The sequence below is a fragment of the Mesorhizobium sp. B2-1-3A genome, from assembly GCF_006442655.1.
GTDB lineage: Bacteria > Pseudomonadota > Alphaproteobacteria > Rhizobiales > Rhizobiaceae > Mesorhizobium.
In genome coordinates this window covers 1-45726 of the sequence record NZ_VFWK01000015.1, presented here as the reverse complement: position 1 = coordinate 45726, position 45726 = coordinate 1, and the positions used below count along the sequence as shown (strand labels likewise).

The window sequence follows — 45726 nt, the reverse complement described above, 5'->3', positions numbered from 1 at the left end:
TTGGTGCGGTCGAGAAGACTCGTAAAAACGCTGCAAACCGCAGAAATCCGGGGCAAATGTGTCCCATGCGCTGCAACGCCGGGGCCTTACATGTCAATAGGTTAGGATATGGGTGTCCCACGACTTCATGCACAGAAATCGTCGCCTGTGGATTACGTCTATCGATGGGACCGCCAGGGCCGCAAGGGTCAGGCGTGCCGCGTCACTGCGCGGGGCAAGTTCAACAGCATTCGGGTCGAGTTCGCCGACCCTCCCCCACCAACAAGGAGCCTAGGAATGGAACACGCGCTAAACGAAGGGCAATTGATGGCGCTTCAGGAGATCGCGCTGCGCGGAAGCAAGAAGCCCGCCAAGGCGAAACACAAGGCTGGCTATGTGAAACCGCCAGAAATTCCAGTCGTCCGCGAGAATGTCGCGGTGTTGCTGCGAGACGGTCTGGTCCGATCCATGGGGCCGCATTCGAAAGTTGTTCGCATCTCCGAAAAAGGCCTGGCGGTTCTAGAAGCCTATATGAGCCGGATCAAGACGAAGTTTGACCCAAGGCCGATGCCTCGAATCGAGGTCGCGCGCCCCGTGGCCGATCTATGCATTGAAGTTCGCTGGATCGGCGGAACTCGTATTGGCAGAACGGAAATTGTTGATCTATCACCGGCTATCAACAAGTACCGAGTTTATGCTCCGCTTAGAAACGATAGGTCGCTTTTCGAGACGCTATCTGTCGGTAACGACGGCACGATTCTTGAATGGGGAGATGGTGCATTTGACATGACCGCAACCTCTGTTGAGCATCTAGCCCAGGATATTTTCCGAGCCGACGCCCTCTCTTCCTCTACCAGGGGGGGCGAGCATGGCTGAAATCGAATTCGGAGAGCGATGCGTTACCAGCGACCAGTTCGCTGAGACCTTCCCCAAGATACTAAAGGGGCGCTCGCACATTCGCGGTCTTATCCTCGGCAAGGCCACCGCCGATGGTTGTTACAACGTGATCTGGGAGGGCCGCCGAACCGTCGAGAGCTTCCACAAAAGCTTCTTCCTGCTCAAACGCGACTTCGATGGCTCTACCAGAGGGGAATGAACGATGACGAAGCGCAGACCTGACTGGCGCAAAGCGGTGTTCACTTACGAAGACGATCCGGACGTTGGACGGCTCTACTATTTCGCGCCCCAGACGCGGGCGCAGGGTCCGTATCGGGAGCAGAGGCATGTCCGGGCCATCATCGACATTGCGTCCGATGGGACATTGGCTGGCATCGAATTGATCGATAATATGCCGCCACTCGATGCGGATCCCTGACGCATGACCATCCGCACAATGTTCGCTCTGCTCCCTATCGGCGCTGCCTTAATGGCTGCGCTGTATGGGTTGAGGTATGTCGGGTGGGTCGATTTCTGATAGGAGATGAAGATGAACGTGTTCGCAATGCCCGCTTATGAAGTCGTGAAGCTTACGGACGGCATGGATGTCCTGAGATCACTGTTTCCAGAAGGCGAGGCCAACGCCCTCAACTTCGTCATGTTCTCCACCAGCGGCACCCATGGCAGCTACCTTACGATTGAGGAAGTCGCTGCCAGTCTTGGGTCAGACGAGCCAAGCAAACTCACTGTGCTGGTCATTCAGCCGCGCGTGGTGCGTTTGCTGTACGGCGAGATCGAGATAACTGCCGATGACGTGCCATACCTCCAGAACCTCCGCGAGAGCAGCAAACGCGTCTTTGCTGGACAGTGAGTGCCTAGCGCTTCTTCGGCGGGAAAGCCTCAATCTTTGCCTTCACGCCGTCCTGCTCCATGGCCAGTTTCATCGCCTCGGCTTCAGCTTTGTCCTTTGTAGCAAGCACGGTCTTCCACACCTTCTCCTTGGTGTCGTAGACGCTGACAACGTAGCTGGTCATTGCCCCTTGCTCTTCGAATAGCCTGTCGGCTTCGTATTCGCCATTATGTGCAGCCTGGCGCCCTTGTGGCCGCACCGCTCGCATTTGCAGGCTTGAGCAATCCGGGTTTCCCCGATCACCTCATAGTCGGGTCCGTATCGCTCAATGAGCCAGTCCAGAGGTAGCGGCTTGCCATGGCCACAGTTCGGCCCGGCACAGTTCGCCATCAGGCCTTCCCCTGCTGCTTTGATCTCTGCAAGAGTGCTCATGGAGGGGATATAGCGCGGCCCTCAAACGACGAAAAGCCCGCCAGCCGAAGCCAGCGGGCGGGGTAAAAGGTGGTGGCGCGTCAGCGAGAGGCGAGTTCCGGCGGCAATCCAAGGTCTGCTTTCTTTGCGGGCGAGATGGCATCGATCTTCTGGGACAGCACCTCAACCTTAGTGGAGAGGCTGTTCACGCGCTCGCTGATGCCGTCGAGCTTGGCGCCCATGACTTCAAGGAGCTTGTCGATCCTGGCGTCTTGCGTGTCGTCCCGCTTGTCCATCTGGTCGAGGCGAAAGGTGACGTTATCCAGAGGCCGAAGCTTCTGCTGGATCTCATCGAAATTCTTGTCGGAAATGACCGTGCGGGCCTGGCGCGATTGCTCGATGACGTCGAGCCGACCTTCAAGCCGCTGGATGTAGATGGTCAGCGTGATCGCAGCCAACACGATAGCCGCGATCGACGGCACGTTGATCCGCAACCAGTTGACGTTCACTTCGCGGTTTTGAACCATCTCATCACCTTCAGCCATTTGCCCCGTCTGCCCTTTCAACGCGCTGCTACGGCTTCCAGCCGCAAAGTTTTTGGCCTTTTTCATTGTGGGCCAGGATCGCCGCGACCGAAGCGTCCGAGAGCGTGGCGATCTCTGCCTTGGTCGGACGAATGGGATGCTCCACCGCGCAGAAGGAGCCGCCGGTCGTGGGGCACCCTGCGAGACAGACCAGCAGCGGCAATGCCAACACTTGGAGCTTTCGCCTCATGACTTGGACCATTTTCCCAGCCTTTCCCTGTTGGTGTCAGGCGCGCGACCGGCCACGGCGTCATCGATCGCCTGAGCTTCGGAGCCGGCGGTGGCGTCTTTCACGGCCTGCTTGTCGCGTTCACGCTTGGCGCCCCGCAGATTGCCGTAGCCGAGGCCTATGAGGGTTCCTACGGCCCCGAGCGCGGCTATGAGGATTGATGTGTGGGTGAGCAGGAAAGCGATGACCGCAGTCATGTCACAGCCTCGTAGGTGGCGTCAAAGATATCGGGTTTGCAGGGGTAGATTTCGCCCTTCACCCCACGAATGATCCAGTCGCCCGGCATCGCCGCCATCGTACCCTCAAGCGTACCGATGTATAGGATGTCGATGAACCGTCGCACCTGGCCAGGCTCAACTGCGGCTATGGTCGCGGCCTCCGTTGGAAGCGTTTCGCTGCAAGGCGGCATCCATGAAGGGTATTCCAAACGCTCAGTTTCGAACGGGATACCGCCGTTGGTGAGGCCGGTAACTTCGCCTGTCCATTTGATTGCCTCGATGACGACAGGCTTCTTGCGGAATTTAGCCATCTCATTTCTCCTCTGCCGGCGGCGGTGGCGCGACCATGCCGGACGGGCCGTCGCGCACGGCGTTGATGACCAGCTTGGCCAGCGCCAGCCCGCCACTGATTTGCAGAGCGCGGTGGTCGGTGATGCCGAACGCCGTCCAGTCAAACCCGGCGAGCGCGCCAGAGGTGACGATGAAGATCAGCGTGTTCAGCAGATTGTGCAGTGCGTTGGTGTTGAACCATTTCATGGTCATTTCCTCTTGATGGCTGCGATGATGAGGATGGCGATCACCACCAGCACGACGCCGCCGGCAATGAGCGCGGGAGAGACGCCGGCATGAGCGGCACCCCCGCCGATCCCGAGAGCGGCAATGATGCCGGCAATGATGCCCTTGCCGGTCTTGGGCGCGGTCACAGGAGGCTCAGGAGAAGCACTAGGCGCGGCGGGCGTCGCAGGAGCCGGGGAAGGCTGAACGGGTGCTGGCGGGGCCGCTGGCGGCCAAGGCGTGTCCTTGATGCGGGACCACTTCCTGAAAGCATCAGCCAGTTTGGTGTCGTACCCGTTCTTCTTGTAGGCCGCGCCGTTGTAGCCCTTGGCGAATGCCGCCCAGTCATGGGAGCGCAGCGCGCCGTCGAGATGGTTCGCCTGGATGAAGTTGACGGCGGCCTCGAGCTGAAGCTCTTCGCTCTCCATCATCGCCTCGACCATGGCTTGCGGGGTCAGGAACCCGGCCGCCTCGAAGTTCTCGCCGAGAACCTGACCAAGGCCCCATGATGCCGACTTGAGCGCGGCGGTCTCGTCGATCGCGCATGCCGACTTCAGGCGCGGGTAGCTGTCCTTGGGATAGGGCTGCTCGCCCCACTTTGGATAGGCCAGCCCTTGCGCTACCGCCTGGGCTCGCGCAGCGCCCGCCAGATTGCGATAAAAAACATGTGGCTCGAAGAGGATGATGGGGCGGCCCTGACTATCGAAGCCATGGCCGCGCGTTTCAACGTCGAGAAAAGCATGGATTTCGTCCTCTCCTACTCCGATCTTGGCGCCGAGCTTCGGCAATGCGAGGTCGTCAAGGCGCACCGCGGCGCCCTTGAACGTCGTGTCCATGGGTTTTCCTTTCAGTGTGAAGTAGAAAGCCGCCCAACAGGCCGTAGACCGTGTCGATGGCGGCGTGGTATCCGCTGCGAATATTCAAATCGGGGGGGGGCTTGATGTCCAAATTGACTATTTGGTTTCGAAACAGACAGAATCCTGTGCCTAAGGACACCAAACTGGGCCGCTGGACTTACGGCATCGACAACGGCCTCAAGATATTCGGCTGCAATCCTAACGCCCGCCTGGAGATCGGCTCCTTTTGCTCAATCGCTGCAGACGTGGTTTTTCTGTGCAGCGGGAACCATCCGACAGCTTGCGCGACGACTTCCTTTATCCAAGCGAACATGCTGGGGAAGCCTGCGCACAAAGACCCAAGCGGCCGGCGCGGCATCACCATCGGCAATGACGTTTGGATCGGCAGAAGGTCGATGATCTTACCGGGCGTGAAGATCGGTCACGGCGGCGTTGTGGCCGCTCAGACCACAGTTACAAAGGACGTGCCGCCCTACACGATCGTCGGTGGAAACCCGGCGAAGAAAATCCGTCTTCGATTCCCGGAAGAGATCGTCGAAAAAATGCTGGCTATCCGTTGGTGGGATTGGGACGACGAGAAGATCAAGCAGGAGGCCGACCTCCTAACCGGGCCGATTGAAGATTTCGTCGCGAAGCACGGCTAAGAGGCTGGCCGATGAAACGAGACTGGGTAAAGCTGCCGAAGCCGTGGGCCGAACTGCGCCCCGGCCTACGCGATGAGGTTGCGGCCAAGGCCGGAGACATCCACACCTATGATGGCGGACACGTCAGGCTGGTGGATGGACTGTGGGAAGTCGTATTCAGCGGCGATGCGAACGATGCCGATGTGGTTCTTAATGCGCTGCGGAAACCGAATTAAATGGAGCGAGCCATGACAGAAACGCGATTGCCCGTTGTCCCTATCGCCATCGCGATGTTGGCCGCGTTGGTGGCGGTTCTCGCTGTGTCCATTCCGATGTCCCACGAGGTCGAGGAGGCCAGCGTGGTGAGCTACAGAGTTGGCGACCCGGCGATCCAGTTCAACAATGATAGTGCTCCGGGCGTGCCTGGCTGGTTCGCTCCTGACGACTGGGGCATGTGGGGCAACGGGAACGCCGAACTTCACATCCAGCTTCAGCCCGCTCCGACCGGTCCTATCGACCTCACCGTCAACACGATGGTGAAGCTCTCCATATATTCGAACCGGCGCATGATGGCGCTTTTCGTCAACGGCAAACCCTATGATCAATACATCTACGACGGGAACACGCCGACGCAGCTCATCAGCGTGACAATCCCACAGGACGAAATGCCCACAGATGGCAAGCTCGTCCTGCGGTTCGTGGTTTACCCAGGCGCATCACCAGATTCCAAGCCGGGCTTTTTTAACGACGGCGCGATTGGGGTCGGGCTACGGAGTTTGCAGATCCTTCCTCATCAGGCGTAATCGCCAACTGCGACTGAGGCATTGCCCGCCACCTTCTCTATTTCGAACCAGCTATCGGTATCGATTTCACAGGTTCCTGTCGGGCCTGCCGAGAAGGTGATCTGCGGGGCGATGTTGCCGGCGGCGTTCACGCGGATTTCGCCCTCAATGAAGATATCGGTGCGGATGGCCGTCGACGCTGCTGTCAACGCCGTGGCGGATGCCGTCTTCGGGCTGGCCATCTGCGGTGTGCCGAGTGTCGTTGACCCCGCCGTTGACGTGGCCATAGCTGTATAGGCCATGGAGGTAATGGTCGCGGTACCGCCGATGCCGAACGACGTGGTGTGCGAGGTAGCGCCGGTGTTGATGCCGATCTTGGTGCGGAACCGGTAAAGAGTCGCCGCCTCGACGTTGATCTCATCCTGGGTCGACGGGAATATGTTCTGCGCCGACGTCGAACTGTTGGAGAGAGCGTTCGGCGCGGATGTCCCAACCCACGTCTTCTTGAACTTGTCCCCTTGAGGGAACCAGTTCACGCCATCCGAGACCAGCGTAACCGCCTCGTTCTTGCCGCAGTAATAGCTGGTGCCGATGGCGATGTTGCCGCCGCCCAAGAGTCGCGTGTTGTTGTTCGCGAAGATCAGCGTGATCGACCGGCCGGCATAGCTCCGCGCATTGTTGATGGTCTGGATACCTGTGGTCCCGCTGACGGAAAACACGGTGTCCACGGCGTTCGGGGTGACGGCCGATGCCGACGCCAACGTGGCCATGTAGGGGTTGATGATGTTGCCGGTCAGGATACCACTGAATATGGTTCCACGGTGACGAGTGACCGCGCCAACGGCGTTGTTGATGCCGATATCGTAGCCGTAGATCGAGCACTGATCCATGTCGACCACGGCAGTGGCCGCAACGTTCCAGCCGGCCGAACTTGCCGCCGCCCCCGTCCTGCGCGTCTGGCAGTTTGAGAACGATGCCGCGCCACTGGTGACATTGAAGCCGTAGGTTGCGCATTCCCAGGTGTTGCAGGCGGTGTAGGTTGCAGGCGCCGTCGCCGCAGACGTGGTATCCGACTGGAAGCCGATATCCTGCGCCGCAGTCTGACAGCCGATGTATTTGATGTCGGCGGCCGAATTGACGAGCCGAAAACCGATTGTGCCGGCGAGCGGGGTGGCAGCATGCCCATCAGCTCCGCAATTGAGGAACACCACCTGATCGGCGTCTGTCACCAGATAGCCGGTCGCATAGGCGAACGAGAAGCAGCCTCGGACCTGTGTCCAGTCGTGGGGAGCCTTCAGCGAGAAAGCCGCGCCCGTGCGATCGTTCTGGGCGCCATTCGTTTCCGGCACCGATCCGATGGTCACGAAGGGCCAGAAATGGCACTCGCTGATCCGGGTAATATCGGTCGACGCCTCAAGGAAAATGCCGTTCTGGCAGTCGCCGTGGACGCGGTTGATGGTGATGCGGCTGCATGACGTAGCCCCGGAAATCGACCGGATGCCCTGGTTGAAGCCAAGCACCAGGCAGTCTTCAATCAACACATCCGCAACGCTGTTTCGGATGGTGACGCCAGTGCCGAGGAACTGCGCAGCGACCTGTGCCGAGGTGATGTTGAATGTCAGGCCCTTGCGGAATATCCCCAGGTTCTTGAGCGTGCAGTTCGAACCGATAGAGATCGTCGCGGCGCTGTTGACGTAAATGCGATTGATCGTCGCGTAGGTTGTCGACGGCGTGAAACCACCGATAGCGGGCTGACTGCCAATCAACGTTGCGCCATCCGGCATGGTGAAAGTCGTGTCAACAAGCGGGTTGCACCCTGGGGGCAGCATGACGACGCAGCCGACCGCAGAACCAGCGAAAGCTGCCGTGAGAGCTGCTGTGTCATCCGTGGTGCCGTCGCCGACGACGCCATACCAAGACGCGTTGCGCGGCCCGCTGTGCAGCCTGATCCACGTATAAGAGCCAGAGGTGAGGTATTTTCCTTCGGCTGTGTCGGCCGTTGCCTCTGCCTGCACAGAAGCCGACAGCGAGGATGTCAGGTAGGGCAACCACTGGCCGTTGCGTCCCAAGCCTTCGCCATATGTCGTCGCGGCCCTGTCCTTGGTCGGGTCGAGCGCCTTGACTGCCGTGCGATCCGACGCATAGACAGCCGCCGCAAGCGCATTGCGCACTTCGGTTGTGGTCTTTGCGGCATAGGCCGTATTGCCAGCGTTTCGCTGCAAGAAGGTGTTGGCGACTGGGGATGCGGGGAACCCGGCAGCAGACACGGCCGCGGTGATCAGGGCCAGACCAGCCGTGATTGCCGATCCGACCGAAGAAAGGCCGGCGGCGATCGCTGCATTGATGATGCCGATCCCATCGTCCGACTGGTAGAAGACGATCGCGAGAGCCGTGTCGCCAATCACCGGGTTGAGCGTGTTGAAAACGTAGGTCTTGCCAGCGTTGGTCGAGCCTTCAGCGACGTGGACAGTCGTCCCCTTTTGCATGGTACGCGCCGTGCGGGCATCGGCGGCGCGATACCACTGGCCGGCCGAAACCGTGCGAATGCCGTTCTCCGACCCGTCCGTCTGATCCTTGACGAGCACGCGGTCGCCCTCGACGGTCTGAACGCCGTCGATGGTCAACAGCCCGCCGGCATCGACATCGATATTCGCCGTGGTCGCCAGGCGGCAGGGTTCGCGCTCGCCGGTCAGCAGGCGAACGGCGGCAGTAGCAGGTCGGGCCATTACGGCTCTCCACTCTTGAAAGGTCGGGGTTTTTGAAGTTGAGTGCCCCGCCATGGGGCTATTGGCGATTATCGTTGCTCAAGTGCTGGACCCGGTTCGGGTCATCGGGCTTTTGGTGCTGTTCGGTTTGACGCGGCTGGCAGAGAACAAGGGAACCGGATGGTTCGCCCTGGCAGTTGGCTATCTTCTGATTTCGATCGTCTGGCCCGGCATATTGAACGGATGGACCGGGCCGCTGGCCGCCATGAGGTTCGTGGCTGGTTTTCTATCGAACGCCATCATTTTGGGGCTGGCGTTTCTCGTCACCCGGCTCTGGCGCCGCTAGTTGCAGACTTCCGAGTTGGCGCGGCCGTCCCAGTCGATACGGCAGTTCTGCGCACCGCTGCCGCTTGGTGCTGTGCCCGTCATTAGGATCAACACGCCGCAGACGACGAAGGCAGCGCCAAACTTGCCGACCTTGGCCATGTCACCCTCCAAGAAGCCGCCGACGCAAAACAGCGCCAGGGCGAGACCGACAATTCCAAGGACACCAGCGAGCATCTATTTCTTTCTTGTGTCGGGCAGGTCGAGCGCATCGCCCGTCGCGGCCTCGACCTTATCGAACAGAGAGCGAAGATAGAACAGGTTTTGCGCCGGCACCAGTTGGCGCAGCTTATGCAGATCCGACTTCGTGGTGTCGCCAGCAAAGATCGAGCCGGATACCTGAAAGATGTCGGACACGGCATCCGCCGTGGGCCCGAGGAAGGCACCGGTGACATTGCGGCTGGCGTAGCGGGAAACCTGTTTTCCGGTGATGGCTGAAAACCCCACCCTGCCCCGCGTGGCCTTCTCCGCGACATTGTTGGCGTCCATGAGCCATCCGGTCAGGCCGGACTTGTCCAGCGCCTCGACGGCCCACTGCTTGGGGTCGTCCGACACCGGCTGGCCTGAAATGCTCTGCCGCGCCCAATAGGTCATGGCGCCGAGCCCCAGGGACAGCATGACGCCGTTCAGCGTGGCCGCATCGCGCTGCTGCAGCCCGGTCAGCATGGTCTTCTGCATCGACGAAATGCCGAAGCTCTTGAACTGGCCTACCGCCTTGCCGAGCTCCGTCGACATCCACAGGGGCTTGTCCTGGCCGGGTGAGACGATGGCACGGTCAACCTCGCGCACCACGGCGGCACGGAAGGCTTCGCGCGCCTCGCGATCCGTCCAATCGCCAGCCTTTGCCAGCAGCACGCCATCCTGATTGTCGCCGTGCGCGCCGAACTGCTTTGTGATGCGCTCGGCCAGGTCGGCATCGATCCCGCTCGAGGCAAGATTGCGGATGTCCCTTGCCGTCCCCTTGCCGCCGGCGACACGCTCCGCAGACCGGAGGATATTGGTCATGGTCAGCAGACCGGTGAATTGCTTCAGCGTGGCATTCCATGGCGCCATGAGAGACACGACACCGAACCGGGTCGAGAGCGAAGCAAGCCCGCGCTCGAATGCCGAGTGCCGACCGAAGTCATCGGTGATGTCGGCCATCGCCATGGCGCGGCTGTCGAGCACCATGTCAAGGGCGGTGCCGGCGTCTTTCACTTCCTGAGCCGCCAGCCGGAAGGCTTTGAAATTCTTGACCATCGGAATGAACCCATCCCGGAAGGTGCTGGTCAGGCCGTGGGCGAAGACAATCTTGCCGAGATCAGGGATGGCGGAAACAGTCATGCCGCCCAGCAGGCGCAGATAGTTGATGTTGCGGGCGATCTTGCCTGCGCGCAGCACCAGCGAATCAGGGTTGGATGGCAATGCGTACTGGCCGCGCAGCCGGTCGCGGATGCCGGAGAGATCGCGCACCGCAGCCTTTCGAGATGCCTCGATCCGCTGGCGGCCCTTCTCCGTCGTCTCGCCGGCAATCTTGGCGTTCGCCTCGTCGTTGATCTTGCGGAGTTGCTCGGCCAAGTCGACCGAGCCGAACTTGCGGGCCAGTTCCACATCGGCTGACATGGTGCGGACCTGGGCGCGCAAGACCTCCTCGATATCGGTGTTGAGGAAATCCTGTATCTTCCGGCTCTCGATGTTGAGCACGCGCTCTTTCAGGGGACCGCGAGGGCCAGAGACGATATCGTAGGGAATGCGGCTGTCGGCATGGCCGAGGATGCTGTCGATCGTGTCGTCGACAAGACCCTTCACCTCACCATCCGACAGGTTGCCGTATTGCGCATCCCGTTCGGCCTGTGCTGCGACCTTCGGATCGATCTTGCCGTCGGCGCCAGCTTTCTTGGCCAAAGGCGATTCCGCGCGCTTTGCCGCCGCATTGCGCTCGGCGATGAAATGGTCGTTCAGCACCGCCGAGAATTCACCGCGGCGCGCGATGATCTTGTCCTTGTTGTACATGCGGAAAAGGTGGCTGGTGTCGCCCTTGATCGCGACGTCTTCCGGCAGGAGCCTGGCCTCGATCGCTGCCTTCTTCATGGCGTCGTCGAGTTGGCGATAGACCCGCGCCGCCTCGGCGACCTGGGCAATCGGATGCTGTTCCCCCGAGAAAGCCGCCTTGCCGACCTCCTCCTTGAACTGCTTGTAGGTCAGGCGGTCGGTCGAGCCGCGTACCCGGTCGAACTCGGACTGCATCGGGGCAAGGAAGCGCTGGAATGCAGTCGGCTCCGGAGTGCTGTAGAAATACCGGGCATAGCTCGTATCGATCTCGCGCAGCGCAGTCGCCAGCGGCGCGTGCCACATCTTCATCCGGGTTTCCACCGCGCCACCGCGCTCCGTCGCCACACCGGCGGCATTGTCTGCATATTCCAACGGAGTTTCGGCAAGGCCGCGCACTGCTTCCCGGCCGGCGTCCAGTTCGTTCAACTGCAGGCGGATAAGCGGATCTTGCCGGTTGACGACGGGCAGCTTGGAAATGAACGCCTCGTCCTTGAGGGTGAGAGGCCCGGTGTCTCGCGCGGCCGCGCCGGCGGATGAGCCCTTGCCCATGTTGGCGAATTCGCGGTCAGCCGTGGCGAACGCGGTATCCTGTCCTTCGATCTTCGTCGACAGGGCTCGGCTGCTCGTGCTGTCCAGATAGCGGCCCGCCAGCGCGCCAAGCGCGCCGCCGAGGACAATGGAGCCGCCGATGTTGAGAGCGCTCTCCTCGGGCGTCCTTGTGGACTGCGTGGCCTGTAGAATTCCCTCGGAGACCGCGGTGTCGACGCCGGCGCCCAAGGCAACCCGTCCGGCCATGGCAAGCTTGCTGCCACCGCCTATGGCCAGGCCACTGCCGAATGAGGCAAGGGTGGGCAGATCAATGACGCCGGCCGCCATCTGGGCAATCGTGCCGGGCCAGCCGGCGGCGGCCAGCGTGCGGTTGTCCTTTATCTCCTGATCGATGACGATCTTCTGCGCATCGGCCGCGCGACGGTTTCGGATACCAGCGAACGACGTAACATAGGGCGCGTATTTCGGGTCGTCCTTCACATAGTCGATGGCATTGAAGCCCTCGCCGCCTTCGTCGACGACTGAAGGATCAGGGATGCCAGATGCAGCCATGGCGGAGCCGATGGTGTTCTGGGTCCGAAATGCCGCGCCCCATGTCTGGAGCGTCGACGGCGCGGGCACAGGTTCGTCAACCTGAATGTTGCTCAGGTCGCCAATCGGGCGCTTTTCGTCGAGGAACGGCATTACATCGCGCTCCGGCTCATTTTTTCGGCACCTTCAAATGGAGCGCGTCCTTAACCTCTGCGCGTGACGGTATGCGCCAGAAACTCGAACCTTCGCTTGTTGCGGCCGGGATGTCGGTTGGGATATTCGCGCCGGGCGCTGGCTTGGGCGCGGGTGTCGCCTGTCGCGGCGGCAACGGCTCTCCCGTCAGAATGTTGACGTCATAGAGCGCGTCGTTCTGCCGGGCGTTTTTCGTGGCCTCGTCCTGCGCCTTGGCGCGGTTCGCCTCCTGATTGGCCAGCATGTGGCTGACGTCGGGCCGCCAGACCTTGCCGGGGATCGTCTGGAGATTGCCGTTGGCATCCTTCCACATGACCGCATATCCCGGAAGCCGCCCGGCCTTCACATCGGCTTCGGTTTCAGGCGTGGTGACAAGCCGGACAGTCGACGGGTCGATAGCCAGATCGCCGCGATAATACTTCTCCTGGGTCTGATGGAGCGCCTGCGCATAGGCGTCCGCGTGCTCCGGAGTGTCAAACTTGCCTAGATGCTGCCCCGTCTGATGGTAGAGCGCGATGGCTTGATCGTCCGAAAGGATCTTGCCGTCGGGCGAAACCGTCGGGATTAGGATTTCCTGGCCATCCTCCTCGAACGACATCGATCGCACCGTGCTGACCGAACCATCTGCATTTTTCACTTGAGGGCGGTTCGCCAGATCAATGTTGCCGGCCTGCATCCTGCCTTCGAATGCCGTGATCGGCCCCGGCGGGCCACGCCCAGAGAACTCATCAATATCGCTGTGCAATTGCGCTTTGGCATAAAGGAAGGGATCGGCACCAACGCCCAGCGGCCCGCCGGCGACGTCTTCCTTCGGCCAGTAGCGCTCAGGTGGGTATTTCACGACGGTCGCAGCGCCACTAAGCCGCGACACGCCATAGAGCGTCTTCATCTGCTCGAGTGCGCGGTTCTTGGCGAGGTCGGGGTTTCCATTGGCGGAATAGAACTGGTCCTCGGCGATGGCGAGAAAGTCCGCCTTGATGCCCGCCTCCTGCAAGGGGTCGAGCCCGAGCGCCGGCGCGCCGTTGAAAAACCAGCCGTCCTTGAACTCGGACGACAGATCGACATCGCCCATGGTCTTGAGGAATTCCTTCGCCGCCGGTTCCAACACCTTGCGGTCGCGCTGCTTCGACGGATCGGCATTGTCAATCATGCGGCGCGCGGCTTCCTCGGGCGGGAGGTTCAGCTTGTTGACGTAGTAGCTGAAATCCTCTGCGGCCTTCTGAACCTCGTTTCCGCCATCGCGCCGGCCGAGGATGGCCGGATCATAGGCCACGATCTTCTGCGCGGTCTGCGCGGCGGCGATCACCTGGCCGGGGTTCTGGCTGGAAAGGCCACGGCGCATGTCGTTGATGATCGGCTGGGGCACTACGCCGGTCTGCTGGATGATGGCCGTGGCGATATCGGCCTGGCGCTCCAGCGGCACATTGCCGGCGGCCGAGGAATAGAGCTTGTCGGCGCGCGTCTTGTCGGCGCTGCTGTAGGGATCGAGCGACAGGGAGTTGCTGTTCAGTGCGCCGAGATCGGCCTGCAGCTGGATCGCGCCCTTGTTCTGCTCGTTGAAGGAGCGCAGAAGAGAAGCCTTGTCGCCGTCGTTCAGCGTCTTGTCGCCAAGGATCAGCGCCGGGTCGGTCATCTGGCCGGAGGCAATGCCAAGTTCGAACCGGTCCTTATAAGCGGTATAGTCGGCTTTCTGGGTCGCAAGCGAGGCCGCCTGCTGCTGGCGATATTGCACATCGGCCTGGTTGGCGAGGGACAGCCGGGAGTCCGGATCAAGCCCGGCGAAGCGCGGGTCGACCTGGCCGGCGCGCGACGTGCCGGCGGCGCTCCCCATCTTTTTGTCAGACCATGCGATGGTATCGGCGACCGACATCCCCCTGAGAAACGGGTTGGCGTTGACGACATCCTGCCCGACGATGCTGACAACCGGCGCATTCGGATCGGCTTTCAGCACATTGACCGCGCCGCCTGGCCCGAGGAAATGCGCGAGGTAGATGTTCCCGGGCGTGGTCTGCAAACCGCGATTGGTCAGATAGTCAGCGTTGTCCTGCTGATAGGCCTTGGTCATCTCGCGGCCGAGCGAGGCATCACCCTTCAGGGCAATGATCTGCGCCGCGCTCTTGCCGGCCGCGATGTCAGGGCGGTGCTGGCGAACCGTCGCCACCCAAGTGCTATCGAGGAACTGGCCAACCCCTGATGCCGACGACTTGGGGTTTTTGGCGTTCGGATCGCCGCCGCTCTCAACGCCGATGATCTTGTCCGTGACCTGATCGACCGCGGAACCGCCCGTTTGCTGGACCGGTGCCAAGCCAAGCGCCGCGCGTGCCCGGCCGGCGAACGTCGGGTCTTTCTCCAGCATCGACTGGAACAGGCCCTTGGTGGCGCTCTGGTTCCAGTTATAGGCCGCCTTCTCCTTGTCGAGCGCCGACATGCCTGAGGCGGCAATGCGGTCGAGGCCGTTCTGTTTGAACGCCTCATAGGTCTTGGTGTCGTTCGGGTCGCTCTGGAGGATGCTGTTCAGCAGTGTGTCCTGCGACTTGGTGAGTTCGACCTGTTCGTAGGCCTGCCGGCTCTGGTACTGGACGGTCGCCATCCGGTTGGAGCCCGCAAGGCGCACGGCCTCCTTCGTCGCCAGAAAGTTGGCGCGCTGGCTTTCCGGCACCTTCTGCGCATATTCGTCGAATAGGGTGTCGAAGGCGCCGGGCTTTACCGGACGTCCGTTAACATCCATCTGCCCGTAGACGCTGTCATGGATGCCGGAACCGTCGGCGGGGGCATTGCGGGCGGCTTCGGCTTCAGTCTCGGCCAAGCGCTGACGCAGCTCGTCGTCGACGACACCGGCATCAAACCGGTCCTGCTGATCCTGCACCGCCTTGAAGTGCTCGGCGACCTGGGAAAGCTCATTGCCGGCGCCCTGCAACGCGCGGCCGATCTCGCCGCCGCCCGGATACTGGACAACGCTTCCGGTATCGAGCGACCGGCTTGCGACTTGAAGCGGGATGACAGCCATTATGCGAATGCCGATCCGCCGAATTTCACGGCTTTCTTCGGGTCATAGAGATTGGAGATGCCGGAAACCAACGTGCTGCCGGCATTGATGATGCTGGCGCCCATCGCTTGCTTGCCGCTGAACCGGGAGATGTCGGCCTGGGTGCGAAGGTTGTTCTGCCGGAGCGCCGAGCCGTACTGGATGGCCTTCAGGTCAAGCTGGTTCTGCCGGGCATTCGCGGCCAAGACTTCGCTGGGCGAGCCCTGCACGGCCACGCCAGAGGCGCCGACGGCAGCGCGAGCCTGAGCCGCCAGCAAGTCCTGCTTACGCTTCTCCTGCGCGGCCTCGAACGCTGCGGCTTGGCCGTCGGCCTGAGCCTGCTGCTCGTAGGCCTTGGCCTGCATGTTGGCCATTTGCTGCTGCTGTGCGCCGGACGCGACAGCCCCCACTGTCGAGATGGCAGTGCCCGCAAGGCCGAGGAGGGCGAAGGTGCACATTCTCTACGGCTCCGCGTCAAACACTGGTGTCATGGCCCTGATGGTGCAGGGTGTCGGGTTCTGGTGGCGGATGCGAATGCGCCCCTGCCCTTCCCAGCTATCGTCGATCGGAACGTCGATGTTGCCGGTGAAAAGGTTGGCCATGCCGTTCGGCGCGACCACTGAGGGAATGTGAACCGGCTCCCATTTGCCGCGAAGCAGCGAGGAGATGGTCAACCCGGTGGTGTCGGTTTCCATCAAGGACAGGATGACCTTGGCGACCTTCTTGCGGCGGCCGACGATCGATCCGTCCTTGCCGCCAACGTCCAGTTCCAGCGTGTCGGCTGCGGAGACGTAGGGAAGCCCAACGGACCATTTCGCCGCGGTGACGCCGCCAGGCAATGTCACGGCGCCCGCCGATACCGTGAGGCCCTTGTAGACCTTGCCATCGGCCAATGCGTCGACGACTTGGCCGTTGAGGTGCGACAGGCCGGAAACAGTGCCCACGGCAGCGCCCGAATAGAGCAGACCACAGTCGACCTCGAAAGCGTCGGCGATCGCGCCATATTCGAACGGGGCGGTCTTCACCTCGATATAGCGCTTGGTGACGCCGCCGATCGTGCGCTTGACGATCAGCCAAAGGTCATCGTTCCCATCCTGGCCGGGTGTCACGGTGGCGCTCTCGACAATGCCCCAGGCCGAACCAGAGAAAGTGCCGCCGATGTCGTGGCGGTGCATGCCCCTGACATCCTGCGAGGGCTGATGGGTGTATCCGCCCAACTCCCCGTTATCAAGGGGGAAATACAGCATCGGGTCTGGATCGGTCTGGAAGGCCAGCTCGACCACGCCCTTCTTCGGGATGTGCTCCGAAATCTGCCCGATGTCGTCCGAGGTGAAACGCCCGGTATTGGCCTGCGAGAGTTCGGCGATCGACTGGCGCGATCGTGTCACGTAGAGGAACGATTGGCCGGCATCCACCGGGCGAATGCGCGAGCAGCCGGCGGTGCGGGACCGGCGGTTCTTGAACGAAGATGGTGTCAGCGCTTCATCGACACCCGAGCCGGAAAGCGCGCGCACGCCACCCTGGGTTCCGATCAGAAGGGCGCCATCCGATTCCGCTATCCATGTGATGTCGTTGGCCTGGCCGCCACCGGCCTGCAGGAACTCCAGCGCGTCGTCATCTTCCTCGCCGAGGGCGAAATTGTTGAAGTCGCCGGTCGCCGAGGCATAAACGGAAAACTTGCGGCTGAACGCAAGACGCTCCTCGTAAAGCGTGCCGCTGTCGAGGTATTTCCCTGGGACAAGAGTGCCGAGGCGCCAGCGGGTGATCGGGCTCAGGTCGCGGAGCGCGAAGCCGTGCAGCCGGATGGTGACAACCGTAGTCGACACCCGCGACACGATCTCTGCCCAGCGCCAGCGGCCATCAGATCCGAACAGGCGGATTGCCCTGCCCACGTCCGTCGTCTGGAACCCCGTCCCGCCATTGATGCCGGCGGTTGACGATGCCGTGAGATTGAAAGGCGTCTGGGTCGTGGCGTCGTTGTTGTAGCCAATTTCCGAAAACCCGCTGTCGGCCGAGCCGTCGACGGACTTCCACGAGAACCGGATATATTCGTAGGGCGCCTTGTTATAGAACTCGTAGTAGCGGGTTTCGCCGCCGGACCATCCGCGTTGCCCGGTCTGGCTATCAAGGATGACCCAGGTGGAACCGTTGTTCGATCCCGACACATCCCAGATGGTCGGATTGCGATCGAGCGCCGAATTCGTGCGTGCCGTGAAATAGTAGTTGTTGACGATGAGCTGCGCGCCGCCCGGTTGCCGATAGGTGACGAAGCCGCTGGTGGCTCCGCCCGCGTTGGCGTCGGTGCTCGTATCCTTGTCGAAAACCGCGTATTCCGGGCCGACGGTGCCGGACACCGTTCCTGACGGCGTCGTGTTGCTCGTCATCTTCGGCGTGAACGAGCCGTAATCAGATGGCGTCAGCGTCGTCGAGGTGTCGTTGATGTCGTCGTATGGGCCGTCCTCGATCTTGTAATCGTCCAGGGTCCACGTGGTGTGCGCAGTGCGGGTCAGTACCTTCAACGGGTAGCTGCCGTGCGTGATCCACATCTGATCGGCGGACTGCACATATTGGAGATTGAACAGGTCAGCCTCGAGATACGGCGAGGAGACTTCAACAGTCCCGACGCGAGCGCCGTAGGCGTAGACCCGGATATACTGGTCGCCGAATTCGAGCGCGTAGGCTTGGTCGGCCGAGAAGATGAACGGGATCAGCCGCGTCTTCTTGGCGGAGGTCTTCACCTCGCCAACGAAATACGTCCCGCCCCGCTTGCGCAGCCCGCCGTGAGGCAGCGTGACGAAGTTCTCGCAACGCGACAGGCCGGCGCGGTACAGGTCCAGCGAGGCGCGCGCATGCAGGCGCGGGCTGATCTCGCCCCTGACGAACGTATCCTGAAGCGGGTAGAGCGTGGCCACTCAGCCCCTCCAGAGGCGATTGTCGCCGCGCTGGGTCGACCATGCCGACAGGTTGAGCCTGCCGGCCCGCTGAATGGCCTGCGCGTTCACCGCCGCATCCACAGCCCGATCATAGGCCGCGCGCGCCACATCGATCATTCCGGCCTTGTGTGTGAGAGGGTGAGCCACCTTGACCGCCAGAGCGGCCACCAGCACATCGGTGAACAGCGCATCCCAGTCGTTCGGGTCGGTCAGGTTCGCCACATAGCGGATGACGCGCGGGCTCGTCTGGTCTGAATAGATGATGTCCGCCTCTTGGCGCCATGAGATCGGCACACCGTTGGGCTCGCCGTCATAGGTCAGCGGCAGCGGGCGGAGGCAATCGGCGGGCAATTCATAGGCCCAGTTCAGCGTGCAGTCGCCGGAGCCGGTATCCGAGCCGACCACGGATGCGCGCAGGATCGCGAAGACCCAGGCGTATTTCGTCAACTCGGCTTCGCGGGTCAGGTCATAGTGCAGATTGAGCAAGCGCGCCGCCTTGATGTCCTGATCGAGGCTATCGATCGGGGCTTCGTCCAGCGTGGCCAAGGCCATGTTGGCGACATCGACGGGCGTGATTGCCATGAGGTCAAACCTTCAGCGAGGTGTGGCGTGGGCGGTGGCGCGGGCGGCCGCGATTGTCATACAGGACAACGAACGGGCTCGGGTTCAGCGCCTCGGCTGCTTGCCGGAACATCTTGCGCGCGCGGCTCACAGGCCTCGGCGCAGCCGAGGGCGTGGCTTCTGCAGCGAGAACAGGCTTGGCATCAGCCGCGATCGGCAATGGGTTCTTTCGCGGCCTGCCGTTCGGGCGGCCGGTGGGCTTGTAGGGCATGCTGTCTCCATGACGAAAAGGGCGGACAGCCGAAGCCGCCCGCCCGTTGTCAGCCTTGATCAGGCTTCGGTGGTCTTGAGGGCCAGGAACGTCATGCTCTTGACGCTCGACGCCGTGCGGTCCCAGTTCGCCGCGGTCGCCAGTTCTGCATCGGTGGCAAACTGGCCAGCGACGGAGGCGGCGAGGAAGCGGGTGCCGGGGACGTGCGGCACGAAGTGGCGGCGAGCCACCATTTCCGTGACGCCACCACCATGTGCCTGGCGCGGCTTGCGGTCGAATTCGAGGGGGCCGCCCTCGGTATCGACCGGAAGCTCGTTCCACATGATGGCGTTGTTCTTGAACATGAACGCCGTGTAGACGCCGGCCGAGTTCGGGATGTCGTCATCCACCACCACGCGATACTGCATGTAGTAGGGGATCATGACGCCGCCCTGCTGGGACGACGGCACGAAGTCGATGAGGTCGGCGAGCTTCAGCGCCTTCATCTGCTTCGAATGCATCCAGATCGTCTTGAATTGGTCAGCGCGGTCGCCATAGAGGTAAGCGGCCTCGATGATGTCGGTGTCGACGATGGATGCACCGGTGGTGCGGATCATGTCGCCGGAATCGTTGGCGGCGTTGTCCGCCAGCACGCCGGCAAGGATCTTGATCAGCGTCAGCTTGTTCGCGCGCTGCCAGTAATCGGTCTGGCGGCGAACGATGACCTTCTGCGGATCATCGCCGGCAAGGATGCTGGTCAGGTCCGGGATGCCCCAGGCCTGCGCACGCACGTTGCGGGCGGCAGTCTCGCGGCGGGAGCCGATCTTCTTCATCTCGATCGAGTCCGTCGGATCGTCGTTGACGGGCTCGGAAGGATCGTTGCCGAGGTCTTTCCAGCCGGGCATGTCGACGACGCGACCACCCATCGAAAGCTTCGATGCTACGGCCGGGTCGGAAAACAGGATGCCGGCCTGGTAGATTTCAAGGGACTGAACGTGCTCCTCGAAATTGTACTGTGCGTAAACGGACGGGACGATCGAGTCCGTTACTTTGGTCCATGCGTCTGCCATTGTGGCGGTCTTTCCTTAAAATGCGAAGCGCCGAAGGCCCGCCTTAGCGGGGGTTGTTCGGGAACCAGACGTTGACGTCTTCGCCGGCCTCTCGGCACAGCCGCTTCGCGCGTTCGGGGTCGCTTTGGATCAGGGTGGAAATCGCCGTGGGGCTGACGATCTTTCCGTCGGCGCCACGCTTGAACGGATTGTCTCCGCCGCGCGCATCGCCGCCGTTGATCGTGTCCTCCTTGAACATCGCCTCGCCGACCGCATGGAAAGCTTTCGCGATCTGCGGATCGGTGAGACTGCCGTCGGCCAGGAGAATGCCCTTGGCCTTGTAGGCATCGACGAGACCGAGGCCTTTCATCGCCCGGTTGGCCACCTCCAGCTTCTCCTTGAAGCCTTCGCTGGTTGCCGGTCCCCAATCCTTCACAAGGTCGTCGTGGGTCTTCTCGACCGATGCGGCGACGGCGACTTGCTGCGCCTTCGCCATCTCGGCCATGTGACCGGCGAACTTGTCATGAAGAAGCTGCGACTGCTTTGCGCTGACGCCTGCTTCCACCATCCAGGCTTTGGAGGTGGTCGCGAGGCCGTCGTCGTAAGGCAGATCAGCGGGGAGCCCTTCCGGGCGCTTGAACTCGATCTTGTCTGCCGATTCCACCGGGCGCATTGCCTCGGGAAGCTTGGCGTGGAACTTCGCCCATTCTTCCTTTGGTGCGTCCGGGGCTGGAACCGACACGGAGGTGCCGAGCTTCTGTTCGAGGCTCAGTGCCGCCGAGACGATGTCTTCGTGCGATTTGTAGCCCTTGGTATCGACCCACTTCCGGGCGCCTTCGGAAAGACCGGAGAATGGACTTTGTTCGGTCGTGACAGCGGACCCGTTGTCTGCCGTAACCGCTGGCGTTGCAGGGGCGCCCGCCGGTGGATCGACCACCACGGACCCGGCTTCTGCCTGATCTGTCATAAGAGATGTTCCTTCGATTGAGCGGCTCACCCAGCCGCAGGGCCGTTAAACGTTGTCGCCCCAGTTCTCCCAGAGCAGCGTGATGAAGCCGGTCACGGCGAGCGTGCCGTCGGCGTCGATGTCGGTACCGGTAGCGAACGCCACATTGAGGAACAGGTCGATGGCTGTGCTGGTGCCGTCGAGCGTGGCCGGCGTGACCACATCGGCAGTCGAAGCCGTCGAGAGCGCCGTCGTGGCGCCGTCCAGCGTGCGCGTGGTAGTGGCGATGAAGTTCTGCATGGTGGTCGCCAGCGTGGCGCTGGAGGCCGCTGCGGAGCCAAGGCCCCAGGTCAGGGAGGCGCTGTCGTTGATGGTCGATGCGCGCGTGGTGAGCACGGCGAACTGCAGCTTGGCGGTGCCGCCGTTGATCCTGATCTTGCCGTCGGCGAAGTCAAACAGCTTCTGACTGGCATAGGCCAGCGCATCCGTGACCACGATCTGCATCGCATTGAAGGTCAGTGTGGTCTTGAAACGGTTGCCGGCGCCTTCGGTCTTGATGGCCAGACCGGCCTTGGGAACGGCAACGCCTGCCGATCGCGCGGCGGCACGGTTAAGGGTTCGCGGAAGTCCACGGGGCATGAGCGTATTCCTTCATTCTTGGGAGGGATTGAACGGCTGTCCGCGCCGCGCGGTAGAACTATCTGCCTTCGAGCCTTGCGGCCTTTTCGAGGGCGATCAGGGCGTCATCATCCATCGTGAGGAAGCCCATGATATGCTGGAGGACTTCCGCGCGGGCATTGGAGAGCGCGCTGTGCAATTCGAAACCATTCGGTGTTTTCGTCCTCGCCATCCATTCGGCATAGGACGGGCGACGGTAATAGCCTGTGACGCTCGCCAGATCGGCCAGCACCATCTCGCCATCCTCGCCAGAGAAGATGCGCAGATAAGCCTTGGTCAGCGCGTCCTGTGCCTTAGCCGGGCCCCCTACAGCGCCAGAGCGGGCGAATGGCCTGCGCTTCATGCTGTGCCCTGCGGCTGCACCATGTTCTGCAGGCCATCCAGCAAGCCGCTGTCACGCGCCTGTACGGCGGTCGGTACGGCATCCTTGGCGACGCCGGCGGCGTTGGTGATGGCGGCCATACCCTGTTGCGCCTGCTGTGCCTTGGCGCGCGCATCGCGCATGCTGTCGACCTCTTCCTTGCGGCGGAAGATGCGCTGTGGGCTGCGGCCGGCGCCAGCAACCACCTTCAGCGCCTCGTCGCTGTCGATGTTGTCCATCACACTCGGGTCGGTCTGCGCCATCTGCATGGCCGTGGTGATGACCTGTATGGTGTCCTTGGCCTCTGCGGCCTTGCGCAGCACGTCGAGCGGGCTGGTGAAGGTCGGGCGGACCTGTTTGCCCGCAAGGCTCTGAGGCGGCAGGAAACGGCTGTCCTGATCGTAGAGGCCCTTTGCCTCGAGGATGGACAGTTCGCGATCGAGGTTCGACGCAAACCCCGCCTGGATGATCGAGCCTGAGGGCCCGAGCAGCGCGCCCTTCTCTTCCTGCCTGATCAGCGCCTCGGTCGCCGTCATCTGCGGGTTTTGAACGAGCGTCTGGAACAGGTTGACATAGAGCATGTCGCGGATTTCCTCCGCGCGGTTGGCCGCATAGTCGAACGCCGGTCCCGGGTTCTGCCCCGTCACCAATGGTACGATCATCGGCCGCCCGTTGTCGTCGATCATCCCCTCATAGTTTGCTCCGGGGTTGAGTTCTGGCACGAAGTCCAATCGCGCCTTGCTGGCGGTGGCCGGGTCAGTCACCTGTTGCAGCGCGCGCAGTCCGGAGCGGCGCACCGCATTGACCTCACGCACGGTGGTCAGAGCTTCAATTGTCGGCGAGATGCCGTAGGTGTCACCCTCGTACCGGCGCCAGTTGAAGCAGGACACCGGGAAAGTGCGAAACCCGCTCTCCTTGGTGATCTGCGCCTCTTCCTCGATCACATGGTAGGAGACAAACGAGGTGTCGAGATAGTCATAGGTGCCGGCCAGATTGTACATCTTGCGCTCTTCGCGCGGCTTGATGCACTGGATCAGGCTGACCTTCTGGTCGCATTTCACCGGGTCGTCGACCAGCATCCGGATCTTGCCGGGCAGTTTGTCATAGCCGAACAACTGGGCGCACTGGCGCGCAGTGCGCTCATACTTGCGGTGGAAGGTGTCAGCCTGGCCCCACCGGTTGCGGCCGAGGTAGCCCTCGACAACCGGGATCGAGGCGTAATGGATCAGCGTACCTCCGAACCCCTCTTCCGCATAGAGGTACGCCGGGCCATACCGGACCACGTTCCTGAGACAGGCTTGCGTGGCGGGCACGAAGTTGGACGTCGCCGAATAGCGCAGAGAGAACAGGAAGTCGCGCAGCCCCTCGGCCCATTCCTTCTCTTCGTCGGTTTCCGCGTCGTTCATGGCGGCGGTCGACAGGCCGTGCCACTTCTCCGACTGCGGGATGATCAGGCTCTCCAGCCCGGCAGCAAGCCGGTTGGCGGCGCTGTTGATCGTGTTGTCGTAGACGCGCGAGCCTCGGCGCTCGGAGCGCTCGGGCTGCGACGTGCGGACATTCGATCCACGGTTGGACCAGATGTCGGGCGCGTCAGGGTCGCAGAACTCGGCGACCTGTTCCCACACGCTCTCATAGTCCGAGCGCTCGGTTTCGAACTCGGACTGGCGCGACAGGACGTCGGTGGCGCGGCTGTCGCCCATCAGGTGAAGTTGCCCACTGCGATCACGGACACACCGGCACCGGTGGTGATCTTCCATGCGCCGGCGGCCGACTTGACGCCGAGATAGACATAATAGGAGCCGATGCCGCTACCGGGCGAATTCGGAAACACGGTAATCGCGGAGCCGGCGCCGTCCTTGATCTGCACCTGGGCAGTGGCGGCGGTCGCCACGACGCACAGCAGTCCCTCGAGATAGTCCCCGATCTTGCCTGTCGTGCCCATCACCTGATCGGCCTGGGACGCGGCAACGGTTTCATATTCGCCGAGGCTCGGGCCGCGATTGATAGCGCCGCCGCGATTGGCCGTGGATGAGCGTCCCATGATCAAACCCCCAGCAGGACGCGCTTCTGGCCAACAAGGTCAGATGGCGCGAGATCGGTCTTGACGGTGTTGGCCGTGCCGTCGTTGGCCTTTAGCTGGGCCTGCACGGCTGCGGCGCGAGCCTGCACGTCCTTGTCGTCGGCCGTCGGCGCGACCGGCAGCGGCTTGAGTTCAGGCGGTTTTTGAAAGAGACACATTGGCCCAAGTTTCCCTTGTCCAGTCGAAAAGGATGAAGTCCTCACCATTGCGGCCGTAGCCGGTCAGGTGGCAGCGTTCGGTCGCGCCGAGGCGGCTGAGCCAGCGGACGGCAAGATCGTTCCCAGCAAGCGCTCTCGCCTCGACACGCCATGCTCCGCGAGCGGCGACATCAGGACCGAGGACGGCATAGAAGAATTCGGTTATGCGCGGGACACAGCGGCGCATCCTCACCGTGCCCCAGCTCCAGGCTATCCAGAGGCCGCTACGAAGCTCACCAGCGCCAAAGGCCGCTTCCGGGTTGCCATCAAGCTCGGCGACGTAGGCGAAGCCCTGCATGGCTGTCAGCGCCAGTGTGGCGGGCGTCCAGTCGTCAAGCTGACAATCGACCTCGGCGTGATCCTCTGGCCGCAGATTGGCGGCGATGTAGCTCAGGTCGCGGAGGTTGCCGCCAATGATACGGACGGTCATTCTCTGACAAGAATCTGCCTAGCCAAGGCGAACTGCCTGTCGAGCCAGCCGATTTGGTCGGGCGTTTTATAGTCTGCACCCCATAGTGTGGCTTTCCCCGATTCCTCAACCGCGAGCACCAAGACCAAGGGTGAGGCAGTCCCTTTGAGCAGTTTTCGCAACGTCCAGTCGGCGGAGGACGTCATAGTCGTTACCTGTTCGACACGCTCCGGCCCGCGTGCCTGCTCCGGCACGGGCTCCCTGACCCATTCGCCTTCTGCGCTTGCGGTGACACCGCATTGAGCACATTCGAGGTGCTGATCGCCATAGACTTTGAACGTCGAGCAGCCACAGTCACAAACCCATATGCAAGGCTCCGGCTTGGTGAAACTGATAACATTGCTCACCGCATATCCCCCAACGGATCGCTCATCTTGGCGCGTGCCGGGCGCTCCGGCTCTACAGGCTCGATCTCTTCCAGCAGTTCGCCGCCCGGAATAGTGAAGGGATGCGGGCTTTCAGCAATGACGTGGCCGGTGCCGTCGATCTTCAGGTAGCGATTGCTGTTCTTGTCGAAGCGCTGAACGAAGCTCATCGGAACGCTCCTAACGGGTCACTCTGCCCCCGCGGCTTCTTCGCTGCCGACCACACTGACGGATCCACTTCCGCCTTGCGAAGCATCATCACGCCGTAGCGGGTGGCGGACATGACGTCATCGCGCAGCTTCACAACGACGCCATCCTTGCGGTGGTACAGCCTGAATTCGTCAAACCAGTCGTTCAAGGTGTCGAAGACCTTGAGGCGCCCGGACTGCGTGCGGTCCAGCATTTCCATGATGCCGGCCTCGACCGAGACAGAGCCGTCCGAGAACTGCGCGTGCGTCCCCATCATGTTCAGGCCATGCTCGCGATACTGGTTGGCCAGTGCGATGCCGGCGCCTTCCAACGTCTCGCGGCGACCGTCACGCGGCCATGCCCATGGCAACCAGGCGCCCCACGGCTTGAGCGTGATCGACTGCATCGCCGGGCTCTGGTGGCTCGCCCTGTGGCATTTGGTGACGTAGACGACGTCAGCCTCGGTATCCCAAGCCAGTTCAACCGCGGCGGACGGGTGGTCCCAACCGAAGTCAAGAGCCCCGAGGCGCGGCCAATATGGCGGCAACCGGAACGGCGCGACCTTGATGCTTTCTTCGGCCACCGGGAAGATGCGACCTGAACCGAGAACCGGGATGCCTTTGGCGCGCGCTTCCCGCTCATGCTCTGGATAGGCCGCGACGATCGCTTCACGCTGTTCTGGCGAATAGTGCTCCGCGTCGTCGATCGTCATGAACGTGACGTGGCGGCTCATTTGCCCTTCACCATCTGCTCGACCTGCTCAGAGGTCAGGAACAGCAAGACCACATCCGACATACCCAGGAGCGGAGTGAAGGTGACGATGGTGATGCCATCCGTCGCGTTCGTCCGGGTCAGGCCCTCCGTATAGATGTCGAGCGGCGGCTCTTCATCGAACCAGACACCATGGAGCGTTTCCCCCTGCCACTTCTCGCGGCCCTTTTCATAGGCCTTGAAGGACAGCACGCTCTCGCCGGCCTGGGTGTCGCCGCCGCCGCCGTGGCGCACCACGATATTGTCGAGAGCGCCTGGCACGCCGCGCGCAAGCGAGGTGTCAATGATCGCGTCACCCGGTATCAGACCGGTGCCCCATGCACCCTGTTGCTGTGGCGGCCCGACAAGGACGCGCTGCGGATTGTCCCGCGTGCTCTCTCCCGTCACCCCGGCCGCCCACATGCGCACCGGCGTATCGAATACCCTGCCCTTCCACCAATCCGGATAGCGCCCGGTCAGGTGCATCGCCCATTCCGCGCCGCCGGCCTGCGTCTTGCCCAACTGGTTACCCGCCATGAACAGGCGCTCCCGGTTGGTGGAGCCGGCGGCGTGAAACTGGGCCTGCTTCGAATAGGGCTGGTACTGCTGGAGGAGATTAGTGCGTCGACGCCGGTCCAACTCCCCCAAGAGCGCCAGGTATTCCTTCAAGGAAGGGGGCAAGGAGCCCGTGGAGATCACGGATGCGGCTTCTAAGCTCGTCATCGCTCAGTTCGTTGAGGTGGTTGACGTTGACATTGAGATCCTTCGGAAGGATCGAGGCGACGACCTTCAGGTATTGGTCCGGCTTCTCTTCCCGAACTTGCGCAATGACAGCCGCGCCATGGGTCTTGAAGTCCTCATGCATCGCCTCGAGGAACGCCTCCCCGAGAGCGTTGCGCGATCCCTTGGGCCTTCCGTTCGGGTTGCCGGACTGCCCCGGCTTGAACTTCAGGTCATCCCGAAGGTGAGCAGGCAGCTTTTCGGCTGTAGGTGCAGCCTCGTCCGCCATGTCAGCCCTTGGCCGCCTTGCCCTTGGCCGCCGGCGTCTCGTCGACCTTGGCGATGCCCGGAGCGCTCCGGAGCGAGGAGCCAGCCGATCCTTCCGGGAAGCCGAACCCGCCGATACTGTCGACCGGGCCGCCCTTGATCATGCCGATGAGAACACCATCAGCGACCTTGACCGCCTTGGCATTGGGGCCGACATCGGGCGCGGCGCCTTCGATCTGCGCAATCGCGCTGACTTCCTGCTCGCCGTCGTTGTTGGTGATGAGCGTTGCATATCGGGTCATGGGGACTTCTCCTGGGGTTGCCCTCAAACTGGGATCAGCCGAGTTCGCGAAGGTCCTGCGCTTCGGCTTCGAGAATTTGCGCGGCATCTTCCGCCGACATGCTGGTGAGCATGAGGGCGATACAGGCCTCGAGATACGTCGTTGACGCGCGCCTCAGATAATCCGCCACCGCTGCCTCGGACAGTTCATCCAGCCGGCGGATGTTTTCGGACATGGGCGCTCCGGGATAATCACCCCGCCCGCGTAGCGGGTGCCCTTTGATCCAGAAGTTCAGGGAGGTGCCGGGGCTTTGCATCCTCGGCGCGCCAGTGATTGGCGTAGGTCACCGAAGATATCTGTTCTGGATCGACTTCTGCCGTGATTTCGGACACGACGTCAACGACCACTGTCAACCGAACCATATGCTTTCGGTTGAGATCGTCCGCAATCTGTTGACACACCTGGGTTATCTGGCGGCGCAAAGTTCGGTTGTTCATGCCCTCGCGTGAGGCAAAGTCATTGATCGAGCGGCCGCGACGGACCTTCACCCAGGCCCAGGCATAGATAAGCACGCGGTCGGCCTGCTCGGGGAGGCTGTTTATCCAAGTCCATGTCTCGGGCATGCGGTCGATCGCTTCACGGCTCGGGCGGCTCTTGTAGCGCGATGGCTCCGATCCGTAGGCCTCCCATTCGCGCACAGGTGCCGGCATGGCGCTTCCGTAGGATTTCGGCCCTCGGACATTAGGCAAGAGCATAAGTGTCTCTGCCGCCTCCAGCAGGCGGTGCTCGACGGCTTTCGGGGTCCATGCGGAATAGCTCATGGTGCTGCGCCGCCGGTTTTAGCAGCAATCCAGTCCCAGGCTAGGTCGTCCCTCGACTTCCCTGTCAATTCCTTCAGAAGTCCGTCAAGCTTCTTGGCTAGAGGCTGTTCAGAGTATCGGCAGTTGTAAAGTGCGTCGACCGCTTCGCGCAGTCCTTCGACTAGGCGCTGCTCAGTTTCTGTCATGCTGCCCTCATCCATTCGAGAAGATCGCCCTGCAATGGCTCATAGAACTTGATCGACAGCAGAACGCGGATCACATCGGTTGTCGCCACCGGGCAGTTCATTGCCCTCGCCTGCCGGCGCATGTCACCGAGATCCACGGCATTGAAGTCGTCGACCAGGCTTGGCCGCTTCATCAGGTCGGGCTTTCTGGCGATCACCGAAGACACCGCCTTGATCATGTCGGCGTAGAGTTCGGCCGCATTAACCTTCGTCCCGGTCATCAGCATCAGAACCAGGCGCAAATGATCTTCGCCATGCTCCTGCCCGATCTCGCGCAATGTTGGCTTGCAGAAGCATTCGCGCGGCTTCCTGCTCGTCGGGCTGTGCTCGAACCCCTCGCGCAGGATCACCCCACACTGCCGGGCCACGCGGTAGATGTCGCAGGGATGCTTCATGCTAGCCCTCGTTGCTTGAGCGCGTGATAGATGGAGGTGTGATCTTTGTGGAAAAGGTGCCCGAGTTGCTGGAGCGAGATCATCGGCCGTGCGGCCTTCACCGCGGCGATGGCGTCAAACCTTGCCTGGACCACTTTCCGGCGCCTGCTCTTGCCCAAGATGTCGACATAGGTGAACCCATGCTGGCGGGCGACATCGGCGATGATCCGCTGGTTCTCGGTGCGCGGGATGACCAGTTTGACCACGTTGTTGATCTGTGGCGCCGGCGCTGCCTTCCTCTCCGGCTGCTCGAGCGGCAATGAAAGGCCACGCTGCTGTGCGAGGCGCTGGGCGCCGGCCTGGGTGCGTGAGTATCTAGCGATGAACATTTACGCTCGCCTCCGCTCGATCTTAACCTGTCTGCCTTTGACGACGATCGCCCCAAGCGCCTGCTCCTGCTGTGCTGCCTCTCGGGCCGCGCGCTGCTCATGCCAATCGGCGAGGCCGAGGACGTCTTTCGCTTCGGTGACTTCGCAGCGTATCGGAGGGTTCAGGCGCTCCCTCACATAGTCCTTGGCGGCGTTGAGAGCCTGGCCGGCTGTCATGAAGGGTTCGCCACCAGGGATGAAGCGGAAGGGCTGGCTATCGAACAGGCGGTATGAGCCGCGATAGCCGCCACGGACGGGCACGGCGTTGAATTCTGGAAGGAAGTCGCCGGTCATGCTGCGGCTCCTGCAAACAAATCGCCTTGGCGTGCCACCTTCGTCAGACGATCGACGGCGATGTTGAAATACTTCTCATCCTCCTCGATGCCGATGAACCCTCGACCGGCTTTCATGCAAGCCTCGCCGCACGATCCGCTACCCATGAAGGGGTCGAGGATTACTCCGTCCGGAAGCTTGCGCATGAGTTTGGCCAGCAGACCGACCGGCTTTTCATTAGGATGCAGCCGACCGTTTTTTGCCATCGACTGCACCGGCGGATGATAGACGACATTGCTCCCGTCGCGCGTGCCGACAAAGCCGGTGCCCAACACGTATATTTCCTCGCTTGAGGGTTTCCACGGCAGCGACAGGTCTCCCATGCCAAGAGCGCCGCCCTTGTCCCAAACGAGCACCATCTTGGTCCCAGAGGGCGGTTCCTTCTTTCGGGACCCGAAGACGAGCATAGGCACCTCGGGATTAATTCGAGCGAGCGCGCAATCACGGACTCGGGTGTCCTGGTCGTTCCGGATGGTCTGCTCCGACCACAGATCATCGGTGGCGTGACCGCTTGTGTAGGCAATGCCGTACGGCGGGTCGGACAAAACAGCTGCGTATCCAACCAAAGGGAGCACCCGCAGGCAGTCTCCAAGGATCAGCCGACAATCGCCGATGATTTCCTCGCGGCGGATCGCGCTCATGCCTTCCCTCCGTTCCTGATCTTCGCGATGGTCTCGATGGGAGCCAGGCAGTATCCAGAGGACCCAGGCCCGCGTGTCGCGAAAGGGATCGTCCACCCGTACTCTTCGATCCTGGCTCGCACTTTCATGATGTGTTTGCTGATGGTCGACTGCGCCGAAGTCGGGCCCCCATCCGGGTCATCGGCATAGACGATATCGATCAAGCGTTGCGTCTCGACATGGTTGGGATAGGCGTCAACCAGCACTTCGATGATGGCACGGCGCACGGCTCCGTTGATGGGCGCGCTATACAGACCCTCGATCGGGGCGCGCTGGCTGGTCTCATGGCCACATGTGGGACAATGGATGGTCATCAAAACAGCCCCGGCTCATTGCGCTCGGCCTCATCGGCGCTGCGCTTGGACACATAGCGGGTGAATTCCTTCTCGAACCGAAGGCGATACCAGCGGGAGGGATCGGCGAAGCGGGCCTTCAGGGCGCCGACCTCTGCCTCATCCTCTTCCCATTTCTCTCGAGCGAACCGAGCTCGGATCTTGTCCTCGTCCTTGGCGTCGTCGGCTGTCGCCAGTTGCGCCTTCAGGTACTTGTGGCCCCGGTAGAGGTAGAAAACCCCGTCGTAATCCTCCTTGCCGGATTCGCCGCCGTAGATATCGGCATCGATCGGGCGGGGGTTCTTGCGCTTGGTGCCGAAGGATGAGCGCTGCATGAGGTTGAACCAGACCAGCCCGAGATCGGATGCGATCTGCTTGAACACGCCATTGGCCTCGGCCGCGATGCGCCCCTCATGCGCGTTTTCGTTCCGGGGCTTCACCTTGCGGGAATGGTCGAGCACCACCAGGGCGGGCTTGTCGAGCCTCCGGAAGCGCTTTCCATGCAGACTGCGGATATAGGCCGCCAGTTGCGCGGAGCCGTCCACCGAGCTGCTGCACTTCCTGATGAACAGCGGGAGTTTCTTGATGTCGGCCAGCGCGTCGAGATAGGTGCTCATCTCCCGTTCGGTCAGCGTCCGATTGCGGATGCGTGTGTTCTCGATGCCGGTGCGCTGTGAGGCGATCTGGTCGACGCATTGCTCTTCGGACTGGTCGTAGGAGAGAAACGCCACGGGGTGGCCCTGTGTGGCCGCGTGCCCCATGATCTGCAGTGCGAGACTTGTCTTGCCCTCGCCCGAACTGGACAGCATTCCGTACAGGTTGCCGGCCTCCATGTCGCCGCCCATGATTTCGCGAAGCTGGTCGAGGGGAAACGGCACCGTCGGCTTGCGCTCGCTCGCCGTCATCCGCTCCATGATGCCGTCGACAGCTTGTGCGACGGCGCCCTCCTTGCTTTCATCAACCTGGGCCAGCCCGTCGAGGCTGCTCATCACCTCGGCGAATATCTTTCCGGGTGATGTATCTGCCGTCATGTCGCGGAGCATGGAAATGCCATCCTCTAGCCGGGCAATGCCCATGCGGCGCATCCATGCCTCGACAATGGAGCAGCCAAGGTCATAGGCCGCGACCGGTGGCATGGCGTCAGCAATGATGCCGGCGAGATACCGGGCCGATGTCGCCTCCCCCTGCCCGGCTGGGAGATATTGGCGAACGGTCATCGGCGTGATCGCGCGTTTCTCTTCCAGCATGACGCCGATGGTCCGGTAGACCTCAGCGTTGATCGGCTCTTGGAAATGGTCAGGCTTCAGAAACCCCGACACGCGCCAGTAGGCTTCGGAACTCGTCATCAGGGCGCCGAGGAGGCCGCGCTCAGAATCCAGCGCTTCGGGGACTGGTGAGAAATTGCGGTCATGGGCGTTCATGCGGCCCTCGCAATCTTGAACCGCTGGCAGGCCTCGCCGGCCATCGCTATGCCGACGGCTTCCGCAGCGTCCGCGCCTCCCTTCACGTCGATCTTTAGGTGGCGGCAACGCTCAATGGCTGCTTTCTTCCATAGCTTTTCCTCGACGGTATCTTCCCCCTCCCGCTCGACCAGCTTTACCGGCGGCTTGAAGCCTTTACCAAAGAAGAACTTGCGCCACGTCGAGGGTGGTATGGTCTCCCATGGTCGCTTATAGGCGCTGGTGATTACCACGGCGGCGCCTACGAGGCTGTAGAGGAGCATCTGGTTCGGATTGACCGTCTGTATGACCTTCGGCCCGTACATGGTCTGGATCGTCTTCTTGAACGTTTTGATGTTGCGCAGCGGCTCCTCGATGGCAACGAAGTCGGGTTTCTGCTCTTTGAACATGGCGTGCAGCTTGTCGCCGAGCGATGCCGCCTTTTCCTCTGCATTTTCGCCGATGGCTTGGATCAGCCCGGTCTTGATCGAGGACAGCGAGGAGCCGGGCTCGTACCAGGCAAATCCGGTCGTTGTTGCGATGTCGAGGCCGAGGATGAGCATGGGATTAGGCGGCCTCTTCCTGCTCTTCTTCGTCGCCGTCCTCATCGTCGGCGAACGGATCATCCCCGTTGTCGGCGGCTTTGATGATTTCGGCCGCTGCGGTTTCCTGCTTCTGCTTGATGCCGGCAAACAGGGCGCCCTGCCCGTCATGCCAACCGCGCGCGAACTCCTGTCCCTCGGGTGAAGCCTCATTGTAGGGATTGGACAGCGTGTCGCCGCGAAGGCCGGCCTCCTCGCCCTCGGTATAGGCACGCTCGGTCAGTGGAGCGCGGTCGAGGAAGATGTCGAGCTGCGTGTTGACCGGGACGCCCGCGAACCGCATGGCCTGGAGATCGGCATCGCGCTTGGCTTTCAGTTCGGCCAGGCCTTCAGCGGTCTGCGCCTGCTCGTAGGCCTTGATCTGGTCGAGGCCATATTTGCCGAGATCGGCCTTGATCGCCTTGCCGACCAGCTTGACCTTGGCGTCCGCCGCCTTCTTGGCGGTCATCGCCTCCAGCCAATCCTTGCGGTTAATGAAGAACAGGACTTTCCGGTCCTTCTCCGCCAGATCGACGTTGCTTGCCGCTGCCTTTGCTTTCGCCATGCTCATTCTCCTTTGGCTTCGGGCAGCAGCCAGTCGGCCAGTGCCTCGTAGTGGTTCGCGCGGTCACGATGGCCGAGCGCATGATCTGCGTGGAGGTGAGCGAGCCGGCGATAGCGGCGCGCCAGCCTGTCACGGATCCAGAAAGGCAAGCTCCTGATCCAGATCGGAAAGGCGCTGCCGAAGTGCGTTTCGCTCACGTTTCGCTTCCTCGATTTTGGCCCGGCGAAGGGCGTCTTTTTCTTCTCCGTCGATGCGCAGCGCCTTGCCCTCCCAGAGAGCGCGGACACGCCGCATCGTGATTTTCTTCTCCAGCCTTTGCCGCAAAAGGAAGGAGTACGCTTCACACTGGGCAGCAAAGACGCTGCCGTGACGCTCCTTCGGAAAGGCTTCGTGAAGCGCCTTCCTTGCGAACGTCTTGTCATTCTCTGACAAACACATGTCACTCATTGCCGAACTCTTGTCACTCTTTGACAACACCTTGTCTGCCCCATGCTCTATGTTCATCGACATAGGCGTTGATCCTTTCGAAGGCATCGAACGCTGGGCAGAAAGCAGGAAGGGACGAAAATGCGCGATCGGACGAACCGCCAAGAACGAGCGAGCGCGCATCAGTTTGATTTGTTTGCTGGGAGCCGGCTTCGGCCGGCGAATGACGACTGTCCGTTTTCAACGACGCACCTGCCAAGTGTGGGTGAACTCGCAGGGCTCAAGGTCGACAGGGTTGCCGACCATCATCAGAAATTCAGCGCGCGCGGTCTGAGCCTGGCCGACGCGATAGCGCGCTCTGGTCCGCTCGACGGCTACACCCGCCAGGAATGAGAGGATGACGAAGGCGATGGTCATGCGGCCGCCTCGCCCAGATTGGTGCCCGACGGCGGGGAGGAGTTCGCCGCCGGGCTATCCGCCGCGCACGCGGCCGCGCCGCTTGGCAGATGAGGAGTCTTTCCTTCGTAAAGTAGTGCTGGAGGCGAGCGTCTCGAGACGCCTCGATTGCCCCACACATACCAAGCGTGATCTTCGGTCCCGCTTGTCTCGCCTGGGAACCACTGGACCCGGTCAACCAGATTGATCTTGGCGATGAACCGCGGATTGTCACGGAACAGGTGATGACGAGTTTTGCCGAAGTCGAACTTGGCCGTCAGCAAAAGGGCGACGAGGCCTTTGCAGCGCTCAAGCGCCAGTTCGGCGAACCTCACTGCATCCCGGTTGCCCTTACCGTAAGGCGGGTTCGTTATGATCGCGTCATGCTTGGGATTTTTGTAGGCGAATCGGTCGGCCAGGAAGTCGACGGTCGCATCATGCGGGCGATCGTATGTCGCGATATCCGACGTGACGACATCGGCTCCGGATTCGCGCAGCACATCGGCCATGAGGTGATTGCCCGCCGCTGGCTCCCAGACCGTGAGGCCAGATACCGGGAAGTGGCGCAGCAGCGCATCGGTGGCCCACGGCTCGGTCTGATAGAGGTCGTTTTCCTTGCGGGCGTAGTTGGAAGCGACGACGGTCATGCAACCCTCCGTAGAGCGCTGCCGACAGCCCCATTTACGGGTCGTTCATCATGCCGCGATTTGCCATATGACAACCGGTAACGCAGCCGTGATTGACCCATTGTGGTCAGACCAGATGCATGCTTCCCTCCTAATGCTTGGGCAAAATCAACAAGAAGCCCGACGGGGAGAAAATCATGGAAGTTTGGGATCGCCTGCCCGAGATATTCGTCTCGGGGTTGTCGCATATCGACTTGCTCGGGAATGGCTGCGCAGGGTTTGTCTGCTACCGGAATGTGCCCGACGAACGAGGCACTATTTGCCAGGTGCCTCGCGTCAACATCATCATGCCCATGTTGCAGGTGCCGGACGCTGTCCGCAAATCTCTGCTGATCCCTGTGCACGATCACGGAACGATCAAGCGCATCCGGCCTCAATGGCTGCACTGACATCAAGCAGCCTCATTCTGAGGCACGGCAGGCGATGCTGGCGGAAGGAAGTCGTCAGCGCTCAATTCGAGCCCCTTATCCTTCGCCGCAGCGATCATAGCTGGCACATGCTTGAACGGCACCATTCCACCGGTGCCGCCGGCATCCTTCGGCCTCATCCAGTTCGAGACGCGGGTTCGATGGACGCCTGCGATTTTCGCGACCGCATTCGGTCCACCGAGGCTCTTGATGATGGTCTGGGCTGGTTCCATGCTGCGTAGTGTAGCGATAAAAGATACAAATGCAAGCGAATTTGTAGCGAATACGGAAATAGGCAAAGCTGCGCCGTTCGGCTACCGCTTTTCAATGTTGTCGGATTGGCTACGAGACGCGCTGCAGACCAAGGGGATTTCGCAGGCCGATATGGCTCGCATCCTGACGGAGAGGCTCGGTCGATCGATCGACCGTGCCGCAATGAACAAGATGACCGTCGGTAAACGCGCCATTTTTGCGGATGAGCTTTTGGAGATCCAGCGCGTTACCGGCATCCAGGCGCCAACAGAGATCATGGTGCCGCTCAAGGGGCGCGTCGGCGCTGGCCAGGCAGTCTATGCGATCGACGACGGAAGCGACGATACCGTAGCAGCTCCGGCCGAAGCAAAGCAGGGAACAGTCGCCGTCGAAGTCTCGGGCGATTCGATGTACCCGGCCTATGAAGACGGCACGTTACTCTATTACAGCAAGATTTTGCCGCCTGATGCGATGGTGAACCGTCGAGCGGTGGTGCAGCTCGGCGACGGCAGAATTTTCGTGAAGGTGCTCCGCCGCGGTTCGACCGACAACACATGGACGCTGCAAAGCGTCAACACCCTTTATCCGGATATGGTCGACGAGGTCGTTGAATGGGCGGCTCCGATTGACTGGATACGACCCCGTCAGTTTTAAGGCATAGATCTATCATAGACGGGTACTGCACCACCCGAAGGTGCGGCCCGCCTTGGGCCGCCTAGCATCCGCCGTACTCGAATTCCCCCGCAGGCTCGATCTTTGGTATCGGAGGTCGCCTCTCCGCTGCACCCGGCGATCATGAGGGCGATGGGTAAGTCCGCCTGATCCCTTGCCGGCTCCGCGCCACAGCGCGTGAGGTTATGTGGTGCTTCAGTGCCTGTGGTTTACCGGCGAGGTGCCTTCCTCGTGGTTCCGGTCGGGCCCGTCATGCCCCGTCGAGTTCTGTCCGGTGTGCACGTCGCCGGCATCGTGAGGGATTTCATGCGCCGGAATGATCGGAGCTGGCGGGACAAGTCCCAGGGAAGACCGCCGCTTTTGCGCTCGCGCCACAATGCCTTGCCGGGAGCATCCGAGCAGACACAAGATATTGCGGATTTTGCGCCGCGAAGCGGTCGTCTCTCTTGTGGAGACCTGACTGTTACGGTATAACAGTGCTGACAATTTAATCGCCTCGCGCGCCGGTCGGATCATCCCTCCGGCGCTTTTCTTTTGCCTGCGTTCGGCGCGGCTGTCAACAAATGTATCTTTTATCGCTACAGCCTAGTTGACATTGCGTAGCGATTGGCGCTACATTCTCCTCAACACCCCAGGGCACCGCCCTTCGGAAAGAGGAGCAACCGGCATGAACGCAATCACACTCAGCCCATCCGAGCTGATTTTCGCCCAGCGCATGCTTCCACACTTCATGGCGGGCCAGTCGGCTGTCGAAGCAGCTGAGGCGGTCATTGCCGACGACGCCCGCATCTTCACCGAGTTCAGCAAGCGCGCATACGACTATTGCGTTGGCGACGACTTCACCGGGACGACCCATCGCACCCGCGAAGGTGAAGGGGATGTGATCGCAAAAGATATCACTCGCACGGTCTACGGCCTTCTGCGCGCCACTTCGGTGTTGGCATGACCTCCCTCGCCTACACCATCACCGAATACACCCGGGACTTTGCCCGGTCTGCCGGCGGCTACACTGGGGATAGCCCGGCCATGCTGGACGCTTTCGAGAAGATGCGCCGCTCAGGCATCCGTCAGGCCCGCGCCGGTCATTTCGAGCGCCTTGCCGTCATCGAGCAATTCAAGGCCAACCCGGCGATGTACTTCGCGGCCATCCGTCCGAACCTGTCGACCGAGGAGACGATCGCGGAAGCCCGGCGCGTCATCTTCCGATTTCGGAACATGCCGACTTGGCAGCAGGAAAGCCGGCGCCCGCAGTTGCAGAAGGCTGTGCTGGCTCAGGTCTATGCACGGTATTTCAGGCGGTTCGGCCGGCGGCTTTGGGTCAGGGAGGCGGCGTAAATGCGCACCGAAACCCAAACCATTCGCATTGGCGAGAACATGGGGCCGGTCGACTGGACCTATTCGTCAGCGAAGGATAAGCCGGAATTCTGGCGTGAGGCCGAAGCCGACCCGGAGGCATTCCTGTTTCAGGGCCGGACCATCCTTGCCATCTGCATGTATGACGGCTGGCCCTATTGGGAACCGCGCCCGGCTATCCAGTTCGTCGGCCCGCTCAACTCTGCGGAGTGGACGTTCTTCAACAGCTACGGTGTGCATGACGGAAGCATTGAGCGCAAGCCGGTGGCCGCGCCATGACCCGCCACGAAGCCCACCGCATCCGCGAAGAGATGCTGGCCGTCAAGGTCTGGCTGGAGCATTTCCAGGACGACCGCGCCTGCAACCTCATCCCGACCGAGAGCAGCCTGATCCTCGCCAAATCCCACGCCGACAGCGCCCTGACGCTGCTTGAGCGCATGGAAGCCGAACAGAAGGAAACCGCGTAAATGGAACCGTTGTCTCGCCAAGTCGTCCGTCATCTGACCCGCCTCGCACAGCAGCAGCAAAAGGCCCAAGCGGCCGCAGCAGCCCGGAAGGAAGCGCAGCGCCGGTTGCTGGAGCGCCAAACCCGACGCGAGAAAGCCGGGTTCTATGGCCGCCCGCTCGCTGACTTCATCGCGCCGTCCCGATCCCGCGTTACCAAGCGCAAGGTCAAGAAGGGGCAGGCCTTCTGCCGCATCATCGAGACGAAGACCGAATCCGGTCGCGAGCTGCAGTTCCACGCCACGAAGGGCTGGCGGTCATATCGGAGCGCCGCCTGATGTACCCCCTTCGCCACCTCCCGTTCTTCGCCGCGCTGGTTTTCGCCATTCCGCTTATCGCTGGAGCTATTTTCCCATGAACGATATGTTTGAACAGGCTGGCGCCGTTGCCGCCAAAATCGTCGACCGCTGGTCGTGGTGGCAGAATGCCCTGCGCGGCAACTTCGGACCAATCCACAGCGAGCCACAGCAGGGCTATTACCGCGTCCGCGGCAAAGACGGTCAGTGGGAGCCGGTCGCTATCTGGCTCGACGATGGTGGCGCCTGGCTGGCATACAGGTCTGGTCGCGAGGTTCGCGACGTCGAGCACCTGTGGACCTTTGCTTGTCGCTTCCCGATCGAGCATGCCATCTACGAAAAGGCCATGGCTGGCGGCGGGTTCGATGATGAGCCGCCGGCACCGATCGGCGACAACAGCGGCGACATCGACCCGTTCGAGGCCCTGCGCATCGAATATCTCGGCGAGAAGGAACAGGCCGAGGAGTTCATGAAGCAGCCGGTCAAGACCCAGGCACAGGCCGACAAGGTTGCGATCTGGTCGAAGCGACTGACCGCCATCAAGACCAAGGCGGAAGGGCTTCACAAGGTCGAGAAACAGCCGCACCTCGACGCCGGCCGCGCGGTCGACGACAAATGGCGCGAACTCAAGTCCGACCCTGACGACCTCGCCAAGCAGTTGAAGGCGCATATCAAGCCCTTCCTGCAGGAGCAGATCCGAGCCGAAGAGGAGCGCCAGCGCAAGGCGCGAGAGGAAGCTGCGAAGCTGCGAGAGGCCGCTGAAGAGAAAGCTCGACGGGCTGCAGCCGAAACTGGCAATACCGAAGCCGAAGACGCTGCCACCGCATCCGAGGCGGCAACCCTGGCGCGCCGCGCCGAACAGCTTGAGCAGGAGGCTGAGGCCCGCAAGGTCAATGCCGGCCGCACTGGCGCCCGCGTGTCCATGCGCACAGTCAAGGTTGGTGTCGTCACCGACTACAGCAAGGCCGCCGCCGCTCTGGTGGCGATGAAGCACAAGACCCTGATCGAGACAATCGACACGCTGGCGCAGCGCGCCGCGACCGCCGGCTTGCCGTTCGACGGGATGGAAATCAGGGAAGAGGAAAAGGTCGTATGAACGCCGTCGTCACCCAAGACACACCGCGCCTGCCATCTCTCCAGTCCGGCGGCTCAGTCCGTGCCATTGTGCCTCAAACCTTCGACGAAGCCTGGCGCATCGCCAACGCCGTCTGCATCGCCGGCATGGCCCCGAAAGGGCTGGACACGCCCGAGAAGGCCATGGTCGCCATCATGCACGGCATGGAAGTCGGGTTCACGCCGATGGCTGCGCTTCAGTCGATCGCCGTTGTCAACGGTCGCCCGACCATCTGGGGCGACGGGGCTCTTGGCCTGTGCCGCGCATCGCCCAAGTGCGAATATGTCCGCGAGCGGATCGAAGGCGACGGCGACGCCATGGTTGCCATTTGCGAGGTAGGGCGCCGCGGCGAGCAGAAGCCCATCATCGGGCGGTTCTCGGTCGCCGACGCCAAAAAGGCCTCTCTGTGGGGCAAGCAAGGCCCCTGGCAACAGTATCCGAAGCGGATGCTTGCCATGCGCGCCCGCGCCTTCGCGCTGCGTGACGGCTTCGCTGACGTCCTGCGCGGCCTTGGCATTGCCGAGGAGGTGCAGGACATCGTTCAGGTGCAGGATCGGCCGCAGCCGCCGCGCCCACCGGTCCCTCCATCAAGCCGGATGATCGACGGTATCGACCCGACTCCTGACAATGGGTTCGACACGGACGTCGAAGGCGAAGCGACAGATGACGCCACCGCCGACAGCATAGACGCGGACCAGCCCGGCTCTGCAGACGACAGTCTGATTGATGACACCACCTTCTTCGAACGTCTCGAGGAAGCGCTTGCCGTCGTGTCCGACCTCGCCACGGTCGAAGAGGTCTGGACCGACATGGACCCGCTGGCGCGGTTTGAAGGCCAGCCCAATGCCGAGATCAATCAGGGCATCGCCATGGCCATCCGCAAGCAGGCCGAGAAGCGGATCGGGAGCGCGAAGTGAAACACGAGTCTCCTCCGTTCAAGATGATGATCGAAGGCGGCAAGCTGGTGCCGGCGACCGCCTACGACGCCGAACGTCTCGACACCTACCGGCGCGGGACGAAGGTCAACGTGGTCATGGTGCGCGACGGCGGCCGGATCATGGAGCGGAAGTGGTTCGCTGTCCTCGGCCTCGTCGTCAAGCAGTGCAATGTGCCGTGGAAGAACAAGGACCAGGCATCCGAGGCGGTCAAGCTGGCGCTCGGCATCGTCAACCTGTCTAAGACGATCGGCGGCGAGTTCATGGCCTATCCCAAGAGCCTGACTGAGTTGACCGACCCCGAACTCGACGAGGCGGTCCGGGACATGATGGACCTGATCCAGAAGATGACCGGCATCGACCCGGCCACCCTCAAGAAAGAAATCGCCGATGTCGGCGAGGATGATCAAGAACCCGTCGACGGCTCCAGCGCCGACGGTACCGGCAGCGGCGAGACTGTCCCCTCGTCTCCCGCTGTCGACGCTTCCCTCTCCCAGGAGAGCGGCAAGGAGGCCGGCGACCCTGAAGCGGCTGATGGTCAGTCCGCGGCGCCGGCCTCCGTATCTCTCTCACCCGACGACAAGGCTTTTCTCGTCCGCGTCTTCAAGACGATGAAGGCCGCCGTCGGGCCTGAGGTGAATGTGTTCAAGCGCCAGGCACTCGTCTTCACCGACGAGATCGGCGGGAAGTCGGATCTGGTCCGCGCCAAGGCCAAGACCATACGGGAGCGGCTTCAGGAATGCTGTGGCGACGCTCCGGCGAAGGGGACGGTCGAGGTTGGCCGCTATCTGGCTGGCGTGATCGGCGTAGACGAACGGGAGCTTGTCGACTGATGGGCTTCGCGATCAAACGTCCCGCCACAGCCTTCAGCCTGGATAAGTCCAGCAAGGCCACCAAGTCGTTCAAGGATGAGGCGCATCTTGCCTTCATTCGCAAACTGCCATCTGTCATTTCAGGGGTCTATGGTTGCGATCCTGCCCATATCTCGGCAGGAAGCCCGATCCACAACAAGAAGCGAACCGGTGGCGCCCAGAAGGCTTCGGACTGCTGGACGGTGCCCCTGACCCGCGCAGAACACGATGCGCAGCACGACCATGGCGATGAATTGGCCTGGTGGAAGCTTCAGGGCATCGACCCATTCGAACTGGCCATCAGACTTTACGAAATCTCAGGCGACCTCCCTGCTGGCATTGAAGCCATCCGGAGTGCTCGTCTTAGCAGGAGCGCATCATGAGTGGAGAGACGAAGCTACTGCCTTGCCCATTTTGCGGCGGGCAGGCGAAAGCTTGGCCGAATACATACTCGGACGAGAACCCCTCAGAGATCATCACCTCGGCCTGCGTCAATTGCCAAGAATGCTGCGCGGCCGTCTGCGGTGAGTGGACCGAAGATGCCATAGCAGCCTGGAACCGTCGCGCCTATCTCGCGTCCACCCCTCGGGATGGAGACGCGCTCGCAGCGCTGGTCAAAAGCCGTATCGGCCAAGTTTTCGACGGCGAATGCCACCTGACTGAAGACGAGGCCAATGCTGTCATCGCCTCCCTCAAGGCTGTGCCAGAAGTGGAGGTGGTGAAGCTGCCTCAATGCAATTGCCCAACGTTTGAGCATTGCGATGGCTCATGTGCCCCTTACCTTGGAGGGGCTTCCGAACCGCAAACTCAGATTGAGTTGGTGGCTTGGATGGTTTCGTCGGCAAACTATCCGGTTGAATATTTCAGCCACCCGGGCAATGCCGATATCTGGGCCAATACTCCCGGTGTGCTCGATGCTGTCGTGACGCCTTTGTACCGTCTCGCCATCCCACAACCGGCACCAGACGCAGAGGTGAAGCCGTGAGCCCCTCCAGTAAGATATCTGAGGCGATGGTCGAGGCGGCGATCCCCGCTTACGCATGGACAGCCAACATCGATCCAAATCCGCACATGAAATGGTTGCGGCCCGCAATTCGCGCCGCGCTAGAGGCCGCTCTCTCTGTACCCGCTCCAGGCACTGACAAATGGCTTGGAGAACTGCTGGCGGTCATTCATCGCGACGGCGGCCAATACCAGGCCACGCATGGCGATGAGAAGGCCGTAGAAGACGCGCATTCAATCCTTGTCGCTGCATTTTCCACCCCGCCAGCGGGAGATATGGGGGCGGTGAAGGTCAAGCCGCTGACCTTTGAGAAGCAAAATGTCGACGGCACGCTCTGGTGCTCAAACGCCGCCGTGGCCGGCATGTACCGCGTCAAATTCGTCGACGAGGAATGGCTAACGCTGCGCAACGACGTCATCATCGGGCGATCAGCATCTTCGGTCGCCGGCATGGCCATCGCTCAAGAGCACAGCACCTCTCGCATCCTGAGCGCTCTTTCCTCTACCCCTGTGGGGGAGATGGACGCCGCCACCGAAGCTGACATCTATGATCAAGCTGCGACCCTGGCTGTCCCGGCTCGCGACGGCACATACTATCAGGGCGTTGAAGCCTACCGTCTTCAGTTGGTCCTCAAGGCTGCGCTAGTCCGCGCTTCCCCGCAAGGAGGCAGATGATGGCCAAGCCAACGTGGCGTCTTGGAGTATGGGGAGATGGTTCAACGCCTCTCGGCATGGCGAACATCTTCTGCGATGCTTACGAGGTGACTATCGTCTCTGGCATTCGCGAAGAGGATGCCGCAGCCATTGTCGAAGCGCACAATGAGGCCCTGAGCGCTCTTTTGGGGGAGATGGTGCTGGCCGCTCAGGATTTGCTGGCATCGCTTGATCCGGGCACGCTCAATCCAGAGCAATTCAATGCATGGCACTCGCTGAGCACCGCTCTCACTACTGAGGGATGTCGGTCATGAACGACGACCTGCCAGATCGCGTCAAGAAATATGGCGAGCATTGGCGCTATATCTGGATGCTTGAACGGGAACTTGAAGTTCGCAAAACACGCCAGGTTTTCCTCTGGTCCTTGCTGGGGCTTAGTGTCGTTCAGTTCGGCGCCATTGTCTATCTTTTGGTGGGCCCATGAGCGACGACCTGATCGAACGGCTGCGAGCTGGGCTGGTAGGCGTGACGCCGGGGCCTTGGTCTGCTGTGCAGATGGATATGATCAACAAGGATCTGGACCGGCCCTGCGTTGTCGGGCCTAGCGATATTGTCGTCGGTAACGACGGCATCTGCGAACCTGACCGTTACAATGATCGAATGTTCACTGAAGACGCAGCCAACATGCGTCACATCGCCAACTGCTCCCCGGACAACATCCGTACCCTTCTCGACGCCCTCGCCGCCAAGGACACAGCCCTATCCGATGCCACCGGCAGGATCGACACCCTGAAGGAGGCGGTCAGCAGTTATTCGCAGGTCATCAGCTTCAAAGAGCGGCAAGTTGATGACGCGACTGCAGCCCTATCCGAGATGAGGGCGGAACTGGAGCGGGTCAAGACCTACGCGCATGAGGCAACGAGGACGCTTACGGATTTGGTTGGCGGCGGTTCGGAATGCTTCGCAGGTCGCATCGGCGAAATGTACATCGCCGACCTGCCTTACTGCAAACGCCGCATTCGCGAGCGGGAAAGCCGCGCACACGAGCAATTGCTGAAAGCCGTTGCCGCCGCCCGCGCTCTCGCTCCATCCATCCAGGATACCCCAGACCTTGGGGCGCGAGGATGAGCGCGCCAGCGAAACATCTGTGGGAAGTCGACCACCCGTACTACATGACGGAGGGCAACTATTTCAAAAACGGTTGCCACGAGACCTATCCCACATGGGATGCGTTCGAAAGCAGTTGGCGTGACGCCGACGTCGATTACAACTGGTTCGTTCGGTGGGATTGGCTTGAAGGCGAGGACAACGGCGCCGGCGAGTTCAATGGCGATGTCTACTACCGCAACGGCGTCCTAAAACTGCAACTAATTGGGCAGCGAAAGGCGTATCTCGGTAGCCACGAAGTGTCGGTGTGCCGGGCCGACGAGCCGCGCGTACATGCATTCCTGTCGAAGTATTGGACGTACATGCAGGAAATGTGGGCTCCGCTCTCCACCCCTCCCCGCCCAGAGGGAGAGTAGCCATGCGGGCCGAGCGTATCGCGCCGGAGCCGAAACGGTTGCGCGCCAGTGAGGCAGCAATCCGTGCGGCTTTGCAGGCGCTGAAGGCGTCCGGCCTGCCTGTGGACAAGGTGTGCGTAATCGGCGGCCATGTCGAAATCCACTGCGGCCACGTTGATGGCGGCGCGTCACCCGAGAAGGATGAAGGCCTCGAAAAATGGTGAGGCCAATGAAAGTCGACTATGCCGGGCTCATTGAGGAGTCGTTGCCGTCTGGTAACAAGCGATACCGCGTCCGCGTCGAAGGCAACCCCAAGAAGCGTATCCCCATTCATTGCGGGCCGGGACACGATGATTTCCAGCGCCAGTATCTCGCAGCTCGCCGGGGTGAAAAGTCAGAGCCGCTGAAGGTCGCCTCCGACTACGCCAAGCCCAAATCGATCGGCTGGCTGGTGAACACCTATTTCGAATACCTGACGGCACGGGTGAAGGCGGGCACGACCAGCCACAAGACGCTGAAGAAGAAGCGCAACCTCCTGAACCGCCTGCTGGCCAAGCCGGACCGGGTCATGCTGATCCCGCAGGAAAAGCTTATGGAGATGCACGACGCGATGGGAGCCACGCCGGCTCAGGCCGATGCTTTCATTGAGGCTGTGGCCGTCTTCTACGACTGGGCTATCAAGCGCAAGCACCTGAAAACCAACCCGGCGCGCGGCATCGACCCGATCTACACCAAGGGCGATGGCGCTACGCCATGGAAAGCCGCCGATGTCCGCGCCTTCTTCGCAAAGCACAAGATGGGCAGCAAAGCACATGTGGCCATGTCCGGCCTGTTGTGGACCGGCTGTCGCATTGAGGATCTGACGATCCTTGGGCGCGGCTACGAATGCGTCATAGAGGGCATAGAAGCGCTGCGCTGGACGCCGCTGAAGAAAGGATCGTCGGAAGTGAGCATCCCGCTCCTGGCGCCCCTGAAGGCGGCCACAAGGGCGCCCAAGGTGCAGGGAGCGACCTACGTGCTGGGGCGTGGCGGCAAGCCCTATTCGAGCGGGGACAGCATGTCAGCCATGTTCAAGCGCTGGTGCCAGGATGCCGGCCTTGGCCATCTGTCGGCGCACGGCGTGCGGAAGGGGTTGGCTGAACTTTTGGCCGAGCTTGGCTGTACCCAGTACGAGATCATGGCGATTCTCGGCCACTCGGAAGCCAAGACCAGCGAGGTTTACACCCGCCGCGTCGAGCGCTGGAAACTGGCCAGGCAGGCCATCGAACGAATCGACGTGTCCCATGCTTGGGGTTGACGTGGGACACATGAAGATGGAAGTGCTTGAAAATATTTGCTATTATGGCCTCAAAGGAAGGCCATTGGTGCGGTCGAGAAGACTCG

The 45726-nt window shown here is 61.7% G+C and carries 67 protein-coding genes and 1 pseudogene; 27 read left to right on the top strand and 41 right to left on the bottom strand.

The features are described from left to right. Positions 1-276: 276 nt before the first annotated feature. The 4 genes from FJ977_RS35490 (at position 277) to FJ977_RS35475 (ending at position 1726) form a co-directional block, all read left to right on the top strand. Positions 277-855 (top strand): hypothetical protein, encoded by a 579-nt coding sequence (locus FJ977_RS35490; RefSeq protein ID WP_140777445.1) that lies wholly within the window; start codon positions 277-279, stop codon positions 853-855. Then, positions 848-1075 (top strand): hypothetical protein, encoded by a 228-nt coding sequence (locus FJ977_RS35485; RefSeq protein WP_140777443.1) that lies wholly within the window; start codon positions 848-850, stop codon positions 1073-1075. Before FJ977_RS35490 ends, FJ977_RS35485 begins: the two co-directional genes overlap by 8 nt. A 3-nt stretch (positions 1076-1078) precedes the next feature. Continuing rightward, positions 1079-1294 carry a hypothetical protein gene (locus tag FJ977_RS35480; protein ID WP_140777441.1) on the top strand — a complete coding sequence of 72 codons (216 nt, stop codon included), beginning with the start codon at positions 1079-1081 and terminating at the stop codon, positions 1292-1294. 111 nt (positions 1295-1405) lie between these two features. Continuing rightward, on the top strand, positions 1406-1726 hold the full coding sequence (locus FJ977_RS35475; protein ID WP_140777439.1) for a hypothetical protein: 321 nt from the start codon (positions 1406-1408) through the stop codon (positions 1724-1726). Positions 1727-1730: 4 nt separating this feature from the next. Here the strand turns inward: FJ977_RS35475 and FJ977_RS36110 are convergent, their stop codons facing one another. The 6 genes from FJ977_RS36110 to FJ977_RS35445 all read right to left on the bottom strand — a co-directional run bounded on the left by FJ977_RS36110 (position 1731) and on the right by FJ977_RS35445 (position 4538). After that, entirely contained in the window at positions 1731-1889 is a 159-nt protein-coding gene (locus tag FJ977_RS36110) for a hypothetical protein (protein ID WP_181180179.1), read from the bottom strand. Between the two features lie 328 nt (positions 1890-2217). Then, the gene (locus tag FJ977_RS35470) at positions 2218-2727 is read right to left on the bottom strand and encodes a hypothetical protein (protein ID WP_140777437.1); all 510 of its coding nucleotides are present in this window, start codon (positions 2725-2727) and stop codon (positions 2218-2220) included. A gap of 159 nt (positions 2728-2886) precedes the next feature. Beyond that, positions 2887-3126 carry a hypothetical protein gene (locus FJ977_RS35460; protein ID WP_140777433.1) on the bottom strand — a complete coding sequence of 80 codons (240 nt, stop codon included), beginning with the start codon at positions 3124-3126 and terminating at the stop codon, positions 2887-2889. After that, the gene (locus tag FJ977_RS35455; protein ID WP_140777431.1) at positions 3123-3458 is read right to left on the bottom strand and encodes a hypothetical protein; all 336 of its coding nucleotides are present in this window, start codon (positions 3456-3458) and stop codon (positions 3123-3125) included. Before FJ977_RS35455 ends, FJ977_RS35460 begins: the two co-directional genes overlap by 4 nt. A gap of 1 nt (position 3459) precedes the next feature. Then, positions 3460-3684, bottom strand: coding sequence for a hypothetical protein (locus tag FJ977_RS35450; protein WP_140777429.1), 225 nt, complete (start codon positions 3682-3684; stop codon positions 3460-3462). Positions 3685-3686: 2 nt separating this feature from the next. Further along, positions 3687-4538 carry an N-acetylmuramidase family protein gene (locus FJ977_RS35445; RefSeq protein WP_246683437.1) on the bottom strand — a complete coding sequence of 284 codons (852 nt, stop codon included), beginning with the start codon at positions 4536-4538 and terminating at the stop codon, positions 3687-3689. A 104-nt stretch (positions 4539-4642) separates the two neighbouring features. Between FJ977_RS35445 and FJ977_RS35440 the strand changes: the two genes are divergently transcribed. Genes FJ977_RS35440 through FJ977_RS35430 form a run of 3 tightly spaced genes read left to right on the top strand, consistent with a single transcriptional unit; the run spans position 4643 to position 5985 of the window. Continuing rightward, positions 4643-5203 (top strand): CatB-related O-acetyltransferase, encoded by a 561-nt coding sequence (locus FJ977_RS35440; protein ID WP_140777427.1) that lies wholly within the window; start codon positions 4643-4645, stop codon positions 5201-5203. 11 nt (positions 5204-5214) lie between these two features. Next, complete coding sequence (locus tag FJ977_RS35435) at positions 5215-5418, top strand: hypothetical protein (protein ID WP_140777425.1); 204 nt, start codon at positions 5215-5217, stop codon at positions 5416-5418. A gap of 12 nt (positions 5419-5430) precedes the next feature. Further along, the gene (locus FJ977_RS35430) at positions 5431-5985 is read left to right on the top strand and encodes a hypothetical protein (RefSeq protein ID WP_140777423.1); all 555 of its coding nucleotides are present in this window, start codon (positions 5431-5433) and stop codon (positions 5983-5985) included. Here the strand turns inward: FJ977_RS35430 and FJ977_RS35425 are convergent. Next, positions 5976-8690, bottom strand: a complete 2715-nt coding sequence (locus FJ977_RS35425; RefSeq protein ID WP_140777421.1) for a hypothetical protein — start codon at positions 8688-8690, stop codon at positions 5976-5978. The two genes, FJ977_RS35430 and FJ977_RS35425, sit on opposite strands and share 10 nt — an antisense overlap. Positions 8691-8742: 52 nt before the next feature. Between FJ977_RS35425 and FJ977_RS35420 the strand changes: the two genes are divergently transcribed. Beyond that, positions 8743-9015 carry a hypothetical protein gene (locus FJ977_RS35420; protein ID WP_140777419.1) on the top strand — a complete coding sequence of 91 codons (273 nt, stop codon included), beginning with the start codon at positions 8743-8745 and terminating at the stop codon, positions 9013-9015. On the opposite strand, the gene FJ977_RS35415 is transcribed toward FJ977_RS35420, so the two are convergent. The 34 genes and pseudogenes from FJ977_RS35415 to FJ977_RS35255 all read right to left on the bottom strand — a co-directional run bounded on the left by FJ977_RS35415 (position 9012) and on the right by FJ977_RS35255 (position 34762). Next, entirely contained in the window at positions 9012-9230 is a 219-nt protein-coding gene (locus tag FJ977_RS35415) for a hypothetical protein (protein ID WP_140777417.1), read from the bottom strand. The genes FJ977_RS35420 and FJ977_RS35415 overlap by 4 nt on opposite strands. Then, positions 9231-12317, bottom strand: coding sequence for a hypothetical protein (locus FJ977_RS36585; RefSeq protein ID WP_246683436.1), 3087 nt, complete (start codon positions 12315-12317; stop codon positions 9231-9233). A 16-nt stretch (positions 12318-12333) separates the two neighbouring features. Then, positions 12334-15363: a lytic transglycosylase domain-containing protein gene (locus FJ977_RS35405; RefSeq protein WP_140777415.1), complete on the bottom strand. Its 3030-nt coding sequence runs from the start codon at positions 15361-15363 to the stop codon at positions 12334-12336. Then, complete coding sequence (locus tag FJ977_RS35400; protein ID WP_140777413.1) at positions 15363-15839, bottom strand: hypothetical protein; 477 nt, start codon at positions 15837-15839, stop codon at positions 15363-15365. Before FJ977_RS35400 ends, FJ977_RS35405 begins: the two co-directional genes overlap by 1 nt. Before the next feature lie 3 nt (positions 15840-15842). Next, the gene (locus FJ977_RS35395) at positions 15843-18293 is read right to left on the bottom strand and encodes a hypothetical protein (RefSeq protein WP_140777412.1); all 2451 of its coding nucleotides are present in this window, start codon (positions 18291-18293) and stop codon (positions 15843-15845) included. Further along, positions 18294-18896, bottom strand: coding sequence for a hypothetical protein (locus FJ977_RS35390; protein WP_140777410.1), 603 nt, complete (start codon positions 18894-18896; stop codon positions 18294-18296). 4 nt (positions 18897-18900) lie between these two features. Beyond that, entirely contained in the window at positions 18901-19146 is a 246-nt protein-coding gene (locus FJ977_RS35385) for a hypothetical protein (RefSeq protein WP_140777408.1), read from the bottom strand. A gap of 59 nt (positions 19147-19205) precedes the next feature. Continuing rightward, a complete protein-coding gene (locus FJ977_RS35380) occupies positions 19206-20195 on the bottom strand; it encodes a Coat protein (RefSeq protein WP_140777406.1) in 990 nt (329 codons plus the stop codon). Positions 20196-20238: 43 nt separating this feature from the next. Beyond that, positions 20239-21114: a hypothetical protein gene (locus tag FJ977_RS35375; RefSeq protein ID WP_246683435.1), complete on the bottom strand. Its 876-nt coding sequence runs from the start codon at positions 21112-21114 to the stop codon at positions 20239-20241. Positions 21115-21186: 72 nt separating this feature from the next. Then, entirely contained in the window at positions 21187-21759 is a 573-nt protein-coding gene (locus FJ977_RS35370) for a hypothetical protein (RefSeq protein WP_140777404.1), read from the bottom strand. Positions 21760-21817: 58 nt separating this feature from the next. Further along, positions 21818-22141, bottom strand: coding sequence for a hypothetical protein (locus FJ977_RS35365; protein WP_140777402.1), 324 nt, complete (start codon positions 22139-22141; stop codon positions 21818-21820). Continuing rightward, a complete protein-coding gene (locus FJ977_RS35360; protein WP_140777400.1) occupies positions 22138-23859 on the bottom strand; it encodes a portal protein in 1722 nt (573 codons plus the stop codon). The genes FJ977_RS35365 and FJ977_RS35360 overlap by 4 nt, the downstream gene beginning before the upstream one ends. Beyond that, a complete protein-coding gene (locus FJ977_RS35355; protein WP_140777398.1) occupies positions 23859-24200 on the bottom strand; it encodes a hypothetical protein in 342 nt (113 codons plus the stop codon). Before FJ977_RS35355 ends, FJ977_RS35360 begins: the two co-directional genes overlap by 1 nt. A 2-nt stretch (positions 24201-24202) precedes the next feature. Then, positions 24203-24397: a hypothetical protein gene (locus FJ977_RS36580; protein ID WP_246683434.1), complete on the bottom strand. Its 195-nt coding sequence runs from the start codon at positions 24395-24397 to the stop codon at positions 24203-24205. After that, positions 24372-24866, bottom strand: a complete 495-nt coding sequence (locus FJ977_RS35350; protein WP_246683433.1) for a hypothetical protein — start codon at positions 24864-24866, stop codon at positions 24372-24374. Before FJ977_RS35350 ends, FJ977_RS36580 begins: the two co-directional genes overlap by 26 nt. After that, entirely contained in the window at positions 24863-25252 is a 390-nt protein-coding gene (locus FJ977_RS35345; protein WP_140777396.1) for a hypothetical protein, read from the bottom strand. Before FJ977_RS35345 ends, FJ977_RS35350 begins: the two co-directional genes overlap by 4 nt. Further along, on the bottom strand, positions 25249-25440 hold the full coding sequence (locus FJ977_RS35340) for a hypothetical protein (protein WP_140777394.1): 192 nt from the start codon (positions 25438-25440) through the stop codon (positions 25249-25251). The genes FJ977_RS35345 and FJ977_RS35340 overlap by 4 nt, the downstream gene beginning before the upstream one ends. Beyond that, positions 25437-26932, bottom strand: a pseudogene (locus tag FJ977_RS36575) (terminase family protein). The gene FJ977_RS35340 and the pseudogene FJ977_RS36575 overlap by 4 nt, the downstream one beginning before the upstream one ends. Continuing rightward, positions 26826-27218 carry a DUF5681 domain-containing protein gene (locus FJ977_RS35325; protein ID WP_181180178.1) on the bottom strand — a complete coding sequence of 131 codons (393 nt, stop codon included), beginning with the start codon at positions 27216-27218 and terminating at the stop codon, positions 26826-26828. Before FJ977_RS35325 ends, FJ977_RS36575 begins: the two are co-directional and overlap by 107 nt. Position 27219: 1 nt before the next feature. Then, positions 27220-27498, bottom strand: coding sequence for a hypothetical protein (locus FJ977_RS35320; protein WP_140777388.1), 279 nt, complete (start codon positions 27496-27498; stop codon positions 27220-27222). Between the two features lie 34 nt (positions 27499-27532). Further along, on the bottom strand, positions 27533-27712 hold the full coding sequence (locus FJ977_RS35315) for a hypothetical protein (RefSeq protein WP_140777386.1): 180 nt from the start codon (positions 27710-27712) through the stop codon (positions 27533-27535). A gap of 16 nt (positions 27713-27728) precedes the next feature. Beyond that, positions 27729-28298 carry a DUF6362 family protein gene (locus FJ977_RS35310; protein WP_140777384.1) on the bottom strand — a complete coding sequence of 190 codons (570 nt, stop codon included), beginning with the start codon at positions 28296-28298 and terminating at the stop codon, positions 27729-27731. Positions 28299-28479: 181 nt separating this feature from the next. Next, positions 28480-28917, bottom strand: coding sequence for a hypothetical protein (locus tag FJ977_RS35300; protein WP_140777380.1), 438 nt, complete (start codon positions 28915-28917; stop codon positions 28480-28482). Further along, complete coding sequence (locus tag FJ977_RS35295; RefSeq protein WP_140777378.1) at positions 28914-29285, bottom strand: helix-turn-helix domain-containing protein; 372 nt, start codon at positions 29283-29285, stop codon at positions 28914-28916. The genes FJ977_RS35300 and FJ977_RS35295 overlap by 4 nt, the downstream gene beginning before the upstream one ends. Further along, complete coding sequence (locus tag FJ977_RS35290; RefSeq protein WP_140777376.1) at positions 29286-29618, bottom strand: hypothetical protein; 333 nt, start codon at positions 29616-29618, stop codon at positions 29286-29288. After that, the gene (locus FJ977_RS35285) at positions 29615-30298 is read right to left on the bottom strand and encodes a site-specific DNA-methyltransferase (RefSeq protein ID WP_140777374.1); all 684 of its coding nucleotides are present in this window, start codon (positions 30296-30298) and stop codon (positions 29615-29617) included. The genes FJ977_RS35290 and FJ977_RS35285 overlap by 4 nt, the downstream gene beginning before the upstream one ends. Beyond that, a complete protein-coding gene (locus tag FJ977_RS35280) occupies positions 30295-30651 on the bottom strand; it encodes a hypothetical protein (RefSeq protein ID WP_140777372.1) in 357 nt (118 codons plus the stop codon). Before FJ977_RS35280 ends, FJ977_RS35285 begins: the two co-directional genes overlap by 4 nt. After that, positions 30651-32090 (bottom strand): DnaB-like helicase C-terminal domain-containing protein, encoded by a 1440-nt coding sequence (locus FJ977_RS35275; protein WP_140777370.1) that lies wholly within the window; start codon positions 32088-32090, stop codon positions 30651-30653. The genes FJ977_RS35280 and FJ977_RS35275 overlap by 1 nt, the downstream gene beginning before the upstream one ends. Further along, a complete protein-coding gene (locus FJ977_RS35270; RefSeq protein WP_140777368.1) occupies positions 32087-32671 on the bottom strand; it encodes a hypothetical protein in 585 nt (194 codons plus the stop codon). The genes FJ977_RS35275 and FJ977_RS35270 overlap by 4 nt, the downstream gene beginning before the upstream one ends. 4 nt (positions 32672-32675) lie before the next feature. Continuing rightward, a complete protein-coding gene (locus FJ977_RS35265) occupies positions 32676-33254 on the bottom strand; it encodes a hypothetical protein (RefSeq protein WP_140777366.1) in 579 nt (192 codons plus the stop codon). Between the two features lie 2 nt (positions 33255-33256). Beyond that, positions 33257-33403, bottom strand: a complete 147-nt coding sequence (locus FJ977_RS36105) for a hypothetical protein (protein ID WP_181180177.1) — start codon at positions 33401-33403, stop codon at positions 33257-33259. Further along, positions 33384-33764, bottom strand: coding sequence for a hypothetical protein (locus FJ977_RS35260; protein WP_140777364.1), 381 nt, complete (start codon positions 33762-33764; stop codon positions 33384-33386). The genes FJ977_RS36105 and FJ977_RS35260 overlap by 20 nt, the downstream gene beginning before the upstream one ends. A gap of 156 nt (positions 33765-33920) precedes the next feature. After that, complete coding sequence (locus tag FJ977_RS36100; protein WP_181180176.1) at positions 33921-34097, bottom strand: hypothetical protein; 177 nt, start codon at positions 34095-34097, stop codon at positions 33921-33923. After that, positions 34094-34762, bottom strand: coding sequence for a hypothetical protein (locus tag FJ977_RS35255; RefSeq protein ID WP_181180175.1), 669 nt, complete (start codon positions 34760-34762; stop codon positions 34094-34096). The genes FJ977_RS36100 and FJ977_RS35255 overlap by 4 nt, the downstream gene beginning before the upstream one ends. A gap of 176 nt (positions 34763-34938) precedes the next feature. Between FJ977_RS35255 and FJ977_RS35250 the strand changes: the two genes are divergently transcribed. The 19 genes from FJ977_RS35250 to FJ977_RS35165 all read left to right on the top strand — a co-directional run bounded on the left by FJ977_RS35250 (position 34939) and on the right by FJ977_RS35165 (position 45640). Further along, positions 34939-35190: a hypothetical protein gene (locus FJ977_RS35250; RefSeq protein WP_140777362.1), complete on the top strand. Its 252-nt coding sequence runs from the start codon at positions 34939-34941 to the stop codon at positions 35188-35190. Between the two features lie 111 nt (positions 35191-35301). Then, positions 35302-36114, top strand: a complete 813-nt coding sequence (locus FJ977_RS35245; RefSeq protein WP_246683432.1) for a S24 family peptidase — start codon at positions 35302-35304, stop codon at positions 36112-36114. 685 nt (positions 36115-36799) lie between these two features. Next, entirely contained in the window at positions 36800-37078 is a 279-nt protein-coding gene (locus FJ977_RS35240) for a hypothetical protein (RefSeq protein ID WP_140777360.1), read from the top strand. Next, positions 37075-37467 carry a hypothetical protein gene (locus FJ977_RS35235; RefSeq protein ID WP_140777358.1) on the top strand — a complete coding sequence of 131 codons (393 nt, stop codon included), beginning with the start codon at positions 37075-37077 and terminating at the stop codon, positions 37465-37467. Before FJ977_RS35240 ends, FJ977_RS35235 begins: the two co-directional genes overlap by 4 nt. Further along, complete coding sequence (locus FJ977_RS35230) at positions 37468-37764, top strand: hypothetical protein (RefSeq protein ID WP_140777356.1); 297 nt, start codon at positions 37468-37470, stop codon at positions 37762-37764. Continuing rightward, positions 37761-37952, top strand: coding sequence for a hypothetical protein (locus FJ977_RS35225; RefSeq protein WP_140777354.1), 192 nt, complete (start codon positions 37761-37763; stop codon positions 37950-37952). The genes FJ977_RS35230 and FJ977_RS35225 overlap by 4 nt, the downstream gene beginning before the upstream one ends. After that, positions 37953-38267 carry a hypothetical protein gene (locus tag FJ977_RS35220; RefSeq protein ID WP_140777352.1) on the top strand — a complete coding sequence of 105 codons (315 nt, stop codon included), beginning with the start codon at positions 37953-37955 and terminating at the stop codon, positions 38265-38267. It abuts the gene before it with no gap. Positions 38268-38343: 76 nt separating this feature from the next. Further along, positions 38344-39381, top strand: coding sequence for a hypothetical protein (locus FJ977_RS35215; RefSeq protein ID WP_246683431.1), 1038 nt, complete (start codon positions 38344-38346; stop codon positions 39379-39381). Further along, positions 39378-40316, top strand: a complete 939-nt coding sequence (locus tag FJ977_RS35210; RefSeq protein WP_140777350.1) for a hypothetical protein — start codon at positions 39378-39380, stop codon at positions 40314-40316. The genes FJ977_RS35215 and FJ977_RS35210 overlap by 4 nt, the downstream gene beginning before the upstream one ends. After that, positions 40313-41167: a hypothetical protein gene (locus tag FJ977_RS35205; RefSeq protein ID WP_140777348.1), complete on the top strand. Its 855-nt coding sequence runs from the start codon at positions 40313-40315 to the stop codon at positions 41165-41167. Before FJ977_RS35210 ends, FJ977_RS35205 begins: the two co-directional genes overlap by 4 nt. Continuing rightward, positions 41167-41568, top strand: coding sequence for a hypothetical protein (locus tag FJ977_RS35200; protein ID WP_140777346.1), 402 nt, complete (start codon positions 41167-41169; stop codon positions 41566-41568). The genes FJ977_RS35205 and FJ977_RS35200 overlap by 1 nt, the downstream gene beginning before the upstream one ends. Continuing rightward, on the top strand, positions 41565-42170 hold the full coding sequence (locus FJ977_RS35195) for a Lar family restriction alleviation protein (protein ID WP_140777344.1): 606 nt from the start codon (positions 41565-41567) through the stop codon (positions 42168-42170). The genes FJ977_RS35200 and FJ977_RS35195 overlap by 4 nt, the downstream gene beginning before the upstream one ends. 26 nt (positions 42171-42196) lie before the next feature. Further along, a complete protein-coding gene (locus tag FJ977_RS35190; protein WP_140777342.1) occupies positions 42197-42862 on the top strand; it encodes a hypothetical protein in 666 nt (221 codons plus the stop codon). Next, a complete protein-coding gene (locus FJ977_RS35185; RefSeq protein ID WP_140777340.1) occupies positions 42862-43155 on the top strand; it encodes a hypothetical protein in 294 nt (97 codons plus the stop codon). Before FJ977_RS35190 ends, FJ977_RS35185 begins: the two co-directional genes overlap by 1 nt. Beyond that, complete coding sequence (locus FJ977_RS36095) at positions 43152-43325, top strand: hypothetical protein (protein WP_181180174.1); 174 nt, start codon at positions 43152-43154, stop codon at positions 43323-43325. Before FJ977_RS35185 ends, FJ977_RS36095 begins: the two co-directional genes overlap by 4 nt. Continuing rightward, on the top strand, positions 43322-43969 hold the full coding sequence (locus FJ977_RS35180; RefSeq protein ID WP_140777338.1) for a FliJ family protein: 648 nt from the start codon (positions 43322-43324) through the stop codon (positions 43967-43969). Before FJ977_RS36095 ends, FJ977_RS35180 begins: the two co-directional genes overlap by 4 nt. Continuing rightward, positions 43966-44364, top strand: coding sequence for a hypothetical protein (locus tag FJ977_RS35175; RefSeq protein WP_140777336.1), 399 nt, complete (start codon positions 43966-43968; stop codon positions 44362-44364). Before FJ977_RS35180 ends, FJ977_RS35175 begins: the two co-directional genes overlap by 4 nt. Positions 44365-44366: 2 nt before the next feature. Next, complete coding sequence (locus FJ977_RS35170) at positions 44367-44567, top strand: hypothetical protein (protein WP_140777334.1); 201 nt, start codon at positions 44367-44369, stop codon at positions 44565-44567. A gap of 5 nt (positions 44568-44572) precedes the next feature. After that, positions 44573-45640, top strand: coding sequence for a tyrosine-type recombinase/integrase (locus tag FJ977_RS35165; RefSeq protein WP_246683430.1), 1068 nt, complete (start codon positions 44573-44575; stop codon positions 45638-45640). Positions 45641-45726: the final 86 nt, after the last annotated feature.

Excerpts from the sequence above, each read along its gene's own strand:
- FJ977_RS36100 (WP_181180176.1), bottom strand. The coding sequence starts at position 34,097 with ATGACCATCGCCTTCGTCATCCTCTCATTCCTGGCGGGTGTAGCCGTC.
- FJ977_RS35365 (WP_140777402.1), bottom strand. The coding sequence starts at position 22,141 with ATGAAGCGCAGGCCATTCGCCCGCTCTGGCGCTGTAGGGGGCCCGGCT.
- FJ977_RS35180 (WP_140777338.1), top strand. The coding sequence starts at position 43,322 with ATGAGCGACGACCTGATCGAACGGCTGCGAGCTGGGCTGGTAGGCGTG.
- FJ977_RS35260 (WP_140777364.1), bottom strand. The coding sequence starts at position 33,764 with ATGTCGATGAACATAGAGCATGGGGCAGACAAGGTGTTGTCAAAGAGT.
- FJ977_RS35360 (WP_140777400.1), bottom strand. The coding sequence starts at position 23,859 with ATGGGCGACAGCCGCGCCACCGACGTCCTGTCGCGCCAGTCCGAGTTC.
- FJ977_RS35485 (WP_140777443.1), top strand. The coding sequence starts at position 848 with ATGGCTGAAATCGAATTCGGAGAGCGATGCGTTACCAGCGACCAGTTC.
- FJ977_RS35460 (WP_140777433.1), bottom strand. The coding sequence starts at position 3,126 with ATGACTGCGGTCATCGCTTTCCTGCTCACCCACACATCAATCCTCATA.
- FJ977_RS36095 (WP_181180174.1), top strand. The coding sequence starts at position 43,152 with ATGAACGACGACCTGCCAGATCGCGTCAAGAAATATGGCGAGCATTGG.
- FJ977_RS35265 (WP_140777366.1), bottom strand. The coding sequence starts at position 33,254 with ATGGCGAAAGCAAAGGCAGCGGCAAGCAACGTCGATCTGGCGGAGAAG.
- FJ977_RS35230 (WP_140777356.1), top strand. The coding sequence starts at position 37,468 with ATGCGCACCGAAACCCAAACCATTCGCATTGGCGAGAACATGGGGCCG.
- FJ977_RS35430 (WP_140777423.1), top strand. The coding sequence starts at position 5,431 with ATGACAGAAACGCGATTGCCCGTTGTCCCTATCGCCATCGCGATGTTG.
- FJ977_RS35435 (WP_140777425.1), top strand. The coding sequence starts at position 5,215 with ATGAAACGAGACTGGGTAAAGCTGCCGAAGCCGTGGGCCGAACTGCGC.
- FJ977_RS35195 (WP_140777344.1), top strand. The coding sequence starts at position 41,565 with ATGAGTGGAGAGACGAAGCTACTGCCTTGCCCATTTTGCGGCGGGCAG.
- FJ977_RS35300 (WP_140777380.1), bottom strand. The coding sequence starts at position 28,917 with ATGAAGCATCCCTGCGACATCTACCGCGTGGCCCGGCAGTGTGGGGTG.
- FJ977_RS35320 (WP_140777388.1), bottom strand. The coding sequence starts at position 27,498 with ATGACCCGATATGCAACGCTCATCACCAACAACGACGGCGAGCAGGAA.
- FJ977_RS35455 (WP_140777431.1), bottom strand. The coding sequence starts at position 3,458 with ATGGCTAAATTCCGCAAGAAGCCTGTCGTCATCGAGGCAATCAAATGG.
- FJ977_RS35285 (WP_140777374.1), bottom strand. The coding sequence starts at position 30,298 with ATGAGCGCGATCCGCCGCGAGGAAATCATCGGCGATTGTCGGCTGATC.
- FJ977_RS35210 (WP_140777350.1), top strand. The coding sequence starts at position 39,378 with ATGAACGCCGTCGTCACCCAAGACACACCGCGCCTGCCATCTCTCCAG.
- FJ977_RS35355 (WP_140777398.1), bottom strand. The coding sequence starts at position 24,200 with ATGGGACGCTCATCCACGGCCAATCGCGGCGGCGCTATCAATCGCGGC.
- FJ977_RS36580 (WP_246683434.1), bottom strand. The coding sequence starts at position 24,397 with ATGTGTCTCTTTCAAAAACCGCCTGAACTCAAGCCGCTGCCGGTCGCG.
- FJ977_RS35450 (WP_140777429.1), bottom strand. The coding sequence starts at position 3,684 with ATGAAATGGTTCAACACCAACGCACTGCACAATCTGCTGAACACGCTG.
- FJ977_RS35470 (WP_140777437.1), bottom strand. The coding sequence starts at position 2,727 with ATGAAAAAGGCCAAAAACTTTGCGGCTGGAAGCCGTAGCAGCGCGTTG.
- FJ977_RS35190 (WP_140777342.1), top strand. The coding sequence starts at position 42,197 with ATGGTCGAGGCGGCGATCCCCGCTTACGCATGGACAGCCAACATCGAT.
- FJ977_RS35235 (WP_140777358.1), top strand. The coding sequence starts at position 37,075 with ATGACCTCCCTCGCCTACACCATCACCGAATACACCCGGGACTTTGCC.
- FJ977_RS35445 (WP_246683437.1), bottom strand. The coding sequence starts at position 4,538 with ATGGACACGACGTTCAAGGGCGCCGCGGTGCGCCTTGACGACCTCGCA.
- FJ977_RS35385 (WP_140777408.1), bottom strand. The coding sequence starts at position 19,146 with ATGCCCTACAAGCCCACCGGCCGCCCGAACGGCAGGCCGCGAAAGAAC.
- FJ977_RS35185 (WP_140777340.1), top strand. The coding sequence starts at position 42,862 with ATGGCCAAGCCAACGTGGCGTCTTGGAGTATGGGGAGATGGTTCAACG.
- FJ977_RS35315 (WP_140777386.1), bottom strand. The coding sequence starts at position 27,712 with ATGTCCGAAAACATCCGCCGGCTGGATGAACTGTCCGAGGCAGCGGTG.
- FJ977_RS35240 (WP_140777360.1), top strand. The coding sequence starts at position 36,800 with ATGAACGCAATCACACTCAGCCCATCCGAGCTGATTTTCGCCCAGCGC.
- FJ977_RS35250 (WP_140777362.1), top strand. The coding sequence starts at position 34,939 with ATGGAAGTTTGGGATCGCCTGCCCGAGATATTCGTCTCGGGGTTGTCG.
- FJ977_RS35225 (WP_140777354.1), top strand. The coding sequence starts at position 37,761 with ATGACCCGCCACGAAGCCCACCGCATCCGCGAAGAGATGCTGGCCGTC.
- FJ977_RS35425 (WP_140777421.1), bottom strand. The coding sequence starts at position 8,690 with ATGGCCCGACCTGCTACTGCCGCCGTTCGCCTGCTGACCGGCGAGCGC.
- FJ977_RS35270 (WP_140777368.1), bottom strand. The coding sequence starts at position 32,671 with ATGCTCATCCTCGGCCTCGACATCGCAACAACGACCGGATTTGCCTGG.
- FJ977_RS35405 (WP_140777415.1), bottom strand. The coding sequence starts at position 15,363 with ATGGCTGTCATCCCGCTTCAAGTCGCAAGCCGGTCGCTCGATACCGGA.
- FJ977_RS35290 (WP_140777376.1), bottom strand. The coding sequence starts at position 29,618 with ATGACCGGCGACTTCCTTCCAGAATTCAACGCCGTGCCCGTCCGTGGC.
- FJ977_RS35295 (WP_140777378.1), bottom strand. The coding sequence starts at position 29,285 with ATGTTCATCGCTAGATACTCACGCACCCAGGCCGGCGCCCAGCGCCTC.
- FJ977_RS35175 (WP_140777336.1), top strand. The coding sequence starts at position 43,966 with ATGAGCGCGCCAGCGAAACATCTGTGGGAAGTCGACCACCCGTACTAC.
- FJ977_RS35340 (WP_140777394.1), bottom strand. The coding sequence starts at position 25,440 with ATGAGCTTCGTTCAGCGCTTCGACAAGAACAGCAATCGCTACCTGAAG.
- FJ977_RS35310 (WP_140777384.1), bottom strand. The coding sequence starts at position 28,298 with ATGAGCTATTCCGCATGGACCCCGAAAGCCGTCGAGCACCGCCTGCTG.
- FJ977_RS35400 (WP_140777413.1), bottom strand. The coding sequence starts at position 15,839 with ATGTGCACCTTCGCCCTCCTCGGCCTTGCGGGCACTGCCATCTCGACA.
- FJ977_RS35415 (WP_140777417.1), bottom strand. The coding sequence starts at position 9,230 with ATGCTCGCTGGTGTCCTTGGAATTGTCGGTCTCGCCCTGGCGCTGTTT.
- FJ977_RS36110 (WP_181180179.1), bottom strand. The coding sequence starts at position 1,889 with ATGACCAGCTACGTTGTCAGCGTCTACGACACCAAGGAGAAGGTGTGG.
- FJ977_RS35215 (WP_246683431.1), top strand. The coding sequence starts at position 38,344 with ATGAACGATATGTTTGAACAGGCTGGCGCCGTTGCCGCCAAAATCGTC.
- FJ977_RS35200 (WP_140777346.1), top strand. The coding sequence starts at position 41,167 with ATGGGCTTCGCGATCAAACGTCCCGCCACAGCCTTCAGCCTGGATAAG.
- FJ977_RS35480 (WP_140777441.1), top strand. The coding sequence starts at position 1,079 with ATGACGAAGCGCAGACCTGACTGGCGCAAAGCGGTGTTCACTTACGAA.
- FJ977_RS35490 (WP_140777445.1), top strand. The coding sequence starts at position 277 with ATGGAACACGCGCTAAACGAAGGGCAATTGATGGCGCTTCAGGAGATC.
- FJ977_RS35220 (WP_140777352.1), top strand. The coding sequence starts at position 37,953 with ATGGAACCGTTGTCTCGCCAAGTCGTCCGTCATCTGACCCGCCTCGCA.
- FJ977_RS35390 (WP_140777410.1), bottom strand. The coding sequence starts at position 18,896 with ATGGCAATCACGCCCGTCGATGTCGCCAACATGGCCTTGGCCACGCTG.
- FJ977_RS35380 (WP_140777406.1), bottom strand. The coding sequence starts at position 20,195 with ATGGCAGACGCATGGACCAAAGTAACGGACTCGATCGTCCCGTCCGTT.
- FJ977_RS35420 (WP_140777419.1), top strand. The coding sequence starts at position 8,743 with ATGGGGCTATTGGCGATTATCGTTGCTCAAGTGCTGGACCCGGTTCGG.
- FJ977_RS35475 (WP_140777439.1), top strand. The coding sequence starts at position 1,406 with ATGAACGTGTTCGCAATGCCCGCTTATGAAGTCGTGAAGCTTACGGAC.
- FJ977_RS35280 (WP_140777372.1), bottom strand. The coding sequence starts at position 30,651 with ATGACCATCCATTGTCCCACATGTGGCCATGAGACCAGCCAGCGCGCC.
- FJ977_RS35440 (WP_140777427.1), top strand. The coding sequence starts at position 4,643 with ATGTCCAAATTGACTATTTGGTTTCGAAACAGACAGAATCCTGTGCCT.
- FJ977_RS36585 (WP_246683436.1), bottom strand. The coding sequence starts at position 12,317 with ATGCCGTTCCTCGACGAAAAGCGCCCGATTGGCGACCTGAGCAACATT.
- FJ977_RS35325 (WP_181180178.1), bottom strand. The coding sequence starts at position 27,218 with ATGGCGGACGAGGCTGCACCTACAGCCGAAAAGCTGCCTGCTCACCTT.
- FJ977_RS35350 (WP_246683433.1), bottom strand. The coding sequence starts at position 24,866 with ATGACCGTCCGTATCATTGGCGGCAACCTCCGCGACCTGAGCTACATC.
- FJ977_RS35275 (WP_140777370.1), bottom strand. The coding sequence starts at position 32,090 with ATGAACGCCCATGACCGCAATTTCTCACCAGTCCCCGAAGCGCTGGAT.
- FJ977_RS35370 (WP_140777404.1), bottom strand. The coding sequence starts at position 21,759 with ATGCCCCGTGGACTTCCGCGAACCCTTAACCGTGCCGCCGCGCGATCG.
- FJ977_RS35170 (WP_140777334.1), top strand. The coding sequence starts at position 44,367 with ATGCGGGCCGAGCGTATCGCGCCGGAGCCGAAACGGTTGCGCGCCAGT.
- FJ977_RS35165 (WP_246683430.1), top strand. The coding sequence starts at position 44,573 with ATGAAAGTCGACTATGCCGGGCTCATTGAGGAGTCGTTGCCGTCTGGT.
- FJ977_RS35255 (WP_181180175.1), bottom strand. The coding sequence starts at position 34,762 with ATGACCGTCGTCGCTTCCAACTACGCCCGCAAGGAAAACGACCTCTAT.